This window comes from Streptomyces sp. NPDC001549 (genome assembly GCF_042894025.1).
Classification (GTDB): Bacteria; Actinomycetota; Actinomycetes; order Streptomycetales; family Streptomycetaceae; genus Streptomyces; species Streptomyces kutzneri.
On sequence record NZ_JBIAVJ010000041.1, the window covers coordinates 1 to 51,518 of the forward strand.

The window sequence follows — 51,518 nt, forward strand, 5'->3', positions numbered from 1 at the left end:
CGCGGGACGGATGTCTTCCGGGTTGAACGGGGGCCGGCCGGTGGTTCTCGTGGGTGGGGCCTGTCCCTCACGATCCGCCGGGACGGCGGACGGATCTTCCATGCGTCATGGTCGATGGCCGTCTGGTCGTGCGCGGCCTGCGTCGTGGTCGGCAGGTACGGGCTAGTACGTGAACTGGGGTGCGGTGCGGTCCTCGACCGACTTGAGCGCGGCCTGGTGTTCCGGAGAGCCGGGGTACACGCCGTCCAGGGCCGCGGCCTTGTAGCGGCGGCAGGCCCATGCGGCGGCCGCGCGCGTGGCGCCGACGGCGGCCGCGATCGGGTGGATCAGGGCAGGGCTGGCCATAGCAGGGCCTCCTGTCGATGTCGTGGGGCCCCGCCCTTCGGGGCTGTTCACTGGTGAGCTCCGGCTACTCGTGCGTGAAGGCGCGCTCCTGGTCCTCGGGCGTGAGGGGCCGGCAGCAGGCGGGACAACACCGTTGGCGGGATGTGACACGGGTCAGGAACCGGTGGGGGTGATGACGATGTCCCGTTTGAGGACCTTCCCTGTCGGCCCCTTGGGGAGTGCATCGGTGAGCTTGACGATCCGCGGGTACTTGTACGCGGCCACCTGTGCCTTGACGTGGTCGCGGATCTCCTCGGCGGTGGCCTGTCCTTCGGGCTTGAGTACCACCACCGCTGCGATCTCCTCCCCGTCTGCTGCTGGTCGGGTTGGGCGAGGTAGGCCATCGTCATGGCGGTCTCCGGGGTGGGCGGGGCGGCCCGTGTCGTGGGCCGGGCGAGGAAGGGATCTGGGCGCTGGCGTCGGCGAGGGCCTACGGGGCGGCGCCCATTCGGCCGGGGGGCGCAGACCTCTTCAATGGCCTCGGCGATGTGCACCACGCGCTCGTCGGACGGCCCGAGCCGGGCGTCAGGATTTACGCAGCGACGTGATCACGAATGCGGGGATCACCGCCGCGCCGACGACCAGGTGCATAAGGGCCAGCAGGAACTGGTCGGTTGCGGTGACGCCGGCCCCGTTGCAGGGAAGACCGCCGACGAGCAGCAGGATCGCGAGTGTCGACCAGATGAGGGTGGCCCGCCGTGGGACGAATCGTTCCAGCAGCTCCAGGAGTCCCCAGCCGAGCAGCACGGGGACGACGGAGGCGGCGATCACCACGCCGATCTGAACGGTCTGGGCCGTCCGGCCGAACGCTGCGGGGGCCTTCAGGTCGTACCCGGCGACGGCGGTGAGGACGACGGCGTAGACGAGATTCGTGAGGAGGCCGATGCCGATGGCAGCCGGTCGAGCCGCTCTGCCGGGGGTGTCGGTGGGGTGGCAGGCGGGCGGTCTCGGTGAGGACGATGTGGTGGCCACGGTGGATGCTCCCTTGTCAGTCGGCGGGTTGGCGGATGACGGGCAGGACGAGGTGGGAGGGGTGGTCGGCGTCGTGGTGGATGAGGTCGCGGCCCGCCTTGTGGCCGTAGTAGTGGTGGAACAGGCCGTCGGCGACCGCCGAGTCGCCGTTGGCGATCTCCAGGCGGATTCGGCTGCCCTTGGGGAAGAGGTAGGAGGTCGGCCAGACCTCGATCTCGTAGCGGACGACGGTTCCCGGCTCGATCGGCTGGGGCGGGTGGGTGCGGTGGGATGCCTTCAGCCAGCCGCGGGTGACCATGGCGGAGGGCGGCGGTACGTTCTTCGCGATCCTGCGCATGAGGATCTCCTTGAGCTTGGGCACGGCCTTCTGCTCGGAGATCTTGACGTGGAAGTCGGTGTCGGTCTGGTCGGACTCCGCGTACAGCACCAGGGTGATCTTCCCGGTGACCTCGGTGTCGTGTTCCAGGGGCGCGGTGGTGAAGGTGAGGATGGCCCGGGTGGGCTGTGGGATGCCGTCGGTGATGACGGTGGTGCCCACCGTCCACTCGGGGTTGGGGTAGTCGTAGACGGTCGCCATTTGGGCCGGCCCGGTGGGTGGGGTGGTGGCGAGGCTGCCGTCGTTGAGTGAGAGGACGGCGTGTGCGGGTTCGGGGTCCAGGTAGAGCGTGATCGGCACGGCGCGCCGGGGTGGCCATTCGGCTTCTTCCCGCGGCTGGCGCCCGGAGTTGGCGACCTGGATACGAACCGCAGGGCCGTCCATGACGCCGTTGTCGACGCCCTTGAGCCAGTGGTCGTACCAGGGGCGGATGTAGGTGTCGAGGAAATCGGGCTGGTAGTAGCGCTCGTGGCTGTCGGTGCCGGCGAGTACGACGAGGCGCTTGTCGGTGCCCGTGAGCCGTTCGTAGCCGTCGAGCTGACCGCGCAGGTGCAGGCCGACGCTGTACCACCAGGCGATGTTGAGCACAGGGACGTCGATGTCCTCCACCTTCACCGCTCGCTGCCCCCACCAGTCGTCGAAGACGGGCCGGTCCAGGGTCATGCCGATGAGGTCGGCGGTGATGCCGCCGGGCCGGGGCGGAGTGCCGCCGCCGATCGTGGCGCCGGCGCGGAGGTTGTCGGTCGGAAAGTAGTTGAGGAACCCCATGGAGTAGAGCCCGCCGTGGTAGACGGCGTCGTGGTAGACGTCCGTGAACCCGCTGTAGATCAGCGCGCAGGTCAGGTGCGGCGGGCGCTGCGCGGCGGCCAGCCACTGGTTCACGCTGTAGGCGCTCTCCCCGATCATCGACACTTTGCCGGTCGACCAGGGGCGGGAGGCGATCCACTCGATGGTGTCGTAGAAGTCGCGCTGCTCGGCGGGGCCGAACAGCGCGAACTGCCCCTCGGACCTGCCGGTGCCGCGCTGGTCACCGACCACGACGGCATAGCCGTGGCCGGTCCAGTAGTCGAGGGGACCGGTCTCGATGAACATCGCGGCCGCCACGGGGCGTGGTCATCCTCGATACAACGATCGGGCAGTACCCCACGACCGTGCGCCGGCCCGGCGGGCTGGGCAGGGAAACCCCGACCGGGCGCGGCGCCGGGCCGCTGCGCTGGCCGCGATCGACCCCGACTGGAACCCGTGGACGCTCGGCTGGACCGTCGACTGGCAACGCCACCAGGATCTGAAGCAGGCCCTCGCGGCCGGAGCGCGACTGGACAACATCGTGCCGGGCGTGACACGGCACGGCGAGGATGTCGGACACCCAACGGCGAGACTGGGACCGGCTGGGCGAGCAGCGGCAGCGCCGGCTCGACCAGGCGCAGCGCGCCGCTCTGGACGAGCCGGGCGTGCACTGGGCCGGGTGGCGAGGTCGGGCGGCTGTTCCAGAATTCTGGAACAGCCGCTCCCGCCCAAAGCCGAACACCCTGTCAGCGCCCGCGTCCCGCTCCCTGGCTGTCGGTGGGCGGGGACGGCGGCTTCGGCCGGGGCCGGCTGTCCGGGGCCGCGGCGGTGGGGGTGGAGCGGGAGCGGGAGCGGGCCGCCATCGGGGAGTGGTTCTCGCGAACCCCTCTCGTGTCTCTCAGCTGACAGCGTCGAGCAGCAGTTTCGCGGCCACCATCGCCCCGTCGGTGCGGACCGTGCCGGCCACGGTCTTCGCCCGGCTGCCGGTTTCCGGTTCAAGGGCGGTCTTGAGCGCGGCCGACAGGGACTCGGCGGTCGGCACCGGACCATCGTGCGCTACGCCGATGCCCAGCTCGGCCACCCGGCCGGCCCAGTACGGCTGGTCCGCCAATTGGGGCACCACCACCTGGGGAGCGCCGGCCCGAGCGGCCGTCGTCGTCGTACCCGCGCCACCGTGGTGCACGACGGCGGCTACCCGTCCGAACAGCTGCTGGTGGTTGACCTCGCCGACTGCGAAGCAGTCGTCCCGGTCGTCGATGAGGCCCAGGTCGGCCCAGCCGCGCCCGATGAGTACCCGGCGGCCGCTCACGCGAACCGCCTCGATGGCCGCCCGGGCCGCGTCCTCCCCTGCGCGCACGGCCATGCTGCCGAAGCCCACGTAAACGGGCGGCGCACCGGCATCCAGGAAGGCCACCAGATCAGCCGGGAGCGGCCGGTCGTCGGGCAGCGCCCACGCGCCGGTCTGCACGATGTCGTAGTCCGGCGTCTCCAGCCACGGGTCCAGCACCGGGTCCGTCGCCAGCCACGGCCGGTCGCCGAAGGCGTAGTCGCGGACGTTGTCCACCGGGGGCAGGCCGATCGACGTCCGGTTGGTGTTGAGCGCCTCACCGAACAGCGCGTTGATGCTCTGGGCGTCCAGGTCCCACAGTGCCCGGTCGTCGGTCACCTCCGGCGGGAACGGCTGCCCCGGGTACGCCAGCGGCGGGCGGTGCGGCGAGGGCAGGGTCAGCTGCTGGAAGATCGCGGATACGTAGCCGATGTCCAGCTTCTCGGCCACCGACCGCGCCCCGGCGATGGCTGGCATTGCGCCCGTCGCCACCAGCAGGTCACATCCTTCGGCTGCCGCGGGTATCACCTGCAGCTGACTGGCGATCAATTCCGCTGCACGTTGGGGCAGGTTGACCTTCGACGGCGGTGGCGCCGCAGTAGTCAGCGTGCGTGCTGACTGCCCGACGCCCACCATGGACACTCCGACCCCGGCCAGCCGCTCCGCGAAGTCCTCGTCCGGCGGCGCGCACACCCGCACCTCCGCGCCGAGTTCCCGCAACCGCACCGCCAGTCCTACCAACGGTTCGACGTCCCCACGTGACCCATACGTCGACAACATCACACGCACTTCGTTGATCTCCTATTTCCGTAGCTTCTTGGCCAGACCGACCATCCTGGGTCGGCATGGAGCCCGGGTGACTACCGTGGCGAAGGCTGTCACCCGGTCGGCGTCCGATCTCAGTGCCGGGGCGGTGGTGGGTGCACCCGCATGGACACTCTCGTTCCTTGTCCCACCACCGCCGAACCGTCACCCCGTTCCGATCGCGCCCTGGGCGGACGGGGCGGGGAGCGTGGCAAGTGCGCCCAGGATGCGGGCCGCCGGCGCGGGGTCGACCAGCCACTTCAGGTGGCTGCCCTCCAGTGTGCGGACGTCGTACGGGTTGTCAGGCGTCAACTCGTTGCCCTCGCGGATCAGGCGGTCCTGCAGGACGAGCGGCAGGCTCGCGTCGTCGGCGAGGCGTATGTAGGTCTTGGGGATGCGGCCCCAGGCCGCGGCCTGCGCCCGGTCGGCGGAGCCGCCGACATCCAGGTTCTCGTCGGGCTGGAAGGTGTTGAGGAAGGTGAGGAACTGCTCGTCGGTGCCGTCGGCGAAGAAGGCCAGCTTGAACGCGGCGATGGTGTCCGGGTCCGCAGTCCGGAAGTTGACGCGGAGCAGGCCGAGGTCGGCGGGGTTCCCGGCCAGCGCCGCGGCGAAGGCCGCGGGGTCGACCGTGGCCATCTCCGGCTCGGCGTAGTAGTCGTTGACGTCGAGGTCGACCGGGGCCCAGGCCGAGACGTAGACGAGGCGGTCGATCAGGTCCGGGCGCGCGTTGGCCGCGGCCGTGACCGTGGCACCGCCACGGCTGTGGGCGACGAGGATCACCGGGCCGTTCCGCTTGGCCCGTTCGAGGATGCCGATCAGGTGCGCGACGTTGTCGGCGAGCGTGACGCCCTTGATCGAGCCGGGCGCGCTCGCGAGACCGGCGGGGTCCTGCGGCGCCTGATAGGCGTGGGTGAAGGTCGCCTGGAACCCGTGGCCGGGCAGGTCGACGGCGACAGAGCGGTGCCCGAGGAGGCCGAGTTCGGCCTGAAGGGGCGCGAAGGAGAAGGAGTTCGCGAATGCTCCGTGCACGAGTACGAACGTCGGTTGCATCTGTTTCTTCACTTTCCGGCCGCCGCGGGGGCTGCGGCCATGGCGGGGCCCGGGTGCGGGGGACGTCATGGGTGCGTGGGCTTACCGGCGGCCTACGCGATCACTCGGAGGTCCGACGCAGCACCATGCAGAGGAAGCCGAAGCTGTCCCGGTAGCCGTGCAGCCACTCCGAACGCGCGGCGGTGGCCGTCTCCAGCGCCTGTTCGGCACCTGGATCGTCAGGGTGGTCCAGAGCCCATGCGGCCAGCGAGCCCCAGCAGGCCCACTCGTATGCGTCCAGCTCACCGCGGGTGCTGACATGGGCGTGGACAGGGGTCCATCCGTCGGCGACGACGTGGTCCACCGTGGTCGCCAGGTCGGCGAGTTCACCGAACATGTCGACGGCCGCAGGTGAAGGGGCGCGGTCCCAGAACGACTCACCGATCAGCACGCGGCCCCCCGGAGCCAGGTGTTCTCGGGCCGCCGCGAGGGTGGGGAGAAGACCACCGAAGGCATGCGCGGCGCCGACGCTGATCACCAGGTCGAACGGCTGCGGAGAGACGAAGTCCGCGGCCTCCTGCCGGTGGAGGACCAGGCGCTCGTCCACTCCGCGTTCGCTCGCTGACCGGCGGGCCTGCGTCAGGGCGACTTCGGAGACGTCGACGCCCTCGGCGTGCAGGTGTCGGCGCGTCTCCAGGGCGCGCAGGAGCCACTCCGCTGTGCCGCATCCGAGGTCGAGCACGCGCTCGTCGCCCCGCGGGAGGCCGCGTTCGAGCAGTCGGCTGACCGAGTCGTCGGCGAGCGGAGACTTGATCGGATGGCCGGCATGGGCGATCGCGGAGATCTGCTCGCGGCTCATCGGCGCGCCGTGCCCCGCGTCGAGGAGCAGCTTCGCGGCCACCTCCGTCCCATCGGTGCGGATCGTACCGGCGACGGCCTTCGCCCGTGCTTGCGTCTCGGGGGTCAGGGCCGTCCTGAGCGCGGCGGACAGGGACTCGAAGGTGGGGGTCGGGCCGTCGTGTGCCGCGCCGATGCCCAGGTCGGCCACGCGGGCGGCCCAGTGCGGCTGGTCCACGAACTGGGGTACGACCACCTGGGGTGCACCGGCTCGGGCGGCGGTGGTCGTGGTGCCTGCGCCGCCGTGGTGTACGACGGCCGCGACCCGGCGGAACAGGGACTGGTGGTTGACGTCGCCGACGGCGAAGCAGTCGTCCGAGTCGTCCGCCAGGCCGAGGTCTGCCCAGCCGCGGGAGACGAGCACGCGGCGGCCCTGCGCGCGGACCGCCTCAACGGTCGTCCGGGCGATCTCGGTGGCCGCGCTCAGGGGCATGCTGCCGAATCCGACGTACACCGGTGCGGTGCCGGCGTCCAGGAACGCTTCCAGATCGGCGGGCAGGGGGCGTTCGTCGGGCAGGATCCACGCACCGGTCTGCACCAGGTCGAGGTTCGTCAGTTGCTGCCACGGGCCCAGGACCGGGTCCACCGCCAGCCACGGCTGTTCGGTGAAGACGTGGTCGCGGACGTTGTCCACCGGCGCAAGGCCGATCGCCGCGCGGTGGGCGTTGAGGGGCTGGAGGTAGAGGGCGTTGACCTTCTGGGCGTCCAGGTCCCACAGGGCCTGGTTGTCGGTCATGTCGGGCGGGGCCGGCGGGCCGGGGCGCGACGACGGTCGGTAGTGCGGGGAGGGCATCTCGAAGGGGTGGAAGCCCGCGTACACGTAGCGGATGCCCAGCTTCTCGGCCACCGAGCGGGCGCCGGCCGGCATCAGACCGCTCGCCACCAGCACGTCACAGCCCTCGGCTGCCTTGCCGACCGTGTCGAAGTGCGCGGCGACCAGCTCGGCCGCGAACGCGGCCGCGTCCGACGGCGGCGCTCCCGTCCGCAGCGCGCGCACGTCCCTCCCGAAGGGCACCAGCTCCGCGCCGACACCGGCCAGCAGTTCCGCGAACTCCTCGTCCGGCGGTACGCACACGCGTACCTCCGCGCCGAGCTTCCGCAACTGCGCCGCCAGTCCCGCCAGCGGCGCGACGTCGCCGCGCGATCCGTACGCCATCAACAGCACACGCATGTCGTGTTTCTCGTTTCTGTAGGTGCCGGCATCGGCCGGCGTCGGTACGGCAGGATCCGGGTCTTCCGGGTCTTGCCTGCCTCGCGCCCGTTGGGGCGGGTGCGTGTCGGGCGGTGCTGATCAGCGGGATCAGCGGGCCCAGGGCAGCTCGCGGGTGCCCTCGGTACCGGGCACCGAGGCGACTCCGTCCGAGCGCATCGCGACATAGGCCTCGGCCCGCTCCGGAGCGTGGATCCGGCGGACAAGGTCCGGGGGCAGGATCAGGCTCTGGCCGGCCAGGACCTTCTCGGTGCGGCCGTCACAGGTCACCTCCAAGGCGCCCACTGTGACTGTCCAGACCTGCTCACGGCTGACGGAATGCTCGGGTCCGGTCGCACCGGTCTCCATCGCGACCGTCCAGGTACTGAGCTCGCCGCTGCCGCGGCTGGGGGCCGCGAGGCGCGTCATGGTGGCGTTTGGGGAGATGGTGACGTCGTCGGCCGAGGGAGTGACCACCTGTACGACGGTGTCTTCGCTTACGTCCGTGCCGCTGTTCGGGACGACCCATTCGACGAACTGGACGACGATGCCGTTGGGGTCGGTCAGCTGGAACAGACGCTCGCCCCAGGGTTCTTCCCGCAGTGGCATGGTGATGGGGGCACCGGCGGCACGCAGCCGTGCCTCCTCTACGGCGAGGCCGCTGACCGTGAGCGCGACGATCAGCCCGCCCGCCTCCCGGTCCCGCTGCTCGGCGGGCAGGACCTCGGTCCCCTTGTGGAGCAGGACGATGTCGACGCCGGCGTCCTCGCGGGTCAGCGAGCAGAAGCCGTCGTCGGCCATTGCCACCTCGTAGCCAAGGTGGGTGCGGAAGAAGTCACGGGAGGCGTCGACGTCGGCGACGGTCAGGGAAATGGTGGACGCGGACACGTGCATGGCGGCTCCTCGGAGAGTGTTTGCGGTGGTGGGTGGTGGGTGGCGGGGGTTTCCGTCGTCCGCCGCGGGCGGTACGCGATGGCGGAGAGGGTGAGGCCTGAGCCTGAGACTCTCCGGGGTGTCAGAGCGAAGTTCGTTTGCACAAGGGGCTGTCGAACAGGCCGGTGCCCAGGGCCGTCGTGTTCCTCGCCGCACGCGGACGAGCGTGACCGGCGCGCCCCCCGTGGAGTCCGCTGGGCTGGGGCTGGTGAGCGCGCGGGCGACGGCGTGCTGCTTCGGAGGCGAGAGGGCTGGCATCGCACCGCCGGGGGGAGGAAGCCGTACGTGCCGACGCGTCCGGGTCCAGCCGTGTAACCGTCGCGGGTGGCGATGCCTAGGCCAGCTCGCCCGAGGTCTTCGCGTCGCCATCGCTCCGGAAGTGAGTGCGGCCACGGGGATCAGGCCGGGCGCAGGTCGAGCTGGAACTCGAGGGTGCGCCGGTAGGAGCGGAATCCCAGACGGTGGTTGACTGCCAGCATGTGGACGTTGTCCTCGGCGTTGTCCGTCTCGATCTCGACGACGTCGGGATGTTCGGCGCGCAGACGCCGCACCATGGCGGCTTTGACCCACAGCCCCAGGCCTTGACCGCGATGCGCGGGCACGACCGCCGTGTCGTACTGCTGGGCACGAGGCCCGGAGCCCTGGGGAAGCAGGACTTCGGTGTAGCCGGCCATGCTGCCGTCACCGTGGACCGCAGCAAGGGTCAGCAGTGTATCGCCGCGGTCGGCGATCACCTTGGCCATGGCGCGAACGCGGCCGGCGTCCCAGGCCACGCTGCCGTAGTCCATGTCACCGACGGGCATGTCGTTCATGGCGGTCTTGGCCGCTGCGAAGGCGTCGGCGAACTCGTCGGGGACCGTGCCGCTCCAGCCGGCCAGCCGGTAGCCGGGCGGCCCGGTATCGGCGGTCAGTGGCAGGTCCCCATCGGGCAGCTGGTCGAGGCGCAGCAGGAGGTGGTCGAGAGTGAGCGCCCGGCTAAAGCCCCGCCGTTCACTGAAGGCTTCGCCCGGGCTGTCGGCCGCGGCTGCCGCGATGAGGCTGCGCCGGTTCTCGGCGTTGCAGGCCGCCACGACCTCCAACAGCAGGAGCGAGCCAATTCCCTGGCGCCGGTGCGCGGGATCGACGTGCAGTTCCAGTTCGGACAGGTGCTCCTGGCCCGGAGAGGTGAACACCCGCAGGTCGGCGAACCCCACGGAGCCCCCGTCCGCCCCCGTGGCCAGCCAGATCAGCCGGCGGCTGCCCAGAGCGGGCTGGGTGAGCTGGGCGCGGATCTGTCCGGGGTCAGGGGCCGGTACTCCGGGCAGGTCATGGGCCATCGAGGCCGCGACGACCTGATGACATGCGGCGGCCTCGGCTACCGAGACGTGGCGGATGAGATGCACGGACGCAGATGCAGATGCAGACAAGATGAGACTTTCGTGTTCGAATCTGTCGTACTTCAGAGAGTGACGAGGTCGCGTGGCCGTTGGGCCCAGGGAAGGGTGGCGGCTGCCGTGGACGCGTCAGTGCGTGGTGCTGGGACCCCAGCGGTCGGGAGCGGCGCACTCCGGGATCCACCGGGCGGTGCAGCCGGCGCATGCGGCAGCCGGAACAGAACCTCTCCGCCGTCGGTTCGTCGACGCCGTCCAGCAGCCACGGCAGCAGCGGCGCTACGCGAATGATCCGCTGCATGACAAACCATCAACTCAAGAAACGGAGCAGCCCGAAACACACAACACACCTCGCACGCGTACCCACCCCACCCCACCCCACCCAACGCCTTGGTCATCCCCTGCGCAGCAGACGAAACCAGGCGCACAATCACGCAGGGCAGGAGGGCCTGCCTGCTCTTCCCGACGATGCCGTCACGTTGCTTCGACGCCTGATTAGACATCGCGTGGCTGCGGTCGCAGTGTGCATGTTGTGCGGAGTGCCTTCGCGATTTGTGCAGACCGCTTGACCACGACGCATGGATCCGGCTGTTGGCCCGCCCTCGGTGACTTCTCCGGAGCGGCAGACCCGATCAGCACCGTAAGCACCACTGCCGACGACCAACCTCTCCACCTCATCCGGCGTGCCGCCCGCGCCTGGTCCCGCCGTTACCGCGATGTCACCAGAACCTTCGGCGGCAGCGCGGCGCCGGCCCTCTCAGCACCGGGCTCGACCCGCCCCTGACAAGCGCGAGCGCACCGGCTCCGGTGGCCTGGATCGCGTAGCGGCTGCGTCAGCGACGCGCGAGGGATCCTTTCGAGTCTCGAAACCAGATTTGGATCATGAGATGATCCGGCCAGCTGGTCTGGTTTGGCATGACGCGTATGCGGGGGTTTTGTGGGTGGGTCGAGGGCGTCGGCTTCAGTCGTGCCGCCAACAGACAGGTTCGAATGGTTCCTCAACACCGTCTCCAACGAGGTCATGCCCCTGTCGCTGAGCAGTGACCGAAGAGACGACTTCCACGCAGACATCCAGGACATGCCACTGGGCGCCGTGGTGTTGTCGGAGTTCGCGTTCTCCCCCATGCGGGCGTGGCGGTCCGCGAGACACATCCGACAAGGCGATCCCGAGGGCTACCAACTCGTACTGGTAACACAGGGCAGCCTCCGGGTCTCCCAGGGTGGCCGGGAAGCGCTGGTGGCGGGTGACTTCGTACTCTCCAACACTTCCAGCCCCATGCTGACCGAGTGCCTCTCCGCCGGAGGCCCGATTCACGCCCTGACGCTGCAGATACCGCGGTCCGCCATGCCGCTGTCCCCCCACAGGCTTGAGCCACTCCTGGTGCATCGCCTCCCTGCCCAAAAGGGAGCGACCGCGATTCTCGCGGGGTTCCTGCGCACCCTCCATGCCCAAGGAGCGCACTGCGGAGCGGAGGCACTGCTTTCCATGGGATCCGCCACGATCGACCTAGTCACCGCATGCCTTGCCCAATATCTACATTCCCTGGACGAGGCGCCGGTCGAGGCGCGATCCCAGCTGATGCTGCAGCGAATCCTGCGTTTCATCGATCACAACCTCGGCGACCCCGACCTCTCACCTCGCACGATCGCCGAACGGCACAACGTCTCTCTACGCACGCTCTACACGCTCTTCGACGGCGAGCCCGCCAGCATCGCGGGAGTCATCCGACGCCGACGCCTGGAACGCTGCCACACCGACCTCACCCGCCCGGAAATGGACCACCGAACCGTCCAAGCGATCTCAGCCCGCTGGGGCTTCACCAACCCCGCAACCTTCAGCCGTACCTTCCGCGACACCTACGGAACCACCCCCGCCGAACACCGCGCCCACGCGCGACAGCACCGCAACGCAGACACAACCGAATAACGCGATCGTCCACAGATGGCAGCCAATCCGGCGTACGAGACGATCCCAGGCGACCACGCCATCATCCTCGGCAAGGTCGTCGCCGTCCCGCGCACTCTCCAAACCGACACGAGAGCAGCCTGCCCGCGCGCACCATGCCGGGCTTCGCGGCCGAGGTGTCGTGAACCCCGCTGACGACTGGCCGAACGAGCAGTCCCAAAGGCATCCCGCCCAACTCGAGCAGTCTGATGGTCATCGTGATGGGACACACCGCCGCCGCTCGCTCCGACCGAAGCTGGCGGAACCTGGAGGCCGATACACCCCTGGCGATCACACACGGTGACCGCCGTGAGCGGTTCGCCCGTCGCCTCACACGACCGATGCCCGGAAAGGATCAGTGGGAATGATCCCCGCCTCGTCGAAGAGCTGCTCCAACGCCTCATGACCCTGATGCCTGCGGAACTCGATTTCGGCGACCGTCACAGGCAAGGTCCACAGGATGCGGGCGTGCCCCCCAGGCAGCGGACAGTGCTCAAGGTCAGGTCCGTGGTGATAAGGCAGGCTGACCAGCAGGTGGTCGCAGGCCGAGCCGGGCACCCATGGTTCACCGATCGGCAGGCTGTGCTCCAGGTCGAGCTGGTGCCCACCGCAGTGGTAGTAGGCGATCATGGCCATGAGATCGATGAACCGCTGGTCGCGGACGTGGGCGGTCATGACGAACTCAAGCCCATGACCGTCCCTCTCCATCGCGGCCCAGCACCCGGCGGTCACATAGGCCCAGCTATCGCTGCGTGGACCGGGGCCGACAACGAGAACCCGCAGGTCGTCTACGACCTCGCGCCGTTCCGGCCCCAGGTCGTAGACGACGACCTCAACGGAATGCCCCTCGAAGAACGCCCGGACATGTGACTCAACGGCCTCCACGGCCAGCAGCCTCGCATCACTCACCGTGCGATCATGCCAGAGCCCAATCAACCGGCCCGACTTCTCACCCAGCGTCATGGCCCATGCGTCCCGGGCTGGCGCGGTGCGAGTCGGCACTGCGTGAGCGACGAGGTGCTGTGCGACGGCGGGCGGCCGGTGCCGGCCCGAAGTTCGACCTGGTCTTCGCCGACCGGGTGCTCGTCACTCTGGTCCACCTGCGCACGGGGCTCCCGCACGCCGCGCTCGCCGAGTTGTACGGCACGGCCCGTTCCACGGTCTCCCGCGCCATCGACGAGATCCGCCCGCTGCTGGCAGCGCGCGGGTTCGCCGTCCCTGACCGCCCCGGGGTGCGGCTGCGGACCCTGGCGGACGTGTTCGCCTACGCCGAAGCCGAGGGGATCCGGCTGAGGATCGACGGAGCTGAGACCCAGGTCCGCCGGCCCAAGGCCGACCGGCCCGGACGACGGGCCTTCGTCTCGGGCAAGAGGAAACAGAACACCATCAAGACCACGACCGTCAGCGACGGTCAGGGGCGTCTGCTGTGGTCCGGCGCGGACCGGCCGGGCCGCATGCACGACCAGACCGCGATGCGCACGGAGGGCATCGCCGAGCAGTTCCGGCTCCACCCGAAAGCGGGAGCCGACGTCGACGAGCGTGACCGGGGTCTGGCCAACGAATTCCCCGACCAGGTCAGCGCCCCGCCGAAGAAGCCGAAGGACGACGCACCGCCCGGCGATCAGTACGCATGGCGGGAGATGCGCCGGCGGCAGTCCTCGGATCGGATCTGCGTCGAGCACGTCAATGCCGAACTGCGTCAGTGGCGGCCGCTCCAGCGTTACACCGGCAGGCGTGAGGACTGCGCCGCGACCCATCGCGCGATCGCTTCACTGGTCTCGGACCGTTCTGCCCGTCGGCCAACGCGCCACAGGCCGAGCACCGAACTGGTTCTCGCCCGGCAAACGGCCTGCTGATCAACCACCAGCCGAACCGCCAGGCCAGCACGCCCCGACCTCAATCGCGGACCGAGCCGTTACGCGGCTGCTGCGGAACACCGGGCGCCGAACGCGGGGCGGTGGCTTTGGGCAGCCGGGGGATCGGAACCACCCGCGCCTGGGGTTTCGGTGCCGGGTAGGTGCCATGTGCCACGTAATGGCGCCCAGCGTCAGTCAGCACAGCATTCCCCCCTCTTCCCTCGCCGTCGTGTACGGGGGCACTCGCCCCGCTTTTCGCAAACGAGCCCGCGCACCTCGCGGACACGCCGGTTGCCCGGCAGTACCCGGACAGGCGGCGCCCGGCCGGCCGACACCACATGCAGTGGTCCCCGCGCTCGACCGCTACGGCCGCTCGCTCAATGCCCCGCTGACCGAGACCGGGCGACTGCGGTCGGCGCGTTGTGTCGTGGACGACGGCCGGCCCGTGCGGCGGGCCGCGGAACCTCTCCAGGTCAGCCACACCACCGCGGCCCGCTGGGCCGCCCGCTACCGCACCCTGGACATCGCCGGCATGAGTGACCGCTCCAGCCGCCCCCACCACCAGCCGGGCAGGACCCCGGCCGAGGTCGACGAACACGTACTGCGGCTGCGGCGCGAACACCGGCTCGGACCCCTGCGGCCGGCGGCCCGCCTCGGGATCGCACCCTCGACAGCCCACCGGATCCTCATCCGCCACGGCCACCTCCACTCGCAGCCCTGGAGCGGGCCACCGGCGAACCGGTCCGCCGCACCGCAACGGCCCTGACGCCCGCCGGCGCCGGGGCCCCGCGGCGTCGCCCGTCAGTTCACGGTGGCGTGCGGGTTGCGGTGCTCCTCCAGTGCCGTCGTCCGGCGCGGGACGAAGTCCCGCCCCCGGCCGAGCAGTCCCATGAGGATCAGCTCCCGGTCGGCCTTCGGTTCGCGCTCGGCGCGCTGGGCCGCGTAGACGCCGATCAGGCCGTGGAAGCGGTAGTAGTGCCGGGAGACCCGTTCCATCAGGTGGCCGTTGACGAGCAGGTCGAGCAGGCAGCGGGCCGTCGTCTGGCTCGTGCCCGCCAGGGTCGCGGCCTGCTGCACGCTGATCAGGCCGGTGGAGTGCGGGCCCAGCGAGCGGAACATCCGGGCCGCCTCCGCGGGCAGCGCCTGGTACGAGGCCTCGAACACGGTACGCAGGTCCGCGTCCTCGTCGCCCTGCGCCGCGAGGCGGTCCAACAACCCGCGCTCCTCGGCGTAGCGTTCCACCACCGCGGCCGGCGGGACGTCCCGCGCCTCGATCAGCCCCTCGACGGCGCTGCGCAGGGCCAGGGGCAGCCCTTCGCAGACGCGCGCCAGGCGCGTGATCACCGTCCTCTCCACCCGCAGCCGGTTGCCGCCCAGGTAGGTGAGCAGCTCCGCCGAATCGCTCTGGGACAGCGGTCCGACCCGCACCTGGTGGGCCCCGTCGCGGATCGCGAGGCCGGTGAGCCGCTGACGGCTGGTGACGATCACCGAGGACGCCCCCCGCGGGATCAGCGGGCGGACCTGGCCGGTGCCGAGCGCGTCGTCGAGCACCACCAGCATCCGCTGCCCGTGCAGCAGGCTGCGGTAGAGGCTGACGCGCCCCGCCAGGTCGGCGGGGATGCGCGCGTGGTCGACGCCGAGGCTGCGCAGGAGCTGGGCGAGGGCCTCGGACGCCGTCAGAGGCTCGCCCTGGGCCCCGGTGCCGCCGAGGTCGACGAACAGCTGGCCGTCCGGGAAGCGGTCGGCGAGCCGGTGCGCCAGCCGCAGGGCGACCGCCGTCTTGCCCATGCCGGCCGGGCCGTCCACCACGGCCACCGCCGTGCCGGCGCCGGAGCGCACCTCGTCCTCGGCGAGCAACCGCTCCAGTTCGTCCAGTTCCGCCGTACGCCCGACGAACCCCCGCGCCAGCGGCGGCAGCTGGGCGGGACGCGGCATGTGCGGCGCGGCGCCGTCCGGTGAGTCCGCGGCCGACGCCGGTGACTGGTCGCGGCAGGCGGTGACCGCGCGGCCGGCCAGGATGTCCTGATGCAGGTTGCTCAGCTCCGCGCCGGGTTCGATGCCCAGTTCCCGGTTGAGCAGCCGCCGGGTCTCGGTGTACACGGCGAGGGCGTGGGCCTGCCGGTCGCATCGGTACAGGGCGAGCATCAGCAGCCAGCGCAGCTTCTCCCGCAGGGGCTCCTCGGCCACGGCCGCGGACAGGTCTGCGACCACCTCTCCGTGGCGTCCCGCCTTCAGCATGTCCGAGGCCCATTCCTCGGTGGCCGTCATCCTCAGATCCTGCAGCCGGGTCCGCTCCACGGCCGCGAACGGTCCGGGGATGCCCGCGAAGGCCTCTCCGTGCCACAGCGCCAGGGCTTCCCGGTACAGCGCGAGGGCCCCTTCGGTGTCGCCGTCCGTGCCGGCCCGGCGCGCCTGCGCGTGGCGCTGTGCGAAGCGTGCCAGGTCCGTCGCCTCGGGGCTGACGCGCAGGCAGTAGCCGCCTGCCGCGGAGGCGAGTACGGAGCTGGTGCCGCGCCGGCCGCGGTCGGGTTCCAGTACGCGGCGCAGCCCGGCCACGTAGGTGTGGACGCCGTTGGCGGCGGTCTGCGGGACGTCGCTCCCCCAGACGGCGTCGATGATGTGCTCGATGCCCACGACGTCACCGGCCCGGCTGGCCAACAGCGCGAGGACGGCGCGCTGCTTGGGCGGGCCGAGCACGACCTCCTTCCCGTTCCTCCAGGCCCGTATGGGCCCCAGCAGTTGGATGGACAGTGATTCCCCCGCTGTCAGCACGGTGTCGTTACCTCCGGGAAGGGGCGGTCGATGGCCGGTGACGCTCTGCCCCGGTCATGCGTGCGGACCGGCGGTGTCCGGCTGCGCCAGCAGCGACGTGGACACGCACCGCAGCTTCTCCCGGGTCTCCTCCAGCTCGCGGTCCGGGTGGGAGTGTCCGACGATGCCGGCGCCGGCCCGCAGCCAGGTGCGGCCGCCCTGCGCGTAGACGCTGCGCAGCACCAGGGCGGCGTCCATGGTGCCGTCCTCGGCGACCTTCAGCACGGCGCCCGCGTACGGGCCGCGACGGCTCTGCTCGTGGCGCTGTATGGCCTGGTAGGCGGCGCGCTTGGGTACTCCGGAGGCCGTGACGGCCGGGAAGACTGCGGCGAAGGCGTCCCAGGGGCTGGCCTCCAAGGGCATCCGCCCCACCACTCTGGAGGCGAGGTGCTGCACCGAGCCGCGTTCCTTGACGGACATGTACTCCTCGACGACGACCGAGTCCGGCTTGCACGGGCCGATCAGTTCGTCGACCGCGACCTTCACGGAAATGGCGTGCTCGTGCAGTTCCTTGGGATCCGAGAGGAGTTCCTCGCGGAGCGTGTGGTCGAGGTCCGGATCGCCGGTCAGGGCGCGCGTGCCGGCCAGCGGCTGGCTGGCCACCCGGCGGTCCGAGGAGACCTCGACGACGGTCTCGGGGCTGAATCCGAAGCAGCGCAGTCCCGCCATGTCCAAGAGGAAGGAACGGACGGGGTTGTTCTCCAGGCGGCCTTTGCGGTAGCTGGCCGCGAAGTCGATCTCGGTCCCGACGGGGACCTCACGCGAGAGGATGGCCTTCTGCAACTTCCCGGCGCGGATCTCCTCGACGAGTAAGGCCACGCGATGGCGATACGTTTCCGCACCGCTTTCCAGGTCCACCCGGACGGGCAGTAACCCGGCCGGCGCGGGGTCCGCCGCGATCCGGGCCAGCGCGTCCTCCGCGGCGGCCAGCCCGGCGTACCCGAGGCTGCGCAGGTAGATCCGGGAGCCGGTCAGCCGGACCTCCGTCTCGGGGACGACGAGGTGGAGCAGCGTCCCCTCCTCCACCGTCATTCCGGCGATGGCGTGGGAGAGTTCGAAGGCGCACCAGCCGTAGGCGGTCCAGTCGCTGATGGGCAGTTCGGAAAGGCACTTCTGCACCGCGGTCAGCGGTTCTCCGAACCACTCCTCCTCGTGGGTGACTCCGAGGCTCGTACATCGGACGCTGTGGGCATCGACGATCACCTCCGCGGCCACGCCGAGGGCTATGGACCATTCGCCCGGCGCCTCGTGGACCACGGACGTGCCGGACAGGCCGGCGGCGGCGAGGCCGACGGCGATGTCCAAGGGTTCCCGTGCGGATTCCATCACGGCAGAGCGGTAGTGAGTCTTCATCTCGATTCCTCCGACTGGAGGGCGACGCCACGTCCGACCGGGCAGCGCTGAGCTCGCCGGTGACCGCAGCCCCCGCCCTGGCAGGACATTCATGGCAGATGGAGCGAGTCGTACGGGAAAACACGGAGTGCGGAATATGGAGTGTGGAATTCAGGAAGCGAGCGGATCGTGCCCGCCTGCGCGCTGCGGGAATCAGGGGTCCCCTGCCCTCGGACCACGAGGAGCGGGCGGACCGTCAACGCCATGCTTCCATCGGAATGATCTCCCCCGGTGCACACGGGACAGGAATCACAGAATCCAGATGGCCGGAAGGGAAGAGCGACGGCAGGGGCCGACGGGGGATGACAGCCCCGGCCGTCGCCGGTCGTGGTGGACGTCCGCTGGAGGACCGACCGGCACCATCGACGGTTCACCCGTGCCGCGCCTGGTCAGCAATGCGTGAGACATCCACTCCCCCGAGTTTCTGTACCTGTATGGTGTACGCGTAAGATAACTATACCCATGGCCTCGCCGGTTGTCATCCACACAGGAACCTGTCGCCCCGACGCGGACGGCGACCCGGCGGACACATCCGCACGAGGATGGATTCAGATGCCCGACTCCACTGCGCCCGACGGCGGCCGGCTGCCGCGCCGGATCGCCGACGACCACGTCGACGACCTCGTCGAACTGGACCCGATCACCGGCACCTACCTCGGCGTCGCCGAGAGCTCCGACCGGCTGCCGGACTTCTCTCCCGCCGGCCGGGAGGCGGTGGCCCACCTCGCCCGCACGACCCTGGGCCGGCTCGATGCGGCCGAGGCCGAACCGGGCGCGGACAGTGTCGTCGAGCGGCGTTGCGCCCGGCTGCTGCGCGAGCGGCTCACCGCCGAACTGGCCGTGCACGAGGCGGGCGAGGAGCTGCGCAGGGTCAGCAACCTCAGCTCACCGCTGCACGAGGTCCGCGAGGTCTTCACGCTCACCCCCACCGACACCGACGAGGACTGGGCCGCCGTCGCCCGCCGGCTGCGCGCCGTACCGCAGGCGCTCGCGGGCTACCGGGCCTCCCTGGACACCGGACTCAGCCGGAAGCTACCCGCGGGTCCGCGCCAAGTGGCCACTGCCATAGGTCAGTTGGCCGAGTGGATCGGTACGGACCGCAGCTGGTTCGCGGAGTTCACCGACCCCGGCCCCGAGCGGCTGCGCGGCGAGCTCAGCGCGGCCGCCACCGCGGCCACCGGCGCCCTCGTGGAGCTGCGCGACTGGCTCCGGGACGACTACGCCCCGGCCGTCGAGGGCGCACCGGACGTCGTCGGCCGGGAGCGCTACGCCCTCCTCGCCCGCTACTACAACGGCACCGACCTCGACCTGGACGAGGCCTACGCCTACGGCTGGTCCGAGTTCCACCGGCTGCTCGCCGAGATGCGGACCGAGGCCGTCGAGGTGCTGCCGGGCGCGGGCACCCCCTGGGAGGCGCTGGCCTGGTGCGACCTGCACGGCGAGGCCGTCGAGGGGGTCGAGGAGACCCGGCGGTGGCTCCAGTCGCTGATGGACGAGGCCGTCGCCGCGCTGCACGGCACCCACTTCGAACTGGCCGAACGGGTGCGCCGGGTGGAGTCGCGCATCGCCCCTGCGGGCAGCGCCGCGGCCCCGTACTACACCGAGCCGTCGCTGGACTTCTCCCGGCCGGGGCGCACCTGGCTGCCGACGATGGGTCAGACCCGCTTCCCGGTCTACGACCTGGTCACCACCTGGTACCACGAGGGAGTGCCCGGCCATCACCTCCAGCTGGCCCAGTGGGCGCACGTCGCCGGCAGCCTCTCCCGCTACCAGACCACCGTCGGCATCGTGCACGCCAACGCCGAGGGCTGGGCGCTGTACGCCGAGCGCCTCATGGACGAACTGGGCTTCCTGACCACCGCCGAACGACGGCTGGGCTATCTGGACGCGCAGATGCTCCGCGCCGTGCGGGTCGTCGTCGACATCGGCATGCACCTGGGGCTGGCGATCCCGGCGGACTCCCCCTTCCGTCCGGGCGAGCACTGGACGCCCGCACTGGCCGAGGAGTTCCTCGCCCGGCACAGCAGCCGCCCGGCCGACTACGTCGAGAGCGAGATCGTCCGCTACCAGGGGATGGCGGGCCAGGCCATCGGCTACAAGCTCGGTGAGCGGGTCTGGCTGACGGGCCGGGAGGCGGCCCGCAGGCGCCACGGAGCGGACTTCGACCTCAAGGCCTGGCACATGGCGGCGCTGTCGCAGGGCTCGCTGGGCCTGGACGACCTGCTCGGTGAGATCTCCGCCCTGTGAGCGTCCCGCGCGGCGCGGTCACCGGCTGTCGGCCGCCGCCGCACCGGAAGCGGGCCCACGGGTGGCCGGAACCTGCTGGTGCTAGGGTGTCGCCCAGGTTTTCGATGGGGCAAATCTCCACATTCGCCGACCCGTTCGAGCACCCCACCGGGTCACGGACATCGCGGCGGCCGGTGACGCATCCCCGTCCGCCGCCCGATCCGATCCCCCACGGTCCGGCGCCGTCTCCCGCACCGAGCGGGACCACCGTCCGGCCTGCGGGACCGGGCCTCTCCCGACCGGATCACCCCCACCTGCCGTGCCCCTCAGTGACAGCCGCAGGCTCGCTCACCCAGCCGTGAAGGAATTGAGACGGATGCAGCCCCGAACCACGCGCACCGGCAGAACCGGTCGTCCGCCCCGGCTGTCGCAACAGGCGATCATCTCGGGTGCCCAGCGCCTGCTGGCGGAGGAAGGCGCCGACAGCCTGTCGATGCGCCGTCTGGCGAAGGAACTCGACAGCACCCCGATGGCGCTCTACCACCACGTGCGCGACAAGGACGAGCTGTTGCTGCTCCTGCTGGAGGCGCACGCGCAGAGCATCCGGCGCCCCGAGCTGCCAGAGGACCCGCGTGAGCGGATGATCGCCGCGGGCCTCCTCCTGCACTCCGTGCTCGCCGACTGCCCGTGGATCGTCGAGGTGCTCGCCTCGGACGACCTCATGGCCATCTCCGCGCTGTGGATCGTGGAGGTGATGGTGGACGCCGCCGTCGCGTGCGGACTCACTCCCGAGCAGGCCGTCGACGCGTACCGCACCGTCTGGTACTACACCGTGGGCGAGCTGATGATCCGGGTGAGCCGCGAGCGCCGGCGGGTCGAGCGCGACCAGCCCTCGCACCGGGACCAGGCGTTCGCGTCCCTGTCCCCCGAGGCCTACCCCCGGCTCGCGTCCCTGGCCGACCGGTGGGCGGCGCTGACCGCCCGCGACACCCACCGCCAGGGTCTCGAAGCGGTGGTCAACGGGCTGATCGCCCGCGTCTGACCCGTACGCCGCACAGGTCCGCGGCCGGTCGCGAGGAGGTGTCGCGACGGGCCGCGGGCGTACGCGGATCAGCCGGCGAGCAGCTCTTCGCGCAGGGTCTTCTTGTCGACCTTACCGACGGCCGTCAGCGGCAGTGCGGATCGCACCACCAAGCGGTCGGGCAGCTTGTAGGCGGCGATGCCGCGCGCCTTCAGGGAGGCCCGCACCGCGCGGAGCGTGGGCGGGTCATCGGCGTCCGCGGGCACGACGCAGGCGCAGGTGCACTCGCCCATCAGCTCGTGGGGCAGCGCGACCACCGCGGCGGCCGCGATGCGGGGGTCGGCGCCCAGGTGCTCCTCCAGCTCCAGCGCGGGCACCTTCTCGCCGCCCCGGTTGACCACGTCGCTCACCCGGCCCACCACTTCCAGGTTCCCGTCGGCCGAGCGGGTCACCAGATCGCCGGTCAGGTAGTAGCCGTCCTCGGTGAAACGGGCCCGGTTGTGCTCGGGCGCCCGGTAATAGCCGCGCAGGGTGTAGGGGCCCCGGGTGAGCAGCTCGCCGGGCTCTCCCGGGCCGGCGCGGCTGCCGTCCTCGCGCAGCACCAGGATCTCGTCGGCCGGCGACAGCGGGCGCCCCTGCGTACGGAACACCACGTCCCGGGGGTCGTCGGGGCGGGTGTAGTTGAGGAGGCCCTCGGCCATTCCGTAGACCTGCTGGAGCGTGCAGCCGAGTGCGGCGGGCACCCGGCGCGCCGTGTCGGCGTCGAGCTTGGCGCCGCCCACTTGCAGCAGCCCCAGGGAGGAGAGGTCGCGGTCGTTCCACTCCGCGGCGTCCAGCCACAGCCTCAGCAGGGGCGGTACGAGGGAGGTGGCCGTCGCGCGGGTCCGCTCGATGAGCGGGAAGCACACCTCCGGGGTCGGGGCCGGAGCCAGGACGGCCGCTCCGCCGAGGCGCAGCGTGCCCAGCACGCCGGGGCAGGCCAGTGCGAAGTTGTGGGCCGCGGGCAGCACCGCCAGGTACCGGCTTTCCGGGCCGAAGCCGCACAGCCGCGCGCTCTCCCGCAGCTGGTACGTGTAGTCGGCGTGGGTGCGCGGTATCAGCTTGGGCCGGCCGGTGGTGCCGCCGGACAGCAGGAACAGCGCCACGTCGAGGGGATCGGGCGCGAGCAGCTCCTGCGGCTCCGCGTCCATGTCGTGCAGGGACGGGAAGGAGGCGCAGGCGCCCGCGACCAGGACGTCCCGCAGGGAGGGGCAGCGGGCCGCGACCTCCTTGGCGAGCCGTCCGTACTCGGGGTCCAGGGATTCGGGCGGGCAGATGTAGAGCGTGGCCCGCGCGGTGTCCACCAGGTGGGTGATCTCCGCCTCCCGGTGCGCCGGGAGCGCGAACACCGGCCGGGCGCCCAGCCGGAACAGCGCCAGGGACAGCACCACGAACTCGGAGGTGTTGGGCAGTTGTACGACCACGTGCTCGCCGGCCCGCAGGCCGTGTGCGCGCAGGCCGGAGGCCATCCGGTCGGCGGCCAGGTCGAGCTCGGCGAAGGTCATGTCCCGGTCCGGGGCGATCAGGGCGGTCCGGGCCGCGCGGCCGGACGTCCCGGACGGCCACGCGCCGAGGGTCTCGTCGGTCCAGTAGCCGAGTTCCCGGTAGCGCCGGGTCACCGCGGCGGGCGGGCTCACGAAGTCTGCGCTCATCAGGGTCCCCCATGGGTTCGCTGGATCGGTGGGGCCCCGCCCCGGTCCGGCGGGGCGCCCCCTGGGTCGTCTCGTGGCGGTCACGGCATGCTGGGCCAGCCCCCGGGCGCTCGGGCCGCGGCCTCGCGGGCGCGGGCCACGATGTGGTCGAGCACCTGCCGGCGGTGGGGCTCCAGGAAGAAATGGTCCCCCGGGAAGGCGTGCACGGCACAGGGGCCCTGCGTGGCCTCGCGCCACGCCGCGGCCTCCCGTTCGTCGACCTCCGGGTCCCGGTCGCCGTACAGGACGGTGACGGGTGCGCGCAGCGGGACGCCGGGCAGGGCCCGGTAGGTCTCGATGAGCCGGTAGTCGCGGCGGATGGTGGGCAGGACGGCCGACATCAGGGACCGGTTGTCCAGGGCGGCGCCTTCGGTGCCGCCGAGCCGACGCAGGTCGGCCACCAGGTCCTCGTCGCTGCCGAGGTGTACGGTGCCGGGCCGCGACAGGGCCGGAGCGGGGCGGCCGGACACCACCAGGGCGGCGGGGGCCCGGTCGGCGGCGGTGAGCCTGCGGGCGACCTCGTAGGCCACGGCGGCGCCCATGCTGTGTCCGAACAGCACCGTGGGCAGGTGGGCCGGTTCCTGGTGCTCGGAGAGGAGTTCGCCGGCGATCGCGCCGGCCAGGGCCGCCATGTCGGTGGGGGCCTCCTCCTCGTAGCGGTCCTCGCGGCCCGGGTACTGGATCACGGCGAACTCGACGTCCCAGGGGGCGTCAGCGGCCCAGCCGCGGTAGTGGCCGGCGGCACCGCCGGCGTGCGGGAAGCACAGCACGCGGGCTCTGGCGCACACGCGGGGCACCGGGCGCCGGACCGCTGTCGCGGCCCGGACGGACATCGGGGGTCGGGCGGACATGTCTGCCTCACTCACTCGTTACCGGGGCCGCCGAGGCCTGCCAGAACTGGGCGTAGCGGCCGTTCTTGCGCAACAGCTCGTCGTGGGGGCCCTGTTCGACGATGCGTCCGCCGTCCAGGAAGGCGATGCAGTCCGCCTGCCGGACGGTGTGCAGCCGGTGGGCGACGACGACCACGGTCCGGCCCGTCAGCAGGCGGTCGAGGCCGTCCTGCACGGCACGCTCGTTGTGCGGGTCGAGCCCGGAGGTGGCCTCGTCGAGGAGCACGACCGGGGCGTCCTTGAGCAGGGCCCGTGCGATGGACACGCGCTGGCGTTCGCCGCCGGAGAGCACGGCGCCGCCCTCGCCCACCCGGGTCGCCCAGCCGTCCGGGAGCCGGGCCACGATCTCGTCCAGGCGGGCGGCGGCCGCGGCGGCCCGCAGGTCCTCGGCGGTGGCCTCGGGACGGCCGAGCCGTACGTTCTCCTCGATGGTGGCGTCGAAGAGGTAGACGTCCTGGAAGACGATGGAGACGCGGGCCATGAGGTCCTCGGCGGCGATCTCGCGCACGTCGACGCCGCCGAAGCGTACGACGCCCGCGTCGACGTCGTGGAAGCGGGCGAGGAGTTGCAGCAGCGTGGTCTTTCCGGCGCCCGAGGGGCCGACGACGGCCAGGCGCCCGCCCTCGGGCACGGTCAGGCAGACGCCGTCGAGGACCGCGCGGCCACCGCGGTGCAGGACCACCGAGTCGAGGGCGAGGCCGGTGTGCTCCGGGCGGACCGGAGAGGCCGGTTCCGGCAGGGGCCGTTCCCGCAGTACGGCGTCGAGCCGCTCCAGTTCGCCGCGCGAGGCCCGCATCTGGCCGCTCAGGTCGGAGAGCGACAGCAGCGGGTCCACGCAGCGGGCGGCCAGTACGAGCAGCGCGAGCACCTCGGCCGGTGCGATCCGGCCGCCCAGGGCGAGCCAGGTGCCCAGTACCAGGAGCCCGGTGAAGACGGCCTGCACGGTGAAGGACAGTCCCAGCACACCGGGCAGCGCCGACAGCGCGGAGCGGCGCACCGCGCGGCGCTGTCCGTCGAGCGCGTCGTCCAGCAGCCGGAACCGGTCGGTGGTGCGGCCGCCCAGGCGCAGGACCGGCTGGGCGCGCACGTACTCGATGACGCGTCCGGCGGCCTCGTCGCCGCGGCGTGCCCGCTCGGCGTCCTGGGCGGCCGTTGCCCGGCCGGTCCAGATCAGCGTCGCCGCGACGACGGGTGCGGCCGCCACGGCGGCGAGGCCGAGGCGCCAGTCGTAGCAGAGCAGCACGGCGACCACGGTGAGGGGTGTCACGGTGGCGCCGATGAGCGGCTGGAGGCGGTGGGCCGGGACGGACATCGCCTGCAGGACGCTGCGGCCGGCGAGGACGCTCACGTCCCCGACGCGGCGCGGGGTGAACCAGCCCAGGGGGAGCCGGGCCAGGTGGTCGCCGAGGCGGTGGTGCAGGCCCCGGGAGAGGGTGGCGCCGGCGCGGAAGCCGGAGACGTCGGCGCGGTAGCGCAGGACGGCGCAGCAGGCCGCGGCGGCCGCGAAGGCGCCGAGCCAGGGCCACGCGGCGCCGGGGTCGCCGCCGAGGAGGGCGCCGAGGAGCGGGACGAGCAGGGCGTAGGACAGGCCCTCGGCGACGGCGGTCGCGGTCATCAGGGTGAGGGTGCGGCGCAGTGGGCGGGCGTGCTCGTCACCGAGGACGCGCAGCATCAGACGGATCACCGGTACCCGCCTCCTTTCGTGACGGTTCCCGGGTCCTGCGGCGGGTTGTCGGGCCAGGTCTGCTGGGCCTCCCACATCGCCGCGAAGCGGCCGTCCGTGGCGAGGAGTTCGGCGGGGGCTCCGCTCTCCGAGACGATCCCGTCCTCCAGTACGACGACGGTGTCGGCCTCGGCGACGGTCTCCAGGCGGTGGGCGATGACCAGTTGGGTGCGGTTCTCCCGGAGGGTGTTCAGGGCTCGCCGCACGTCCTGCTCGGTGCGGGGGTCGGCGAAGGCGGTGGCCTCGTCGAGCACCAGCACCGGGGCGTCGGCGAGCAGGGCGCGGGCGATGGAGATCCGCTGGGCCTCGCCCCCGGAGAAGGCGGCGTCCTCGCCGATCACGGAGTCGTAGCCGCGGGGCAGTTCGAGGATCCGGTCGTGGATGCGGGCGAGCCGGGCCGCCCGGACGACGTCCTCGCGGCCGGCCCGCGGCACAGCGAGGGCGATGTTGTCGGCCACGCTGGCGCGCAGCAGCCGTACGTCCTGCAGGACGAAGGAGACCAGGCGGTACAGGTCCCGCGGGGCGACCTCGCGCAGGTCCACGCCGCCGAGCGACACCGTCCCGCGGGTCGGGTCGAAGAACCGCGGCAGCAGTTGCGCCAGGGTGGACTTGCCCCCGCCGGAGGGGCCCACCAGGGCGGTGACGGTGCCCGGTTCGAGGACGAGGTCGATGCCGCGCAGGACCTCGTGCCCCGGTTCGTAGGAGAAGGCGACGTCGCGCAGTTCCACGCGGTGGCCGCTCGGTGTCACCGGCCGGGCGGGCTCGGGCAGCGGTGGCACCCGCAGGAGGCCCTGGATGCGGTCGGCCGCCCGCCGCGCCGCCTGTACGTCGTCCAGGCCGTGCCCGAGGGCGGCGACCGGTGCGGTGAGGGCGAGCCCCAGCAGCAGGAAGGGCAGCAGGTCGGCGGGCGGCATGGCGTCGGTGGTGATCAGCGCCGCGCCGCCGGTGAGGACGACGACCAGGACGAACGGCGGGGACAGCACGAGCGAGGCCAGTGCGCCGAGGGCCGCCACGCCGCGCACCCAGGCCAGGAAGTAGTCGGCGAAGTCGTCCGCCGCCTTGAGGAAGGCGCGGTGGGCGCGGCCGGAGGCGCCGAAGGCCTTCACCACCGAGATGCCCTCGACGAACTCGACGGCGGAACCGGCGATCCGGCCCATGGCGCCGTCCAGGGCGAGCTGGTCGCGGCGTCGGCCGTCCGACACGAGCATGAGGTTCAGGGCCAGGCCGAGCAGGACGGGGACCAGCGTGACCAGGGTGAGGCGCCAGTCGACGAGGAACAGGTAGACCAGGCAGGCCGTGGGCACGGCGACCGCGGAGGCGATCTCGCCGGGGGTGTGGGCGGTGAGCGGGTGCAGATCGGCCACGTCGCCCTGGACGACCTGGTTCAGCTCGCCGGAGCTGCGCCGCGCGTACCAGCCGAGGGGGACCCGGCCCAGGTGTTCGGCGAGCAGCCGCCTTGCGGAGAACTGGAGTTCGCCGTCGATGAGGTGGCCGATGCCCGAGGCGAGGGCGCCGAAGAGGACCCGGACGAGGAGTCCGGCGGCGCCGAGGGCGACGGCGGCCCACACGTGGTCCTCGTCGACCGGTCCCTGTCGCAGCAGGGCGCGTCCCAGCTCCACGACGGCGATCATCGGGAGGAGGCCGCCGAGGGCGCTGACGGTCTGCAGGACGAGGACGGCGGCCAGGCCGATCCGGTGCGGCCTCAGCAGCCCGGTGAGCGCCCGCCCGGCGGGGGCCCTGCCCGGCCCGGCGGTGTCGGCCGCGGTGCCCACCGCGGGGTCGGCGGTGGAGGCGGCGGCGTCTGCCGTGGAGTCGGGTGCGGTGTCGGCTGTGGTGGTCACCGCGGCACCTCCGTGGCGGGGGCGCCGGCCGCGTCGGCCGCGCGGTCCGTCGTGGCGGCGCGGGTGCGCGGGGGCAGGACGACGGCGGCCACGAGCGCGGCCACGGCCAGGATCGCTCCGGCCAGGCCGAGCCCCAGCCCGAACCCGCTGGTCATCGCCTCCTGGGGCGAGTCGCCCGCCCGCAGGGCGCTTTCGGTGTGCTGGACCTGGACGGTGACGAGTACGGCGAGACCGAGCGCGCCGCCGATCTGCCGGGCGCTGTTGAGCAGGGCGGAGGCCATGCCCGCCTCGTGCGGCGGCAGTCCCTCGGTGGCCGTGCTGGTCGGCGGGACGAAGCACACGCCGATGCCGAAGCCCGCGACCAGGGAGGGGCCGAGGATGTCGGTCAGGAAGCTGCCCGAGGGGCTGATCAGGCCGAACCAGCCGAAGCCGGCCGCCGCCACCAGGGCGCCCGGCACGAGCAGGGCCTTGGCCCCGAGGGTGACGAGCAGCCGGGTGGAGAGCGCGCTGCCGGCGATCATGCCCGCGCAGAAGGGGAGGAAGGCGGCGCCGGTGGCGACCGGGGACAGCACGAGCACCTGCTGGAGGTGGAGCGAGACGAAGTAGAACCCCGCGAACTGTCCCGCGCACACCAGCAGCAGGAAGAGGTTGGCGCCGCCGATGCCGCGCCGGGCCAGGAGGGAGAAGCGGACCAGCGGGTCCGTCGTCGACGGCCGGGTCTCGACGACCGCGAACGCGCCGAGCAGGACGGCCGCGCCGGCGAGGGTGGCGAGGGTGGTGGCCGAGGTCCAGGCGTGCTGGTTGGTGCGGACGATGCCGAGGACGAGAAGTCCGATGCCCGCGGTGCCGAGGACACCGCCGAGGACGTCGATCCGGCGCCCTCCGGCGGCGGCGCCGGCGGGCACGTACCGCATCGCCAGCCAGGCGACGGCCAGGGCGAGCGGCACGTTGACGAACATGACCCAGCGCCAGCCGCCGTACTCGGTGAGCAGCCCGCCGGCGAGCACGCCGATCGCGCCGCCGACGGCCGAGACCGCGGCGTACACGCCCAGCGCCCTGGTGCGTTCCCTGCCCGCGCGCTGCGTGGTGGTGAGCACCGCGAGGGCGGCGGGCGCCAGGGCGGCCGCGCCGAGCCCCTGCACGACCCGCGCTGCGATCATCTCCGTGGGGTTCTGCGCCAGCGTGCCGCCGAGCGAGGCCGCGGCGAACACCAGGGCGCCCAGGACCAGCAGCCGGCGCTGTCCGTACAGGTCGGCGGCCCGGCCGCCCAGTAACAGGAGGCCTCCAAAGACCAGCGAGTAGGCGTTGATGACCCACGAGAGCTGGTCCGGCTCGAACCCGAGGCCCGTGCGGATGGCGGGGAGCGCCACGTTCACGATCGACATCACCATCGTGACCGTGAACTGCGCCAAGGCCACCGTGAGGAGCACTCGCCCCCGGTTCAGACCCTTCTCGTCCACTGCTCCTCCAGAATTCTCGTACGCATTATTTGTACGCGTACGATAACTGTATCGCCGGGCCGCGACGCTTGTCACCCCAAGTCGCCGAGCAGCTCCGCCGCCGTGACCGGGGAGCCCGGTGCGGGGCGGGCCTCCTGGGGGAAGCCGAGGGCCCCCGTCAGCTCCTGCCAGGCCTGAGCCACGCTCAGATGCCGCCCGGCGGCGCGCAGCGGGTCGGCCCCCTCGGCGATCCGCCCCGCGAGCTCGTCCAGGGCGTGCAGCACGCCGTCCGGCCACACCTCCTCCAGCACCGCCTTCCAGGAGGGCGCCCCGGCGGGCCCGAGCACCTCGGCGCCGGCTCCGGGACCGGGCCGGAACCGGCCCACCGCGTCCGGCGCGGTGCGCGGGACGGGGCTCCAGACCACCGGGCCGTGGGTGTTGACCAGCGTCAGGTTCCCGGCGTCCGTGCCGACGGTGACGCGGTGCAGGAAGAGGCTGGTGCTGTCGTCACCGGGCTCCATCCGGTTCTCCACCCGCAGGGTCAGCGGAACCCCGGCGACGACGGCGTCCACGGCGGTGAGCGGACGGCCCCCGGCCGCGGCGGGCGGGGTCAGCGACCAGGGGCGCACCCCGCCGAAGATCTCGCCGAGGATGTCGAGCAGGTCGAAGGAGACCTGGACGGCGCACATCGCGTCCACGAAGACCGGTGTCCGCAGCTCCACCAGCCGCCGGGCCGCGGCGACGAAGCGCCGTACCGGCTCGACGTGCGGGTAGAAGGTGTTGAGCAGGTACTGGGTGCCGGTGGCGCGCGCCGTGCGCAGGCAGTCCGCCAGTTCGGCCGGGTGCACCGGGTGTTCCTGGAGCACGTGCACCCCGCGCTCCATCAGCCGGCGGGCCAGCGCGGTGCCCTGGCCACCGCCGACGCCGCTGGAGACCACCACGCAGGCGATGTCCACGTCCGCGGGGAGCTGGTCGACCGAGGAGTACAGCGGGACTCCGTACTCCTCGGCGAGGGCCACCGAGCGGGTGCCGCCGCGGGCGACCACACCGGCCAGGCGGTAGCGGTCCGGGTCGCGGCGCAGCGCCGACAGGTACACCTGTCCGAAGCGGGTGCCGCACACCACGACGCGCAGCGGTGCGGTCGGCGGGGCGGTGCGCGGGGCGGCGTCCTGGGCGTGCTCCGGAGCGCTCATCGTCCCGCTCCCGGCCGCGCGGTCAGCGCCGCGGCGGTCCGCGCCACATGCGGCGGCCGGATGCAGCTGAAGTGGTCGCCCGGGACGTCGACGACCGTCAGCCCGCCCAGGCACAGCTCCCGCCAGAAGCGCGTCATGTCGTCCTGGAAGCCGGGGATGAAGTGCGTGGGCTCCACCGGGCGCAGGAAGGTGATGTCGCCCGCGTAGGGCAGCGGGTCGTAGTGCGTGACCGCCCGCACGGTGTGCTCGAAGACCCGGTGCAGCGCAGCCGCCTGCCCCACGTCGCCCACGCCCGCCCCGGTGGCGGCCAGCGCCCGGTGCAGCGCCTCCCGGCGCTCCTCGCGGGGACGTTCGCCCAGCAGCCGGAAGCGGTCTGCGACGGCGCTCAGCGTCTCGTCGCAGCCGAGCCGTGCGAACACCCCGGCGTCGAGGGCCTTCGGGGAGCGGGCCAGCGCCGCGGCAAGCGCCCGCCCCATGTCGCCCTCGTCGGCGGGCCAGCCGAGCGCCCCCAGGTCCCCGCCCATGACGCGGGCGAAGGCGTAGTCGACCATCAGCTCGTCGTCCAGCCGGTAGGGGATGCGGTAGCTGGACACCACGGTCAGTCCGCGCACCGCCGCCCCGGCCTCGTCGAGGGCGCGGGCCAGTTCGGCGGCGATCAGGCCGCCGGAGCAGTAGCCCACGACCTCGACCTCGCGGTGTCCGGCGGCGAGCACCTCGCGGGCGTACCGGGCGGCGAGGTCCTCGACGAGCCGGTCCGGGGCCAGTGCGAGGTAGCCGTCGCTGTCGGGCACGGCGAGCCCCACCAGAGGTCCGTGCCCGGCGAGTTCCTTGATCAGCGGTCGGTACGGTGCGAGGGTTCCCAGCCCCTCGTGCACCAGCAGCCGCACCGGCCCGCCCCCTTCGCCGCCCAGGGCGACCAGCGCGGACCGCCCCTCGGCGCGCACGGCGCCGCGCCCTTCCGTCCCCGCGCCGGAGACCGGCGGGGCCGTGAGACGGGCGGCCAGACCCGCGACCGTGGGGGTGTGCAGCAGCGTGCGCAGCAGGGCGTCGAAGGAGACGTCCGCCGCCTCGGGCAGGCACTCGCGCACCCGCCCCACCAGGCGCGCCGCGACCAGCGAGTCGCCGCCCGCGTCGAAGAACCCCTGCTCGCGGTCGGGGAGCGCGCCTCCGAGCAGTTCGGCCCACAGCTCGGCCACGCGGCGCTCCGCACCGGGGCGCGGCGGCTCGGCCGTGCGGTCGGCGGCGCGCTCGCCGCGCCGCGGCACCCAGCCCAGCAGCCGTTTGCGGTCGACCTTCCCGTTGGAGGTCAGCGGCATCGCGTCCACCACTTGGACGTGCGCGGGGACCATGTGGGCGGGCAGCCGCGCGGCCGCCCACCGGCCGACGTCGTCGGCGTCCAGTGCGGCGCGGTCCTGTTTGAACGCCGCGGCGAACACGCCCTGCCCGAGGGCGGCGAAGGCGTCGTCCGGGCCGGGCAGGCTCAGCACCTGCGTAGCGCCCGCCGCACCGAGCAGGCCGCGCCACTGCTCCTCGTGGACGAACAGGTCCGCCCGGTCGCGCCGCAGGTCCTGCGGCTCCTCCATCATGAACGCCTGGGTGGCCGTGATCTCCGGGTGTTCCCTGGTCATCTCCAGCAGGCAGAGCCAGCCGCAGGGGGCGAGCAGCGTCCGTATCCGGTCGAGGACCTGTGCGGTGTCGCGGGCGTTGTTGAGCGCTCCCGCGCTCAGGACCACGTCGAAGGAGTTGGGCAGCAGGCCCTGCGAGCGCGGGTCGCCGTTCATGTCGAACAGGCCGAAGCGCATCCCGGGGCGCGCCCCGAACCGCTGCCGCGCGTCGGCGAGGAAGTACTCCGAGACGTCGGTGAACAGGTAGTCCACCGGCCGCTCGCCCAGGGCGTCGAGGACGGGCCCGGTGGCCGCGCCGATGCCGCCGCCGACCTCGAGGATCCGCAGCGGACGGTCCCGGACGCCGCTCGCCGCGCCGGCGACGGCCGCCGCGAGCGTGGTGAGCAGCCGGCGCGCCGCCAGGTTGTCCGCGTACCAGGCCCGCGCGACCTCCTGGCCGCCGCCCGGGAAGAACAGCCGTACGGCCTCCTCCTCGCCGCGCAGCAGGGCGGGCAGGGCGTCGGCGTGGGCACGGAAGTAGGCGAGCAGCGGGGGCGGGCAGATCGCGGCGGGGGCGTGCGCGGCGAGGTCGGCCCAGGCTCCGTCGACCTCGGTGCGCCGGGGGGCGGCGCCCCCGGTCCAGCTCTGCCCGTCGGGCTCGGAGCGCACCAGTGCGGCCCGCTCCAGGGCGTGCAGCCAGCGGCGCAGCAGCCCGTGGTGGCGCTCGTCGATCCGGAGCAGGCGGACCAGTTCCTCCTCCGTGCGGGCCCGCGCTCCGGCGAAGAGGCCGGAGGGGGCCAGCGCGTCGGCCATGGAGAGCAGGAAGGCACGGTCCAGGCGCTCCACGTACGCGGCGACCTGCCCGGCGTCGGGGGCGCCCTCCTCCAGGGGTGCGGCGCTCACGGCGGCGGCCGCGGTCTCGACGGCGCGGGCCACCGAGGAGTCGGGCGGGTCCGTGCGGACCGCCGGCTCCACGAAGGCGACGAGGGAGCGTTCCAGGGCCTCGGTGCCCTCGACCAGGACGGCGCTGGAGCCGACCGCAGGGTGTTCGCCGAGGACCGTGTCGATCTCGCCCAGCTCGACGCGGTGCCCCCGGATCTTGACCTGCTGGTCGACGCGGCCGAGGAACTCGATCCCGCCGTCCGGGAGGTAGCGGCCGAGGTCGCCGGTGCGGTAGAGGCGCTCGCCGGTCCCGGGGTGCCGCGGGAAGCGTTCGGCGGTGCGCTCGGGGTCGCCCAGGTAGCCCTCCGCCAGCCCGACGCCGGTGATGTACAGCTCGCCGACCACCAGCTCGGGACGGTCGCGCAGGGCGCTGTCGAGGACCCGGAAGCCCTGGTTGGCGAGCGGGGTGCCGTAGGGGACGCTGCGCCAGTGCGGCTCCACGCGGTGGATGCGGTGGTGGATGGACCAGATCGCGGCCTCCGTCGCTCCCCCGAGGCTGACCAGTTCCGCGCCGGGCAGGTGGCGTCCCACGTGGGCGGGCAGGGCCAGCGGGATCCAGTCGCCCGACAGCAGGGCCAGGCGCAGCGGGCCCGGTTCGCGGGGTTCGGCGTCGAGGTAGTGGGCGAGCATCTGGAGCTGGGCGGGCACCGAGTTCCACAGCGTGACGCCGTGGCGCTCCATCAGGTCCGCCCAGTGGGAGGGGTCGCCGCGCCGGGCGGGGTCGGGCAGCACCAGGGCCGCGCCGAGCGCCGTCGGCCCGAAGAGGTCGTACACGGACAGGTCGAAGCCGAGCGCGGCGAGGCCGAGGACGCGGTCCGTGTCGCCGACGGCGAAGCGCCGGTTGATGTCGTGCACGGTGTTGGCGGCGGCCCGGTGACTGATCATCACGCCCTTGGGCTCGCCGGTCGAGCCCGAGGTGTGGATCACGTAGGCGAGGTCGCCGGGCGCCACCGGAGGCCCGTCGGGGACCTCGGACGGCGCCCGCCGCCCGGCGGCGGACACGTCGACCGGGTAGCAGTCCTCCGGCAACGTCCGGGCCACGGCGGCGTCGGGGACGAGCGCGTAGCGCGCCCCGCAGCCGGTGAGAATTCGGTCGCGGCGCACCCGGGGCTGCGCGGTGTCCACCGGCACGTACGCGCCGCCCGCGAGGAGGGCGCCCAGGACCGCGACGGCCTGGTCGCGCCCCTTGTCCAGGAGGACGGCGACGAAGTCGCCGGGGCGACAGCCCGCGGCGCGCAGTTCCCCGGCCACCCCGCCGGCCCGGCCGAGCCATTCCCCGTACGTCATCGCTCCGGCGGAGTCGACGACCGCGGTGCGGTCGGGGAACCGGCGGGCGTAGGCCACCAGCGGCTCGTGCAGCAGACCGCCGGGTTCCGGGGCCGCCGTGGCATTGACGGTGTCGCGCACCTCCCGCTGGCGGGCGGGCAGGCCGAGCGGATCGGCCTCACCCCAGGGGGCGTCCTGCTGCGCGAGCCGGCGCAACAGGCCGGCGAACGCGGCGAACATCTCGTCCACCAGGCCGTCGGGGAACACCCCTTCGCGGACGTCCCAGTTGACCTCCAGGCCGCCGAACTGGTCGGTGGCCTGGCAGTCGATCCACACCTGCGGGGTCTGGCTGATCCCGTACACCGGGCGCAGCCGCCCGGCCCCCTCGCCGAGCGCGCGGCCCACGACGCCGATGCCGCCGGTGAACACCACGGGCATCAGGGCTGCTTCGCGGCCCCGGCGCCGGGCGATCTCGCGCAGCACCTCGACGCCGCTGCACAGCCGGTGGTCGAGGTCCTCGAAGAGCCGCTCGCCCAGGGCGCGGGCCCGGTCGTCGAACGCGGCCCGCCGCGACTGGTCGACCTCCAGCAGGCTCACCGAGGTGAAGTCGCCGAGCAGCCGGTCCACGTGCGGATGGAGCGGCATCCGGTTCAGGACGGTGAGCCCCACGGTGAATCGCTCGGCGGCGCTCCAGCGGCCGATGGTCTCGGTGTACGCGGCGAGCACGGCGTTGGCCGGGGTGGTGCCGTGGGCGGCCGCCCTGCTCTTGAGGTCCCTCCAGGTGTCCTCGGTCAGCGAGGCGGCCAGGCGGCGGAAGCGGGGCGGCGCGTCGGCCGGTGTGTGGCCGTCGGCCAGCGGGAGGGCCGGTGCGGCGGGCAGTTCCTCGGCGCGGTCCCACCAGTAGGCACGGTCGCGTGCGTAGCGGGCGGTGTCGCGCAGTCGGCGCTCCGCGCCGACGTAGTCGCGGAAGGTGGCGTCCACGGGCGGCAGCGGACAGCCGGGCCGCTCGTAGCGGCGGTCCAGTTCGGTGAGCAGGAGCTGGATGCTGATCCAGTCCAGCACCGCGAAGTCCATCGACAGGTGCAGCAGGCAGTGGCCCTCCAGGCGCGTCAGCCGCACCTCGTACATGGGCCGCTCCCCGGCCGGGTGGACCCGGTGGGAGAGCTCCGCGCGGACGGAGGCGGCCGCCTCGGTCGCGGCCTCGGCTGTCAGCCCGCGCAGGTCGGCGACCCGGATGCGGGTGTCGGCGAGGGCGGGGGCGATGCGCTGGGTGCCGTCGCGCGAGATGACCGAGCGCAGCATGCCGTGGCGCTCGACCAGGCCGTCCCAGGCCTCTTGCAGCCGCTGCGGATCGAGGTCGGCGGGGCGGCGGAACTCCAGGTAGATGTGGCACGAGACGCCGCCGTAGTCGAAGGCCTCGTCGCGGCCCAGCAGGTACGCGGACTGGATGTCCGTCAGCGGGAAGGGCTCGTGGCGGTGGTCCGGGTCGGCCGTCCAGGTGACGGCGGGGGCGCCCGGGTCGCCGGCCGGATCCTCGGCGGGCGGGGTCCGGTCGGGCAGCGCGGAGAGCAGTTGCTCCTTGCGGACGCGCAGGACTTCCAGGCGCTCGTCCGTCATCGCTCCGCGCGGGGCGCGGAAGCGCAGCCGGTGCCCCTCCCGCCAGACCCGGATCCCGGCCTGCTCGAACTCGCTGATCAGCTCGCCGACGGTCACAGCTCACCTTCCTCGTAGTCACCGGCCGGGCTCTGGTCCGCCGGTGTCGTGTCCTGGGCTTCGCGTAGGAGCCCCTCGATCAGCGTGCTCAGGGAGGCCACGGTGGGCGCCCTCATCACCTCGCGCATGGGCAGTTCGACGCCGAGGGACCGGTGGACCGCGGCCACCAGCCGGGTGGCGAGGAGGCTGTCGCCGCCGAGGACGAAGAAGTTCTCGTCCCGGCCCACCGAGGCGAGGCCGAGCAGCTTCGACCACAGCGCGGCCACGGACTGCTCGGTGGCGCCCCGGGGCGGCTCGCCGGATTCCCTCGGCGAGACGGCCAGGGAGGCGAGCGCGCCCCGTACGGCGCGGCGGTCGACCTTGCCGTTGGCGCTGAGCGGCAGGGCGGGCAGGGCCGCGAAGTGTCCCGGCACCATGTGCGCCGGTACCCGGTCGGCGAGCCAGCGGGCCAGACCCTCCTGGCCGGGGGCACCGGCCGTGGCGGGCCGGCGTGCCGAGAGGAGGACCTCGCCGGTGGGCTCCGTGCGCTCCACGCGCACCTGGACCAGCCCGGCGGCGGCGCACGCCCGCACCCATCGCGGTCCGGAGTGCAGCCGGTCTGCGCCCGTGCCGCCCGGGCCGAGCCGGCCGGCCTCCGCCTCCAGCGGCAGGGCGATCAGCAGCGCCAGCGGCGTGAGACGGGTGCGTTCCAGGATGTGGACCCGGCCTCCGGGCCGCAGCAGCAGCGCCATGGTGGCGGCGGCGGTCTCCGGATCGGGCATGCGGTGCAGGACGTTGGCGGCCACGACCGCGTCATAGGCGTGCAGGTGCGCACCCGACAGGGCGAGGGGCCCCTGCTGGACGGTACGGACCCGGTGCCCCGAGTCCGCGAGCCGGGCGTCGGCCGCCGCCAGGAGGGCGGGGGACGGGCCGAGCAGGGTGTAGTCGACGGAGCCGGGTTCGAGGCCGGCGAGCAGCCGTGCGGCGCCGAGCCCGCCGGCCGCGTCCCAGTCCGCCACGGCCGGCGGCCCGGCCCCGGCGTCGGGGGCGGTGGCGTCGGAGGCGGCCTCGGGATCGGCGGTGAGGTCCGCCCGGAGGGCGGCCGCGACGGCGGCCAGGCAGCTCCTGCTCCCTGGCATGGCGTCGGCCAGGCCCTCCGGCGACAGCACGGGATCCTCCAGGAGCACGGAGGCGTGGGCCTCGCCGCTCAGTACGGCGGCGAGCATCGGCGCGGCCCAGGCCAGCGCGTTCGCCACCGGCTCCAGGTGGGTGCCGGCCGCCGGCACGCGCAGTTCCTCGAACCGCCCCGGGGCGCGCACCCGCTCCCACCGCGGGCCCGGCCGGACCGCGTCGCCCTCGCGCCGTACGACGTCATGCCGGGCGAGCTGGTCGAGCCAGGCGTCCAGGACGGGACGCTGCTCCTCGCGCACCGGCAGGGTCCCGGCGGGTGCCAGCAGCGGGGCGACCACCTCGGCCAGTACCGCCTCGACGAGCCGCAGTTCGAGCGGATCGCCCTCGTCCAGGGGCTGCCGCTCCGGTCCGGAGTCCTCGACGGCGTCCGCCGGACCGTCAGCCGGACCGTGCCCCGGAGGGCGCTCCACGACGGCGGCGACGAGTTCGCGGCGGCGCTCTCCGACGGTGACGACGACAGCCGAGGAGAGGTCGGGGTGGGACTGGAGGGCGGCTTCGATCTCACCGAGTTCGACACGGAAACCGTTGATCTTCACCTGGTGGTCGAGCCGGCCGAGGAACTCCAGGTTTCCGTCGGGCCAGTAGCGGCCGAGGTCGCCGGTGCGGTACCAGCGCTCCCCCGCCACGACGGGGAAGCGCTCCGCCGTCAGGTCCGGCTCCCCCCGGTATCCGAGGGCCACGCCGTCGCCGCCGATCCACAGCTCGCCCGCCACCCAGTCGGGGCAGTCGCGGCCGCGGCCGTCGACGACCCGGAACCTCTGGTTGCGCAGCGGCTTCCCGTAGGGGACCGACACCCACTGCGCGGGCACCTCGGTGATCTCGTACGCGTTGGACCAGATCGCGGCTTCGGTGGCACCGCCGAGCCCGACGAGCCGACATCGCCCGTCCGTCGAGGCGGCCAGCCGTCCGGGCAGGTCCAGGCCGATCCAGTCGCCCGACAGCAGGGCCAGGCGCAGCGAGGCGGGCAGTGGGGCGCCGTCCGCCGCGGTGAGGAGCATGTCGAGCAGCGCGGGAACGCTGTTCCACACGGTCACCCCGTGCCGGGTGCACAGGGCCAGCCACCGGTGTGCGTCGCGCCGGTCGGACTCGTCCACCAGGACCATCGCACCGCCCTCGGCCAGCGGTCCGAAGACGTCCCACACCGAGAGGTCGAAGTCCAGCGCGGAGACGGCCAGCACCCGGTCCCGCGGCCCGATGCCGAACCGCTCGTCGATGTCCTCGACGGTGTTGACGGCGGCCCGGTGGCTCACCTCGACGCCCTTGGGCGTGCCGGTGGAGCCGGAGGTGAAGATGACGTACGCGGTGTCCTCGGGCGCGACGGGTACGGGGGCGTCGAGGGGCCGCCCGGTCAGCGCCTCGGCGATGCCGAGCACCTCGGTGGCCGGGTCCGGCGCCTGCGGGAGCCCGGCCCCTTCCAGGACGAGGCGGGCGCCGCTGAGTTCCAGGATGCGGGCGCGGCGCGCGGCCGGCTGGTCGGCGCCGACGGGTACGTAGGCGGCGCCCGCGGCGAGGACTCCGAGGACGGCGGCGATCTGGTCCGGGCCCTTGGGCACCGAGACCACCACCGACATGCCCGGTCCGATGCCGCGCGCCACGAGGGAGCCGGCGATGCGCAGGGCCCGCCCGGCGAGTTCGCCGTGGGTGAGGCGGCCGCTGTCGTGCCACAGCAGTGCGGGATCGGCGGCACGCCGCGCGGCGTGCGCGAAGAAGGCCGTGTGGAGCAGGCGTCCGCTGTGCGCGCGGGTCGCGGAGTTCACCTCGTCGCGGCGGCGGCGCTGCGCGACGGGCAGCGGGAGGGGGAGGTCCGCCTCGACGCGCTCGTCGGCGGGCTGGGCGCCGGGCTCGGATAACGGCTCGGCGAGGGAGTCGGCGAAGGGCTCGTCGCTGGTGGCGAGGTGGCGCAGCAGTGTCGTGTAGGCGGCCATCATGGCGGCCGGCACGCCGGGCGGGAACAGGTCGTCCACCGAGTCCCAGGCCAGCAGCAGCCCCCCGTCCCGGGTGGCGTAGACCTGGTGGTCGAGCCAGACCTGCGGGGTCTGGGAGAGCATCCAGGACAGTTCCCCGAAACGCTCGGCGAAGGAGTCGGGGACCAGGGGCGCGTCGAGGTTGCAGGCGAAGACGACCGGTGCCGTCGTCGCTGCGGTGCCCGGTGCGCCTGCGTCGGCGCGGACCAGGTCGCGCAGCACGTCCACTCCGGTGTACGCGGCGTGTGCCACGTCCTCGTGCAGCTGACGCTGCACGGCGCGGGCGCGTTCGGCGAAGCCGTCCCCCCGGGTCAGGTCGACCTCCAGCAGCACGAGGCTCGTGAAGTCGGCGACGATGCGTCCGATCTGCGGGTGCGCCCCCAGGTCGCGGTCGAAGAGGGGCAGGTTGAGGAGGAAGCGCTCCTCACCGCTCCAACGGGCGAGGACCTCGCAGAAGGCGGTGGCCAGCAGCACGGCGGGGGTGACGCCGGCCCGGGCGGCCCGCCGGCGCAGGGCGCTCCACTCGGTGTCGGCCAGCTCATGGGTCCGGCGTACGAAGCGGGTGACCTCCAGCTCCGCGGGCTCGGTCGCCAGCGGCAGCCGCGGGCCGCCCGGCAGGTCCGCGAGCCGGCGCTGCCAGTAGGCGCGCGCCGTCTCGCGCGCGGCCCGCCGGCCCTCGTCGCGTTCGGCCAGGTACCGCTGGAAGGTGTAGGCCGGAGCGGGCACCGACGCGGGGTCGTCGTACAGCGCGGCCAGGTCGGCAAGGAGCAGCCGGATGCTGTGGACGTCGGCGACGAGCAGGTCGACGTTGAGGTGGAGCCGGTCGCCGCCGGTCCCCGGCAGTCGGCTCAGTTGCAGGTCCACGACCTCGCCGGCGCCGACGTCCAGGCGCCGGTGCGAGAGGCGGCCGCGCAGCTCCTCCAGGGTGCGGGTGGCCGTCTGCTCGGGCTGGTCCCGCAGGTCGTGCACGGTCAGTCCGGGCCAGGGGGCCCGCGGCAGCACGCGCTGCGTCGCGTCGGGCTCGAACCTGGCCCGGAGCATGGGGTGGGCCTCCAGCAGGGCGCGCACGGCGCCCTCCAGGCGGGCGGGGTCGACCTCCTGGGCGTCGATCTCCAGGTAGGCGTGGCATCCGACGCCGCCCAGCGGCTGGTCGTCGCCGCGCCCGATCCAGTAGGCCTGCTGCACCTCGGTGAGGGCGAAGGTCCCCGCTTCGTCGACGGGTCCTGCGGCCGGGCCGCGGGACCCGTCCGGTGCGGGGGCCGGGCCGGTCGCGCCCTTCAGCAGGTCGTACCAGGCGGCCAGCCGGGGGTCCGCCGACAGCACTCTGAAGTCGACCCGGGCGCCCGCGCGGTTGAGCCAGTTGGTGAGGGACATCAGCTGCATGGACTGCAGGCCGAGTTCGAAGAGGTTGGCCTCGTCGTCCTCGGGGCCCAGTGCCATGTCCAGCAGCCGGGAGACCTCCAGCCGCAAGGTCTCCGGTTCCCGTGCGGGGACCGCCGTGTTCACGGCTCGGGCCCGGGGCGGCACAAACTCCTGTGACATCCGATAACTCCGGTTCGTTGGTCGCGTGCGAGCGGCTCTGCGCGCCTCCTCGGTGGTGGGCCCGCGCAGCAGCGGCCGGAGGCCCGACTCAGCCTCACAGGTGCAACTGGCCAGAATCTGGATGCTTTCTGGGAGAGCCGCGCAGCGGACGGAGCCGCACGCGGGCGGGCAGCGGTCCTCGAACGGCAGACCCGCGTCGACCAGAACGTCGATGTCCGCGGGGTCACATCCGAGCATCTCCCGCGCCACCGATTCCGGCTGGGTCCTGCGCGAATACTCGGCCGGAATGAATTCAACGGAATCCGCACCTTTCTCCCAGGACACACCTGTGACGACGGCTCGGTGCGGCACGACCAACCTCCCGCACATCCAATACGCCTGACTGAATTCCAGCCAGCAATAAGGACGCTGTCAGTCGTCAATCGCATTGCGACAGATTCACCTCACATTCGTCACCATGCGCTTCGCACGGCCCCGAATAAGGTTTTCCCGACCCCGGATGGAAGGGGTGTGCACTGTCAGATCCACTGGAGATCGCGGGCCATACGCAACGCGTCAATGCGGTTGCGCGCGCCTATCTTGGCCACCATCGAGGAAATGTAGTTGCGCACCGTCCCCTCGGACAGGCTCAGGCGCGCGGCGATCTCCTCCATGGTGTCGCCGTGGTCGAGATGCTCCAGCACGGACAGTTGCCGCACGGTCAGCGGACAGTCCCCGCCGGCCACGGCGGCGACCGTCAGCTCGGCGTCGAAGGCCCGCTCACCCTGGTGGACCAAATGGATGGCCTCGAAGAAGCGGCGGGGCGGGGCCCCGCGCCGCACCATTCCGTCGATCCCGCCGGCGAAGGCCCTGCGGACGACCGACCGGATGCACGCGGTGGCGACCAGCAAGGTCCGGCACTCGGGGAGAGCGGCCGTCTTCTCGGCGAGTTCGACCGTTTCCGCGTCCCTGCCCTCGAAGCTGATGATCACAATGTCGGGCCGATGCAGCTCGGCGAACTCCAGCACGGCGTCTTTACTTTCCAGCGAGCCAGTGACGCGAATCTCCGGGCACTGTTCCAATAACGCCGTGAGCGCAACGCGAGACAGATGCAGATCATCAAAAACCAAGACATCGATGCTCACGTGAATCCTCCATCGATCGGGATCTCAAAAAGATAGCATACGCGTACGAAAATCAAATCTGCCGCAATATCGGACAGCGGCGCGGGGGCGCTCAATTGCCCTCCCGGAGCTGCTCCCCGAGGGCTCCCTTGTCGATTTTGCCGACGGCCGTCAGCGGAATCCGCCCGAGCGTCACCAGCCGGTCCGGCAGCTTGTACGGCGCGATGCCGCGGTCCGTGAGCCCGGCCCGCACCTCGCGCAGGGTGGGCGGTCTCGCCACGTCCTGCGGCACCACGCACGCACAGGTCTGCTCCCCCAGGTCCGGGTGCGGCAGGCCGATCACCGCGGCCGAAGCGATGCGGGGATCGGCGAGCAGGTGGTCCTCCAGCTCTCGGGCCGGCACCTTCTCACCGCCCCGGTTGACGACGTCGGCGGTCCGTCCCACGACCTCGAAGTAGCCCGCGGCCGTCCGCCGGACCACGTCACCGGTGCGGAAGAAGCCCTCGGGGGTGAAGGGGGTCCGCTCGCCCTCCCCGGCCCGGTAGTAGCCGCGCACCGTGTACGGGCCGCGGGTGAACAGCTCGCCCTCCTCCCCCGGTGCCGCCTCCTGACCGTCCTCCCGCAGGATCCGGATCTCGTCGGCCGCCGCCAGGGGCCGCCCCTGCGTGTGGAGGACCACGCTCGACGGGTCGTCCAGACGCGTGTAGTTGAGCAGGCCCTCCGCCATCCCGTACACCTGCTGCAGGACGCAGCCCAGCCGTCCGGCCACCTTGCTCCCCGTGACCGGCGCGAGTCGGGCCTCACCGACCTGGAGGAGTTCGAGGGAGCGCAGGTCGTACGCGGTCCTCTCGGCGGCGTCGAGCCACACCGACACCATGGGCGGCGCGAGCGAGGTGACCGTCACCCCGGCGCTCTCGACGAGGGGGAAGCACACCTCGGGGTCGGGCGAGGGGGCCAGCACCACGGCGCCGCCCAGGCGCAGCGTGCCCAGCACCCCGGGACAGGCCAGGGCGAAGTTGTGCCCCATGGGCAGGGCGCACAGGTAGCGGGTGGCGGCCCCGAAGCCGCACAGCCGTGAGCTCTGGCGCAGCTGGTAGCTGTAGTCGGCGTGGGTGCGCGGGATGAGCTTCGGCGGCCCGGAAGTGCCTCCGGAGAGCAGGAGCAGCGCCACGTCCCGGGCGTCCGGGGCCGGCAGGTCCAGCGGCTCGCCGTTCACCTCGTGGAGCGCCGCGAAGGGGCCCGGCTCGCCGGCCACCAGGACGTGGCGCAGGCTGTCGGTGCCGGCCAGCACGTCCTTGGCGATGGTGCGGTAGTCGCAGTCGGCCACCTCGTCCGCGCACACGTAGGCGACCGCCTGCGCGCTGTTCACGAGGTGGACGATCTCCGCGGTCCGGTGCCCGGGGTACGCGAACACCGGTATCGCACACAGCCGGAAGAGGGCGACGCACAGCACCACCAGCTCGACGTCGTTGGGCAGTTGGACGACGACCCGGTCGGCGGCACGCAGGCCGAGGCCGGCGAGACCCGCGGCGAGCCGGTCGGCGGCCCGGTCCAGCTGACCGTAGGTCAGGGTGCGGGTGGCGGTGACGACCGCCGGCCTGTCCCGGACACCCGGCAGGCGGGTGGGCAGGCTGCCGAGGACCTCGTCGTTCCAGTAGCCCCGGGCCCGGTACTCCTCGGCGAACGGCTCGGGCCACGGCACGCAGCCCTCAGGCATCGTCCGCCCCGGCCCCCGGCGCCGCCGCGCCCTTCAGCGCCCCGTGGCAGTACCGTCCTGGTCTCCGGTACCGCGCCACGCCGAGGACGCCGGCCCCGCCCAGATGCTCCTCGCCACGCATGTCACCGCGCCTCCCTCTGTCCTTGTGGATCGCAAGGACCTACGGCGGAGCAGCCTCGCACGGGGAACCTGGCGAGTTTCTGTACGCGTTCTTCAGGACGGGTGGTCCCGGTCGGCAGGGGGAGCTCCCGCGCGGTCGCGCGGCACCCCCGCGGCGGCCGGTGCGGGCCTCAGGGGGAGGGCGAGGAGGTCCACGCCGTCCGGCGGCCCGGTGAGTTCGCCGGCCTTCTCCCAGCCCCACCGCCGGTACAGCTCGCGGGCCGGTGCCCTGGTCGAGGCGGCGAGCACGGCGTGGGGCTCGGTGCGGGCGGCCACCAGCTCCTCCAGCAGCGCGCGCCCGTACCCGCGGCCCCTCAGCCGCGGCAGGACCGCCAGTTCGTAGACGTAGAACAGCGGTCCGCGCAGCCGGTGCGGCGCGGGCGCGGCAGCCCGGGGGTGCCACCAGCCCTCCTCGCGGCGCACCCCGTACGCGAAGCCGCCGAGGGCGCCGCCGTCGCGCACGGCGGCCACCGCGAAGCCGGGCAGCGCCGCGTGTGCGGCCAGCTGCGCGGCGAAGGCGTCGGCGGCCGAGGCGTCCTCGTGGTAGGGCGCCTCCCGGTAGACCCGGTGGTAGACGTCGCGGAACTCCTGGGGGCGGTGGAGCACGGCCTCGCGCTCATCCACCGACGGTCTCCCTCTGGACGTGGGCCGGCAGCACGCGGCCGAGGCGGCACAGTACCCCGACCGCTGCGAGACAGCACAGCCCGAGGGCGAGCCAGGGCAGGCCCGGTCCCTTGGCCAGCAGCCAGGTGAACAGGGCCGGTGCCAGCACCCGGGCCACGCCCCACATCAGCTCCTCCAGCCCCAGGTAGCGGCCCCGCAGCCGTTCGCCGGCCATCGCCACGGTCAGCGCGCTGCTGGTCGGCGCCTGGAGCAGCTCCGCGGCGGTGAAGACGACCATGCCGAGGACGAGTACGGCGAACGCGAGCGCGCTGTGCTCCCCGGGCACCATCGCGAACAGGCCGAAGGACACCGTCCACAGGAGGGCGGCCGCCTGGAGCACCCGGGGGCGGCGGTGGCGTTCGACCGCCCTGGCCACCGCGGTCTGCCCCAGCACCACCAGGAGGGTGTTGAGCGCGAACAGCGTGCCGGGCTGCCACGCGGGCAGGCCACGCGCCTCGATGACGTACGCGCTCAGCAGCACGGTCAGCGCCAGGTCGCACAGCGCGAACACGGCGACGGTGACCAGTACGCCGCGGAAGGCGCGGTCGGCGAGCACCTCCCGGTACCCGGCGCGCCCGGGCGCCGGCCCGTCCCCGGCCGGGGCGGGACCGGGCCCGGAGGCGACGGGGGCGGCGGCCCGGCGCCAGGCCGCGACCAGAGCGGCCGCGACGAGGAACGACACCGCGTTGAACACCACCACGGCGGTGTAGCCCGGACTCCCGCCCCAGCCGACCAGCGCGCTGCCCAGCAGCCCGCCGGCGCCGAACCCGACGTTGCGCAGGGCGCGATCCATCGCGTACCAGCGCGCCCGCTGCCCGCCGTCGGCCACCTGCGCCACCAGCGCGGCGGCCGCCGGCCGGAACTGGCTCTCGCCCCACAAGGTGACCGTGACGAGCACGACGAGCTGCCAGGGCACGTCGGTGAACACATAGCCGCTGAAGGTGAGCACGCGGACCAGGTTGCTCGCGACGACCACCCGCCGCGGACCGAACCGGTCGATCAGCGGGCCCGCCAGCGGTCCGGCGGGCAAGGAGAGCAGCGCGGCGATCGACAGCATCACGCCGACCGTGGCCAGGGGGATCCCCTTGGCGGCGTGGAAGTAGACGACGGCGAAGGGCAGGAACAGGCCGGTGCCCAGGGCGTCGACGAGCTGTGCGAGGACCAGCGGGACGCGCCCGCGGGTGTGGGGCAGGCCGAGTGCGTCGATGACAGTCATGCGGTGTCCCTCAGGCGTGGGGCAGCGGGAAGACGTTGAACCCGTCCTCGGTCAGCGGCCGGGTCCGCCAGCCGAGCTGCACGCCCGCCCGGCCGATCCGGCCGTCGCCCCACATCGGCATCCCGGCGGGGAAGTTCGAGACGAGGCCGGGCACGATCGTGTGGGCGGCGGACAGTCCGGCCGCTTCGACGTCACAGGTCGTCAGGTCGACGCTGATCACCTCGAAGCCGCGGGCCTCGACCCGTTCGCGGTACGCCGCCAGGCGGCGCTCCGCGAGGGCGGGCAGCCCTTCCCAGGAGCGGGTGGGCAGGTCCAGGACCCAGGGCGCGATCCGCTCGCCCGCCCGGGGGTCGAGGTGGAGCTGCTGCTGGCACAGCAGGTCCCGGACGTCGGCGAAGTCGGGCCGGTAGGAGTCGAGGTAGCGCCGGTCGGCGCGGTGGGGCTTGAGGTTGCCCAGGTGCGGCAGGTCATCGCGGCCGCCCGCCAGCGCCTTCTCGTCGTCGAGGTAGTGGCAGGTGTGGTGCAGGGTGAACCCCTCGGCGAGGGCCTTCTCCGCCGCCTCCAGGGCGCCGGGCCGGGCGGCGAAGCCGATCGTCACCCATCGGGTGGCGCGGTCGCGTACGGCCGCGGCGATCACCGGTACGTCGAACTCGTTGTTCAGCGGGATCAGGGTGATGTCGTAGGCGTCGAGGCTGTCGGCGACCAGCTCGCGGATCCGGTCGGGCACCGGCAGCCGGGGAAGCCGGGCGGCATGGGCCCACCACAGCATGGTGGTGTCACGCTCGATCACCTCCTCCAGTCCGGAGGTGACGGCGTGCTCCTCGCTCACCCCGCAGGCCACCCCGGCGACCAGCGGGTCGCTGTGGGCGGCCGGATCGTGCTCCCCGTGGGCGACCAGGAAGGCGGGCACCCACACGGGCTCGCCGGTCGTCCACGAACGGCCTTCCACCCAGGCGCACTCGCTGTCCGCGGTCAGCGGCGCAAAGGGGAAGCCCGGGGTGCGGTACTGCCGTTGCGAGTACAGGTGCAGCCGGCGCGGGTCGAGGGCGGGAACGCCGTCGCGGCGCAGCCGGGCATGGCTGCCGTACCGGAGCCGCTCCCGCGGCAGGCGGCTGCCGCAGTAGCGTTCCACCGCCTCGCCCACGGCGCTGCGGCGGGCGGTGTCGAAGCCGGACCAGGACGTGCCGAACGCCTGCCGGTCGTTGGGCCAGTCCGCGACGCGCCGCATGTCGGCGACGTCCACGGCGCACACCCGTAGCCGCCGCGGCATCCCCGGCAGAGGGGCCAGTTCCTGGACGGCGGTGACCACGCCCACCTGGTCGTCGACGAGGAGGTCCGCTTCGGCGTCGCCGCGCCCGACGGGCCGCGGCCGGGTGGGGACGGGCAGCACGGTACGGGAGAGCCGGCTCAGCTCGCGCGGGTCGAGTTCGACCTCGCCCGGGGCGCTCCCGCCCGTGATCCAGCGCTCCAGATCCGCGGCGAGCTGCGCGGCGATCCAGCGGGCGTCGCGGGCGCGGAGCCGGGGAGCGGCGGCCCGCGGGGCGTCCCTCACGGCCTCGACGACCCGGGCGTCGGGTGCCGCGGCGAGCCGGCGCTCCAGCACGTCGGCGAAGTCCGCCGTGGCGCCGGGGGTGACTGCGGGGCCGAGGAACGCCCGGCCGCGCTCGCGGCGCAGCGGCAGCCAGCGCAGGCCGAGCCCGGCGCACAGGCCGTCGATCCGGGCCAGTTCGGTGTGGGCGGGGTGGACGAAGGCGGCCACGAGGACGGTGTCGCGGACATCGACGCCGGACAGGTCCTCGGGGGCGGGCCCGACGTGCGCGTACCCGGTGGTGGCCAGTGCGTGGGCGATCGGGGCGGTCAGTTCCGGTGAGCCGGTGAGGAGGACCGTCGTACGGGCCGGCCGGGCCGCGCGCTCGGCGTCGAGCGCGGGCCGCGCCGGGCGCAGGCAGCCGTCGTGGCGCAGGACGTCGATCACTTCGGCGTAGTCGGGGGACATGGCGGCCAGGAGTTCGGCGCGGGTCCTGGTCCCGTCGCAGCGGGCGGCCCAGTCGCGGAACTCGGGGGTGGGGGCGGATATGTAGAACTGGCCGCCGTTCGGGGTGACGATAAAGCACAGGTTCTGTTCGAGGTCGTAGATCTCCACGTCCAGGAGTTCCAGGGTCTCGTCGTCCGACGGCATATCGCCCCCCGCTCGATTGAATTTCCTTGCACGCAATTCCGCGGCCGTACGGGATTCCGCGGCCGTACGTGACGCCACGGTCCCGGGGCGAGGCCCCGGGACCGTGGCGGTCCGACCTTCAGGAGGTCAGATTCACTTGCCGACGGAGCGGTTGTGCACGACGGCGCGGTTGTGGACCACCGCGCGATTGTGGACGACGGCCCGGTTGTGGACCACGGCGCAGGTCGAGTTAATCTTGACGGTCGAAATCATGGAAATTCCTTCCACTTCGCTGCCAGTGACACGGAAAACGTTACTGGAATTCGATTCCGCACCCCAGATGAATTCTTAATGAATCCCCATGAGTAATGCACGGACGGACGGACCCGGTTCAGCCCGAGGCGGTCCCGGCCCGGCGCGCCGCGCCCGGGGCGGTCGCGGGCGCGTCCGCGGATGCGTCGGCGGAGGTGTCCGCGGGCTCGTCCGCCGGCGCCTCGCCCCGGCGCAGGACCGTGAAGGCGATGAGCGCGGCGACGACCAGGAGCGCGGCGCTGAGGCTCAGACCGAGGGCGTAGCCGTCGTTGAGGGCCGCGGGACCGACGGCGTCACCGGTGCTGTGTTCGGCCGCGGTGCCGAGGGCGGCGAGGCCGAGCGAGGCTCCGATCTGGCGCGAACTGTTGAGCAGGCCCGAGGCCGTGCCGGCCTCGTGGGGTGCGACCCCGGCGGTGGCGGTGGAGACGACCGGGCCGAGGCCATGGCCGCACCGACCAGCAGGTTGTAGCCGTTGGCGCCGACGACCGAGCGGTTGGCGAACAGGCCGAGCCGCACGAGGGGTTCGCGGGAGGTGGTCCGCTCGACCTGGACGAAGGCGATGAGCAGCGCGACGGCGACCGCCGGCGTCGCGAGGGTGACCGGTGAGCTCCACGCGTACTGGTCGGTGCGGACGACGCCGAAGACCAGCAGGCCCAAGCCGCCGGTGGCCAGGGCGGCGCCGAGGGCGTCGGGACGGCCGCCCCGGGAGGCGGGCCACTCCGCGGCCGCCGCCAGGGAGGCGCTCGGCGAGCTACTGGAGGCGGCCGGTGTCCCGCTCATCGACGTCGACTCCGCCTCAACTCCGCGGGCCGGTGGGACCCGAGGTCCCACACCGCCGACACCCAGCACGACCGCCGCCACGGTCTGCGGCCTCGTACCCCGCTCGCCAACGTCCCGCCGGATGGAGAACCAGCACATGCCGTCGTGCTGACGCCCTCCGGGCTCGGGCGGGCGCACGAGAAGCCAGGACGGTGTCAGAACTGCTGCGCTTCTGGGGTGTTGTCGAGCCACCACTGGCAGACGTTCCAATGGTTGCCCGTACTGCCCGCGTCGTCGAACGTCACGTCGGCCACGACCGGACCGCTGCAGTTCGGGCTGGTCTTGTCGTGCATGCTGCACTTCAGGGCGTTGTCCGGCGCAACGGGGTCGATGGCCGCGATAACCGACTTCATGGAGGCTACGCGACAGTGTTCATGCGGAACCGGATCGGAGTCAGAGCGGGAGCGGCAATCCCCGGGACTGTGTTCATATCCTCTCCCTCGCCCTGGCAGCACCGGCACCCACATGGGGTTCTTCACCCCTGGTCGGCTTTCCTCGGCGCCCGATGCCCCGGCATCCATCCCGCGCTCAGGCCACCGCACGCATCGACGAACCGCGGTTCGTAAGTGTGGCGCTCGATGTCCGGATTACGGGAGCCTCCGCGCCTGAAGTAGGGAACACTCGTGCTTGAGGCTCAAACGGCAGGACGCCACCGACCTGCCCCGCTTAAGGCGAGACAGCCTTGGAGCCATGGAGGACCCCCGGCTGACCTTCAGCTCCGTCCCGGGGACTCGGCACTAGCCCAGCCTGCTCGTACGCTTCGCCCCGGGACTCCGTACACCCGATCGCCACGACATCGAGGAGACCCATCAGTGAGCGACGAGCAGTCTGTTCCGCCCATGCCCACCGAACCACCCGCACCCAGCCCCAAGCAGCGGCCTGCATGGCTCGTCCCGGTTTCGACGGGCATAGCCGGGCTGGTACTCGGAATTGGCTCGACGCTGGTCGTGCAGGCTGCAGGGGGTGAAGACGAAGCCGCGAAGACTTTCACACTGACCGGCACAGTCGAGGTGATGGGCGACACCAAGGCCGTGGTGACGGCCAATTCCGGCTTGTGCGCAGGATCTGGTGGCTACAACGACCTGAGGGGCGGAGCCTCGGTCACGGTGTACGACAAGGCGGGGCTGATCGTGGGGACCGGCTCTCTGGGCAGCGGCAGTGTCAAGGACGCTGCGACGGCGTACAAGCGGACGTGCCGGTTCGCTGTGTCGGTGCCGGATGTGCCAAGGGGCAAAGAGTTCTACCAGGTTGAGGTCAGCCATCGAGGAAAGGTCAACGTCAGCGAGTCGGAGGCGGTCGCGGGCCGGTTCGCGGCATCGATCGGAGACTGAGGCAAAGCGACGGCCCCGCCCATCCGAGGCGGGTCCACTCCCGCAGGTCGCAGATGCCATGGATCGCAGTGGCACCCTCATCACCGTTGTTGCGATCGGGACTGTTCTTCGCCGGGCCCCCATCACCCATACGGGTGATTGTTCCGGAATGAGGTTCGAGTCGTCTCTGATGCCTTGATCATGTGCGGGCTCCCCGCTGCGCATCTGCAACTGCCCGTACGGTCCAGGCGCAGATGCGTGCAGCGGATCCCGCCTTCGGGGTGCCACTCCATCACCGGCCCATGGAAAGTGCCTGGGCCTTGGGCCGCTCACCCCATCGGGGGGTAGCCGCACATCTGGTCGTACGGCTGGTCGTACGTCTCGCTCGGGGCGACGGGATTTGTCATCGCATCGTGCACGAACAGGGAAATGAAAGGGGTCAGGCCCAGGAAGACGCCGCTGCCGGTGAACCACCATCCGGCGGTTGTCGGCCGGGCGTCCGCGAAAGGCCCGGGGGTGTGCTGGAACAGCCCGATGACGATGAGCGCGAGACTGACCAGGCCGATTCCCACGAGCACCAGCGCCGGCCCGTCGAAGCGGGCCGCCGTGGACTGCGGAGACGTCCCGGGACCGGCCGCCGCGGGGGGTGGGTCCTTCGGGGGGATCGCGACGCTTGGGGTAGACGCCTTGGATGGGAGCAGAGAGTAGGCCTTCCCCACGCGGTCGTACGCACGCTCGAAGGCGTTGACTTCCTCGGGAGTGGTGCCCAGGGCTGTAACCAAGGCTTCGAGATGCTCCCAGGCCGTGGGCATGCCCCTGCCCATCCTCAACACCTGCACAGCCCACCGCTGGGCGGTGTCCGGGGTGTCACCGAAGGCCTCGCCGGCCAGCCCGGCCACCGATAACCGGGTCGAGCTGCCGTCACGCTCCTCCAAGTGCTTGAACGAGCGCGCCATGTCCGCGGGAGTCTGCACGGTCTCCAGCAGGTCCCGGAGCGGTTTGTCCCTCTGCCCGGAGCCGTCGTTCTCGCTGTTCACCGCGTTGTCCTGGCTGTCCTGCCGTTGCCCCGGGACACCCTGATCAGCCGCCTGACCGGGCTTGTCCGCCAGTTGCCCCGGGACAACCGGCGGCCCGGCCGCCGCAATGTCACCACCGGCCGGGGGTTCGAGACCGACCCCCCCGCCAAGCTCGTCGAGCTCCGTGTCCTGGGCCTCCAGCCGCTCCTCGACCACTTCCAGGAACTTCTCGATCTCCTCCAACCGAGGCAGGATCTGTTCCTCTGTGAACACGGCCAGCCCAGCCCCCGGCGCCACATCCCCGCCCAAGTCACGCACCACCGCTTCGTCGCGGATCACCTGCTGCTCAGCCGCTGTCTGGACCGTGAAGGCCTTCTCCTCCAGCCGGCGGGCGTGCTCCAGCTGCCCGCCGGCCCGGTGCCGGAAGTCCCGCAGCTGCTCCAGCTCCTGCTCCAGTTCAGCGCGACCCTCCTTGGCCTGCTCCAGCTGGACCTCCAGCTTGGTGCACCTCGCCCCCAGCAAGGACACCGTCTTCTCCAGGGCGCGACGCTGGATCTCGGACTCATGCAGCTTCTGCCAGGCTTCGGCGTTCTTCTGCTGGGCGGCGGCCAGGCCCTAGGGCCTGTGTGATGTTGTGATCAGTCGGCGGCTTTCAGGAGGTCGTCGATCCAGATCATTGCGGCGCGGAGGTGGAGGCCGGCGAGGTAGCT

34 protein-coding genes and 2 pseudogenes are annotated in these 51,518 nt (G+C 72.6%); 6 read left to right on the plus strand and 30 right to left on the minus strand.

The window, feature by feature from the left end; all coding sequences use genetic code 11:
• Nucleotides 1-162: 162 nt before the first annotated feature.
• From ACFY04_RS40080 to ACFY04_RS40125, 10 genes and pseudogenes are all read right to left on the minus strand, one after another.
• Nucleotides 163-345 carry a hypothetical protein gene (locus ACFY04_RS40080; protein WP_389125348.1) on the minus strand — a complete coding sequence of 61 codons (183 nt, stop codon included), beginning with the start codon at nt 343-345 and terminating at the stop codon, nt 163-165.
• Nucleotides 346-498: 153 nt separating this feature from the next.
• Entirely contained in the window at nt 499-849 is a 351-nt protein-coding gene (locus ACFY04_RS40085) for a hypothetical protein (protein WP_389125438.1), read from the minus strand.
• A 60-nt stretch (nt 850-909) separates the two neighbouring features.
• Nucleotides 910-1,356 (minus strand): DUF6069 family protein, encoded by a 447-nt coding sequence (locus tag ACFY04_RS40090; RefSeq protein ID WP_389125351.1) that lies wholly within the window; start codon nt 1,354-1,356, stop codon nt 910-912.
• 16 nt (nt 1,357-1,372) lie between these two features.
• Nucleotides 1,373-2,836 carry a CocE/NonD family hydrolase gene (locus tag ACFY04_RS40095; RefSeq protein WP_389125354.1) on the minus strand — a complete coding sequence of 488 codons (1,464 nt, stop codon included), beginning with the start codon at nt 2,834-2,836 and terminating at the stop codon, nt 1,373-1,375.
• Between the two features lie 580 nt (nt 2,837-3,416).
• The gene (locus ACFY04_RS40100; protein ID WP_389125441.1) at nt 3,417-4,625 is read right to left on the minus strand and encodes a glycosyltransferase; all 1,209 of its coding nucleotides are present in this window, start codon (nt 4,623-4,625) and stop codon (nt 3,417-3,419) included.
• Between the two features lie 189 nt (nt 4,626-4,814).
• The gene (locus ACFY04_RS40105; RefSeq protein WP_389125356.1) at nt 4,815-5,699 is read right to left on the minus strand and encodes an alpha/beta hydrolase; all 885 of its coding nucleotides are present in this window, start codon (nt 5,697-5,699) and stop codon (nt 4,815-4,817) included.
• A gap of 100 nt (nt 5,700-5,799) precedes the next feature.
• Complete coding sequence (locus ACFY04_RS40110) at nt 5,800-6,537, minus strand: SAM-dependent methyltransferase (protein ID WP_389125443.1); 738 nt, start codon at nt 6,535-6,537, stop codon at nt 5,800-5,802.
• Nucleotides 6,538-6,552: 15 nt separating this feature from the next.
• Nucleotides 6,553-7,746, minus strand: a pseudogene (locus ACFY04_RS40115) (glycosyltransferase); the annotation flags it as partial.
• Nucleotides 7,747-7,875: 129 nt separating this feature from the next.
• Nucleotides 7,876-8,658 carry a VOC family protein gene (locus ACFY04_RS40120; RefSeq protein ID WP_389125359.1) on the minus strand — a complete coding sequence of 261 codons (783 nt, stop codon included), beginning with the start codon at nt 8,656-8,658 and terminating at the stop codon, nt 7,876-7,878.
• Nucleotides 8,659-9,095: 437 nt separating this feature from the next.
• Nucleotides 9,096-10,079, minus strand: coding sequence for a GNAT family N-acetyltransferase (locus tag ACFY04_RS40125; RefSeq protein ID WP_389125361.1), 984 nt, complete (start codon nt 10,077-10,079; stop codon nt 9,096-9,098).
• Nucleotides 10,080-11,034: 955 nt separating this feature from the next.
• Here ACFY04_RS40125 and ACFY04_RS40130 point away from each other — a divergent pair.
• Nucleotides 11,035-11,994, plus strand: a complete 960-nt coding sequence (locus ACFY04_RS40130) for a helix-turn-helix domain-containing protein (protein WP_389125364.1) — start codon at nt 11,035-11,037, stop codon at nt 11,992-11,994.
• 348 nt (nt 11,995-12,342) lie between these two features.
• Here ACFY04_RS40130 and ACFY04_RS40135 read toward each other — a convergent pair whose 3' ends face one another.
• On the minus strand, nt 12,343-12,975 hold the full coding sequence (locus ACFY04_RS40135) for a suppressor of fused domain protein (protein WP_389125367.1): 633 nt from the start codon (nt 12,973-12,975) through the stop codon (nt 12,343-12,345).
• A gap of 59 nt (nt 12,976-13,034) precedes the next feature.
• Between ACFY04_RS40135 and ACFY04_RS40140 the strand changes: the two genes are divergently transcribed.
• Both ACFY04_RS40140 and ACFY04_RS40145 read left to right on the plus strand, forming a co-directional pair.
• Entirely contained in the window at nt 13,035-13,868 is an 834-nt protein-coding gene (locus tag ACFY04_RS40140) for a transposase family protein (protein WP_389125370.1), read from the plus strand.
• 343 nt (nt 13,869-14,211) lie between these two features.
• Nucleotides 14,212-14,618, plus strand: a pseudogene (locus tag ACFY04_RS40145) (helix-turn-helix domain-containing protein); the annotation flags it as partial.
• A 51-nt stretch (nt 14,619-14,669) separates the two neighbouring features.
• Here ACFY04_RS40145 and ACFY04_RS40150 read toward each other — a convergent pair.
• Entirely contained in the window at nt 14,670-16,640 is a 1,971-nt protein-coding gene (locus tag ACFY04_RS40150; protein WP_389125373.1) for a BTAD domain-containing putative transcriptional regulator, read from the minus strand.
• Nucleotides 16,641-16,694: 54 nt separating this feature from the next.
• A complete protein-coding gene (locus tag ACFY04_RS40155) occupies nt 16,695-18,032 on the minus strand; it encodes a salicylate synthase (RefSeq protein WP_389125376.1) in 1,338 nt (445 codons plus the stop codon).
• Nucleotides 18,033-18,623: 591 nt separating this feature from the next.
• On the opposite strand from ACFY04_RS40155, the gene ACFY04_RS40160 reads away from it, so the two are divergent.
• Together ACFY04_RS40160 and ACFY04_RS40165 are read left to right on the plus strand one after the other, a co-directional pair.
• Entirely contained in the window at nt 18,624-20,318 is a 1,695-nt protein-coding gene (locus tag ACFY04_RS40160; RefSeq protein ID WP_389125379.1) for a DUF885 domain-containing protein, read from the plus strand.
• Nucleotides 20,319-20,673: 355 nt separating this feature from the next.
• Nucleotides 20,674-21,339, plus strand: coding sequence for a TetR/AcrR family transcriptional regulator (locus tag ACFY04_RS40165; RefSeq protein ID WP_389125382.1), 666 nt, complete (start codon nt 20,674-20,676; stop codon nt 21,337-21,339).
• A gap of 68 nt (nt 21,340-21,407) precedes the next feature.
• On the opposite strand, the gene ACFY04_RS40170 is transcribed toward ACFY04_RS40165, so the two are convergent.
• The 16 genes from ACFY04_RS40170 to ACFY04_RS40245 form a co-directional block, all read right to left on the minus strand.
• Complete coding sequence (locus ACFY04_RS40170) at nt 21,408-23,009, minus strand: (2,3-dihydroxybenzoyl)adenylate synthase (RefSeq protein ID WP_389125385.1); 1,602 nt, start codon at nt 23,007-23,009, stop codon at nt 21,408-21,410.
• 80 nt (nt 23,010-23,089) lie between these two features.
• Nucleotides 23,090-23,899 carry a thioesterase II family protein gene (locus ACFY04_RS40175; RefSeq protein WP_389125388.1) on the minus strand — a complete coding sequence of 270 codons (810 nt, stop codon included), beginning with the start codon at nt 23,897-23,899 and terminating at the stop codon, nt 23,090-23,092.
• Nucleotides 23,900-23,906: 7 nt separating this feature from the next.
• Nucleotides 23,907-25,622: an ABC transporter ATP-binding protein gene (locus ACFY04_RS40180; RefSeq protein WP_389125391.1), complete on the minus strand. Its 1,716-nt coding sequence runs from the start codon at nt 25,620-25,622 to the stop codon at nt 23,907-23,909.
• Nucleotides 25,619-27,502 carry an ABC transporter ATP-binding protein gene (locus ACFY04_RS40185; RefSeq protein WP_389125394.1) on the minus strand — a complete coding sequence of 628 codons (1,884 nt, stop codon included), beginning with the start codon at nt 27,500-27,502 and terminating at the stop codon, nt 25,619-25,621. Before ACFY04_RS40185 ends, ACFY04_RS40180 begins: the two co-directional genes overlap by 4 nt.
• Nucleotides 27,499-28,962 carry an MFS transporter gene (locus tag ACFY04_RS40190; protein ID WP_389125396.1) on the minus strand — a complete coding sequence of 488 codons (1,464 nt, stop codon included), beginning with the start codon at nt 28,960-28,962 and terminating at the stop codon, nt 27,499-27,501. The genes ACFY04_RS40185 and ACFY04_RS40190 overlap by 4 nt, the downstream gene beginning before the upstream one ends.
• A 71-nt stretch (nt 28,963-29,033) precedes the next feature.
• Nucleotides 29,034-30,134, minus strand: coding sequence for a Gfo/Idh/MocA family oxidoreductase (locus ACFY04_RS40195; protein ID WP_389125399.1), 1,101 nt, complete (start codon nt 30,132-30,134; stop codon nt 29,034-29,036).
• Nucleotides 30,131-35,659, minus strand: coding sequence for an amino acid adenylation domain-containing protein (locus ACFY04_RS40200; RefSeq protein WP_389125401.1), 5,529 nt, complete (start codon nt 35,657-35,659; stop codon nt 30,131-30,133). Before ACFY04_RS40200 ends, ACFY04_RS40195 begins: the two co-directional genes overlap by 4 nt.
• Nucleotides 35,656-40,335 carry an amino acid adenylation domain-containing protein gene (locus tag ACFY04_RS40205; RefSeq protein WP_389125404.1) on the minus strand — a complete coding sequence of 1,560 codons (4,680 nt, stop codon included), beginning with the start codon at nt 40,333-40,335 and terminating at the stop codon, nt 35,656-35,658. The genes ACFY04_RS40200 and ACFY04_RS40205 overlap by 4 nt, the downstream gene beginning before the upstream one ends.
• A 518-nt stretch (nt 40,336-40,853) precedes the next feature.
• A complete protein-coding gene (locus tag ACFY04_RS40210) occupies nt 40,854-41,459 on the minus strand; it encodes a response regulator transcription factor (protein WP_389125407.1) in 606 nt (201 codons plus the stop codon).
• Nucleotides 41,460-41,550: 91 nt separating this feature from the next.
• Nucleotides 41,551-43,155 carry a (2,3-dihydroxybenzoyl)adenylate synthase gene (locus ACFY04_RS40215; RefSeq protein ID WP_389125410.1) on the minus strand — a complete coding sequence of 535 codons (1,605 nt, stop codon included), beginning with the start codon at nt 43,153-43,155 and terminating at the stop codon, nt 41,551-41,553.
• Nucleotides 43,148-43,276 (minus strand): hypothetical protein, encoded by a 129-nt coding sequence (locus tag ACFY04_RS40220; RefSeq protein WP_389125413.1) that lies wholly within the window; start codon nt 43,274-43,276, stop codon nt 43,148-43,150. The genes ACFY04_RS40215 and ACFY04_RS40220 overlap by 8 nt, the downstream gene beginning before the upstream one ends.
• Before the next feature lie 92 nt (nt 43,277-43,368).
• A complete protein-coding gene (locus ACFY04_RS40225; protein WP_389125416.1) occupies nt 43,369-43,938 on the minus strand; it encodes a GNAT family N-acetyltransferase in 570 nt (189 codons plus the stop codon).
• Nucleotides 43,931-45,193: an MDR family MFS transporter gene (locus ACFY04_RS40230; RefSeq protein WP_389125420.1), complete on the minus strand. Its 1,263-nt coding sequence runs from the start codon at nt 45,191-45,193 to the stop codon at nt 43,931-43,933. Before ACFY04_RS40230 ends, ACFY04_RS40225 begins: the two co-directional genes overlap by 8 nt.
• Nucleotides 45,194-45,203: 10 nt before the next feature.
• The gene (locus ACFY04_RS40235; RefSeq protein WP_389125423.1) at nt 45,204-47,372 is read right to left on the minus strand and encodes a YcaO-like family protein; all 2,169 of its coding nucleotides are present in this window, start codon (nt 47,370-47,372) and stop codon (nt 45,204-45,206) included.
• A gap of 537 nt (nt 47,373-47,909) precedes the next feature.
• Nucleotides 47,910-48,443 carry a hypothetical protein gene (locus ACFY04_RS40240; protein ID WP_389125426.1) on the minus strand — a complete coding sequence of 178 codons (534 nt, stop codon included), beginning with the start codon at nt 48,441-48,443 and terminating at the stop codon, nt 47,910-47,912.
• Nucleotides 48,444-48,637: 194 nt separating this feature from the next.
• Nucleotides 48,638-48,835, minus strand: a complete 198-nt coding sequence (locus ACFY04_RS40245; RefSeq protein WP_389125429.1) for a hypothetical protein — start codon at nt 48,833-48,835, stop codon at nt 48,638-48,640.
• Nucleotides 48,836-49,294: 459 nt separating this feature from the next.
• Here ACFY04_RS40245 and ACFY04_RS40250 point away from each other — a divergent pair, with 459 nt between their 5' ends.
• Nucleotides 49,295-49,813 carry a hypothetical protein gene (locus ACFY04_RS40250; protein WP_389125432.1) on the plus strand — a complete coding sequence of 173 codons (519 nt, stop codon included), beginning with the start codon at nt 49,295-49,297 and terminating at the stop codon, nt 49,811-49,813.
• Nucleotides 49,814-50,121: 308 nt separating this feature from the next.
• On the opposite strand, the gene ACFY04_RS40255 is transcribed toward ACFY04_RS40250, so the two are convergent.
• Entirely contained in the window at nt 50,122-51,336 is a 1,215-nt protein-coding gene (locus ACFY04_RS40255; protein WP_389125435.1) for a hypothetical protein, read from the minus strand.
• Nucleotides 51,337-51,518 lie beyond the last annotated feature (182 nt).

Bases quoted from the DNA above. Each gene is read 5' to 3' on its own strand.
- ACFY04_RS40160 (WP_389125379.1), top strand. From the start codon at position 18,624: ATGCCCGACTCCACTGCGCCCGACGGCGGCCGGCTGCCGCGCCGGATC.
- ACFY04_RS40120 (WP_389125359.1), bottom strand. From the start codon at position 8,658: ATGCACGTGTCCGCGTCCACCATTTCCCTGACCGTCGCCGACGTCGAC.
- ACFY04_RS40175 (WP_389125388.1), bottom strand. From the start codon at position 23,899: ATGTCCGCCCGACCCCCGATGTCCGTCCGGGCCGCGACAGCGGTCCGG.
- ACFY04_RS40105 (WP_389125356.1), bottom strand. From the start codon at position 5,699: ATGCAACCGACGTTCGTACTCGTGCACGGAGCATTCGCGAACTCCTTC.
- ACFY04_RS40155 (WP_389125376.1), bottom strand. From the start codon at position 18,032: ATGAAGACTCACTACCGCTCTGCCGTGATGGAATCCGCACGGGAACCC.
- ACFY04_RS40100 (WP_389125441.1), bottom strand. From the start codon at position 4,625: ATGTTGTCGACGTATGGGTCACGTGGGGACGTCGAACCGTTGGTAGGA.
- ACFY04_RS40215 (WP_389125410.1), bottom strand. From the start codon at position 43,155: ATGCCTGAGGGCTGCGTGCCGTGGCCCGAGCCGTTCGCCGAGGAGTAC.
- ACFY04_RS40110 (WP_389125443.1), bottom strand. From the start codon at position 6,537: ATGAGCCGCGAGCAGATCTCCGCGATCGCCCATGCCGGCCATCCGATC.
- ACFY04_RS40080 (WP_389125348.1), bottom strand. From the start codon at position 345: ATGGCCAGCCCTGCCCTGATCCACCCGATCGCGGCCGCCGTCGGCGCC.
- ACFY04_RS40235 (WP_389125423.1), bottom strand. From the start codon at position 47,372: ATGCCGTCGGACGACGAGACCCTGGAACTCCTGGACGTGGAGATCTAC.
- ACFY04_RS40165 (WP_389125382.1), top strand. From the start codon at position 20,674: ATGCAGCCCCGAACCACGCGCACCGGCAGAACCGGTCGTCCGCCCCGG.
- ACFY04_RS40240 (WP_389125426.1), bottom strand. From the start codon at position 48,443: ATGAGCGGGACACCGGCCGCCTCCAGTAGCTCGCCGAGCGCCTCCCTG.
- ACFY04_RS40230 (WP_389125420.1), bottom strand. From the start codon at position 45,193: ATGACTGTCATCGACGCACTCGGCCTGCCCCACACCCGCGGGCGCGTC.
- ACFY04_RS40135 (WP_389125367.1), bottom strand. From the start codon at position 12,975: ATGACGCTGGGTGAGAAGTCGGGCCGGTTGATTGGGCTCTGGCATGAT.
- ACFY04_RS40220 (WP_389125413.1), bottom strand. From the start codon at position 43,276: ATGCGTGGCGAGGAGCATCTGGGCGGGGCCGGCGTCCTCGGCGTGGCG.
- ACFY04_RS40170 (WP_389125385.1), bottom strand. From the start codon at position 23,009: ATGAGCGCAGACTTCGTGAGCCCGCCCGCCGCGGTGACCCGGCGCTAC.
- ACFY04_RS40245 (WP_389125429.1), bottom strand. From the start codon at position 48,835: ATGAAGTCGGTTATCGCGGCCATCGACCCCGTTGCGCCGGACAACGCC.
- ACFY04_RS40195 (WP_389125399.1), bottom strand. From the start codon at position 30,134: ATGAGCGCTCCGGAGCACGCCCAGGACGCCGCCCCGCGCACCGCCCCG.
- ACFY04_RS40205 (WP_389125404.1), bottom strand. From the start codon at position 40,335: ATGTCACAGGAGTTTGTGCCGCCCCGGGCCCGAGCCGTGAACACGGCG.